We start from the raw sequence: 54,960 nt of genomic DNA, 5'->3' as shown, positions 1-54,960 counted from the left end.
GCTCCCGCGCGGAAACCCCGACGACCCGTCCGGCAACATGACCCGGACGAGCAGCCAGACGAAAGCAGACCCCGCCCCGAAGATCCCGTCCCTCAGCGCCCACGGACCGATGCGCCATACTCTGCCTATCGCACCGCAATTCTATGTGACGGCTCCGCAGCCCTGCCCCTATCTGGAGGGGCGGATGGAGCGCAAGCTGTTCACCGCGCTTCAGGGCGATCACGCGCAGAAGCTGAACGACGCCTTGTCGAAACAGGGCTTCCGACGCAGCCAGAACGTGCTTTACCGCCCCTCCTGCGCGGAATGTTCGGCCTGCCTCTCGGCCCGGATCCGGGTGGCGGATTTCGCGCCCTCGCGCACGCAGCGCCGGATCCTGAAGAAGAACGAGGATCTGGTGCGCAACGCCACCAGCCCCTGGGCGACCGAGGACCAGTTCCACCTGTTCCGCCGCTATCTCGATCACCGCCACGCCGATGGCGGCATGGCCGACATGGATATTTTCGAATTCGCCGCGATGATCGAGGAGACGCCGATCCGCTCGCGGGTGATCGAATACAGCCGGCCCTGCGGCACGGCCCCGCCCCCGGACCCGCGGCGGCGCGACGAGGCGGACCGCATCCTGACCGCAGTCTGTCTGACCGACGTATTCGACGACGGTCTGTCGATGGTCTATTCCTTCTACGATCCGGATCTGACGGCGCGCTCGCTGGGCAGCCATATCATCCTCGATCATATCGCCATCGCCCGCGAGGCCGGGCTGCCCTATGTCTACCTGGGCTACTGGGTGCCCGGCAGCCGCAAGATGGGCTACAAGGCCGGGTTCGATGCGCTGGAAATCTACAAGGGCGGCCAGTGGGTGCCGATCGGCGATCCCGCCGGACACAGCGCCGAGCTGCATCCGCTCTCGGTCGATCCGATCGCCGAACAGGTCGCCCGCATCAGCCTGCCCGAGGCCCGCGTCCCCCGCGACTGAGCCCGCAACCGGGCCCGGGCAGCGGGGCCGGTTTGCGGAATCCTTCCCATCCCAGGCCCCTTCCGAAAGAAAGTTACGATTTTCGCCACCCCTGCGACACTTTTCATACCGATTTGCGGTTGACGCCCCCCGGGCGCTTGCCTAATTTCCGGCCTGACCGCGCGGGAAGCCGATTTCACGCGCCGGGAACGCCATGAGGAAGATGATGGAATTGCTTCTTGTAGTCGTCGGGGAAAGGCGCATGGGCCGGTAACGGCAGCCCTACAGAAACCCCATGCGCCCCCGAAGTGATCCTCGGGGGCTTTTTGTTTTTGACTGCGGGCCGCATCGGGCGGCGAGAGGACGGAAGATGAAGACGATAACCGGCGCGAAGATGGTGGTTCAGGCCCTGAAGGATCAGGGGGTCGAGGTGGTGTTCGGCTACCCCGGCGGCGCCGTCCTTCCGATCTATGACGAGATTTTCCAGCAAAACGACATCCGCCACATCCTCGTGCGCCACGAACAGGGCGCGATCCATATGGCCGAGGGCTATGCCCGCTCGACCGGCAAGGTGGGCGTGGCGCTGGTGACCTCGGGCCCGGGGGCGACCAATGCGGTGACGGGTCTGGTCGACGCGCTGATGGATTCGATCCCGATCGTGGTTCTGTCGGGCCAGGTGCCGACCTTCATGATCGGGACCGACGGCTTCCAGGAGGCCGATACCGTCGGCATCACCCGGCCCTGCACCAAGATGAACTGGCTGGTGAAAGAGACCGAGAAACTGTCGGAAACCATCCACCAGGCCTTCCATGTCGCCCGGTCCGGCCGCCCCGGCCCGGTGCTGATCGACATTCCCAAGGATGTGCAATTCGCCACCGGCAGCTATACCGCGCCGGAAAAGGCGAAAGTCTCGCATTACCAGCCGAAGGTGAAGGGCGACACCGAAGCGGTAACGCGCCTCGTCGAGATGATGGAGACCGCCGAGCGGCCGGTGTTCTACACCGGCGGCGGCGTGATCAACTCGGGCAAGGCGGCAAGCCAGCTTCTGCGCGAATTCGTCGATGCGACCGGATTCCCCATCACCTCGACCCTGATGGGCCTGGGCGCCTATCCGGCGAGCGGGAAGAGCTGGCTCGGCATGCTGGGGATGCACGGGCTTTACGAGGCCAATCTGGCGATGCACGACTGCGATCTGATGATCAACATCGGCGCGCGGTTCGACGACCGGATCACCGGGCGGGTGGCGGATTTCTCGCCGCGCTCGAAGAAGGTGCATGTCGATATCGACCCCTCTTCGATCAACAAGGTGATCCGGGTCGATCTGCCGATTATTGGCGACGTCGGCCATGTGCTGGAGGATGCGCTGAAGATCTGGAAGGCGCGCGGGCGCAAGGTCAACAAGGAAGCCCTGGCGAAATGGTGGGCGCAGATCGACGCCTGGAGGAAAGTCGATTGTCTGGCCTATCAGCCCTCCGCCGCGACGATCAAACCGCAATATGCCCTGCAACGGCTGGAAGCGCTGACGAAGGGGATAGACCGCTACATCACCACCGAGGTGGGCCAGCATCAGATGTGGGCGGCGCAGTTCCTGCATTTCGACGAGCCGAACCGCTGGATGACCTCGGGCGGCCTCGGCACGATGGGCTACGGTCTGCCGGCCTCTGTCGGGGTGCAGATCGCCCATCCGCAGGCGCTGGTGATCAACGTGGCCGGAGAGGCGTCCTGGCTGATGAACATGCAGGAAATGGGCACCGCGATGCAGTTCCGCGCGCCGGTGAAGCAGTTCATCCTCAACAACGAGCGCCTCGGCATGGTGCGCCAGTGGCAGGAGCTCCTGCATGGCGAGCGTTACTCGCATTCCTGGAGCGAGAGTCTGCCCGATTTCGTGAAACTGGCCGAGGCTTTCGGCTGCAAGGGGCTGCGAGTCACCGATCCGAAGGATCTGGACGATGCGATCCTTGAGATGATCCGCTACGACGGGCCGGTGATCTTCGACTGCCTCGTGGAAAAGCACGAGAACTGCTTCCCGATGATCCCGAGCGGCAAGCCGCATAACGAGATGCTCTTGTCGGCCGATGCCGAGGCGTTCCGTTCGGGCGCGGTTTTGGTTTGAGGCGGCGGACCGGGGGTTTCACACCCCCGGACCCCCGTGGGATATTTTCAGACAGAAAATGAGAAAGGGAGAGGCGCATGTCCGCCCTCAACATCAAACGCGGCTCGTCGAGCCATTCCGCCTATGATCTGCGCGACAGCCATGCCCAGGCCGAGGAAAGCCATACGCTGGCGGTGATCGTCGAGAACGAGCCGGGGGTTCTGGCGCGCGTGATCGGGCTCTTCTCGGGGCGCGGCTACAATATCGACAGCCTGACCGTCGCCGAGGTGGACCATACCGGCCACCGCTCGCGCATCACCATCGTGACGCGCGGCACGCCCGCGGTGATCGACCAGATCGAGGCGCAGCTTTCGCGCATGGTGCCGGTGCATGCGGTCCATGATCTGACCGCCGAAGGGCCGAGCGTGCAGCGCGAACTGGCGCTGCTGAAGGTGGTCGGCAAGGGCGAGGCGCGGATCGAGGCCCTGCGGCTGTGCGAGATCTTCCGCGCCAGGGTGGTGGATTCGACGCTGGAAAGCTTCGTCTTCGAGATGACCGGCACGCCGGACAAGATCGACGCCTTTGCGGAGCTGTTGCGCCCGCTCGGGCTGAAGGAGATCGCCCGCACCGGGGTGGCGGCTTTGTCGCGGGGGGCGTGAGGGCAACCGGGAGTGCAGGATGGGACGCAGGCTCGTCGTCACTCCCGACCCGCATTCGAGGCGTGCCATCCGCCGGATCCTCGGGAAAGGCGGAGGCGTCAGGGTCTGTGGTTTCGCAGAAGATCTCACCATCGGACCGTTGCCGCAGACGCGGGATTCCCGCGAGTTGCGGCGGGCGCGGCTGCGGTATTGGCGGCAAATGATCCCGGATGCGGCGGCCCGGCCGCTCTGGCCACCGCTCTCCGGTGCGGAGCGCGTCGAAATCTGGACCGGCGGCGCGGCGCGCGAGCAGCTTTTTCTGATCGGCCTGGTTGATGCCGCCCTGTCGCAGGGCGTTGCCCCGGATCGCATCGCCATCCGGCAGTTTCCCGCGCCATCACCCCGGGATGCGCTGGCATTGATGAACCTGGAGGCGCTGCGCAGCCTGCGGCCCGATCCTCTGCCCTGTTCGCCCGAAATCGCCGGAGCGCTGCGGCATCTGTGGCGCACGGTGACGGCGCCGGATCCGGGGCTTCTGGCGGCGGCATGTCGGCAAGGTGCGTCGGTTCCCGGCCTGCCCTGGCTGGATCGTGGCTTGCAGGCCATCCTTGAGGCTTATCCCGACCTGGCGAGCGGGCTGGATCTCGCGGACCGGCTCTTGTTGCAGGAAGTGGCGGCCGGGCGCAGCGAGGCGGCGCGGATCGTCGGCCATGTCATGGGCGCGGGGCTCGCGCGCGGGCGGCTATTCGCCGATCTGCCGCTGTTCCACCGCCTGCGGCAGATGGCTGATCCCCGGCTGCCCGCGCCGGCCCTGACGCTGCGCGAAGATCCCGGGCCGGTCCAGGGCGGCGAATACCATCTGACCGCGGCGGGGGCGGATTACCTTGCGGGCAGGCGCAATGCCGTCGGGGCGAACGGCATCGATCGCTGGGCGGGCGGCGTTCATCTGAACAGCCGGAGCGGCGGCGTCTGGTTCCGCTCGGGCGATGATCTGATCCGCCGCCTCACGCCCCCCTGAACCGGGGCACGCGTTTTTCCAGAAACGCCGCGACGCCTTCGCGGAAGTCTTCCGAGCGGCCGCACTCGCCCTGGAGCCGGGCTTCCAGTGCCAGCGCGCCATCGAGGTCGAGATCGAAACTCGCCCGCATCGCCTGTTTCAGCGCGCGGTAGGCGAGTGTGGGGCCGCTCGCCAGATGCGCGGCGCGGGCCGCCACGGTAGCGGCGAATTCGGCGTCTGGGACGGCCTCCCAGATCATCCCCCAGGCCTCGGCCTGGCGGGCGGTGATCTTGTCCGCGAAGAGCGCGGCGCCCATGGCGCGGGCGAGGCCGATCTGACGCGGCAGCCAGTGGGTGCCGCCCGCGTCGGGGATCAGCCCGATGCGGGTGAAGGCCTGGATGAAGGCGGCGCTTTCCGCCGCGATCACCACATCACAGGCCAGAGCCAGATTTGCCCCCGCCCCGGCCGCAGCGCCGTTGACGGCGGCGATCACCGGCACCGGGGCCTCGGTGATCGCGCGCAGGAGGGGGACGTATTCGGCGTTCAGGATGGTCTCGAAATCCACAGCGGCGATGTCTTTCGCGTCCTGGAGATCCTGGCCCGAGCAGAAGGCGCGGCCCGCCCCGGTCAGCACGATGCAGCGCGCCTGCACCGCCGCCCGGGTCAGCGCGTCGAGCAGGTCCGCCCGCATCTGCGCCGAAAGCGCGTTCATCACCCCGGGGCGGTTCAGGGTAAGCGTCGCCACCCCTTCCGCCAGATCGAAGCCGATCGTCTCGTAATCCATGCCATCCCCCGTCTTTGCCGCGAGACTGGCGGGGGCAAAGCCGGGGCGCAAGCCGGACGCCGCGTCAGTCCTTCAGCAACTCGCGCAGCCGGGCTTCGTCTTCGGCCGAGAGCCGGTCCTCGGGCGCGGCGCTGCGGCGGCGCAGGGCGAGGAACACGCCGCCCCCCGCGACGACCAGCATCGCCGGGCCGGCCAGCCAGAGCACCCAGTTCCACCCGGTGGCGCGCGGGTTGAACAGCACGAATTCGCCGTAACGATCCACCACGAAGTCGATCACTTCCTGGTTGGTGTCGCCCGCGACCAGCCGTTCGCGGATGATCAGCCGCAGATCGCGGCTGATCTGCGCGTTGGAATCGTCGATGCTCTCGCCCTGGCAGACCGGGCAGCGGATCTCGCGCGAGATCATCCGGGCGCGGGCCTCCAGCCCGGGATCCGCGAGCATCTCATCGGGCTGCACCGCCAGCGCAGGGGTGGCGAGGATCAGCGACAGGCAAAGGGCCAGCGCTCTCATTCCGCGGGCACTCCGCGCGCGGGGGCCGCTTTGCGCGCGCCCGCCGCGATGCGGTAGCGCCGGTCCGAGAGGCTGATCAGGCCACCGAAGGCCATCATCAGACAGCCCGCCCAGAGCCAGTTGGCGAAAGGCTCGATATAGGCGCGCACCGCCCAGCCCCCGCCCTCCTGCGGATCGCCGATCACCAGGTAGAGGTCGCGCAAAGCGCCGTAGTCGATGGCGGCCTCGGTCGTGGGCATGGCCTGGACCGGATAGACCCGTTTTTCGGGGTAGAGCGTGACGACATGGGCGCCGCCGCGCGTGACCACCATTTCGGCCATGGTCGAGAAATAGTTCGGCCCTCGTTCCTCGCGCACCTCGGCAAGCTGCACCCGGTAGGGGCCGAGGTCGAAGAACTCGCCGCGGTCGACCACAGTGATCACCTCGGTCTTCCAGGCCAGCATGGCGGCGACGGCGAAGATCACCACGCCGACGCCGGCATGGGCCACCGCCTTGCCCCAGTCGGCGCGCGGCAGACGCATGAGGCGACCGAGCCGGTCGGCGCCGCGCCCGGTGCGCGACCACAGGTCGGTCAGCGCGCCGAACACCACCCAGGATCCGATCAGCACCCCCATCGGCCCGAGCGCCGAACGCCCGGTCTGAATGGCGAACAGGAAGCCCACAACGCCGATCGCCAGCACGATCAGCGGCAGATGGCTGCGCAGCCGCGCCGGGAACCGCCGCCAGGCCAGCGCCAGAACCGCGCCCGCGGGCAGCAGTACCGCCAGCGCCGCCATGCCCTGGCCCTGCACGACGGCGACAGAAAGCACCGCTGCCGCCAGCGCCGCCAGCGCGGCGGGCGCAAGCTGCGCGCTCACCCGACCCGGATCGCCCCGCTTCCACGCAAGCATCGCGCCCAGGGGCAGGATCACCGCCAGCGCCACGAAGAACGGCGTGAAGGCGGCGTTGAAGAAGGGCTCGCCCACCGACATCACCCGGCCCAGAAGCAGTTCCGCAAACAGCGGCCAGAGCGTGCCGACGAAGACCACGAAGGCCGCGACCGCAAGCAGGATGTTGTTCGCCACCAGCGCGCTTTCGCGGCTGACCAGACCGAAGACCCCACGCGCCTCCATGGCGCTGGCGCGGAAGGCGTAGAGAAGCAGCCCGCCGCCGGTGAAGAACGCCAGGATCGCCAGGATAAACACCCCGCGCTCGGGGTCGTTGGCGAAACTGTGAACGCTGGTGATCACGCCCGAACGCACGATGAAAGTGCCGATCAGCGAGAAACCGAAGGCGAGGATGGCCAGCAGGATCGTCCAGCTTTTCAGCGATTCGCGTTTCTCGACCACGATGGCGGAATGCAAAAGCGCTGCCGACAGGAGCCAGGGCATGAAACTGGCGTTCTCGACCGGATCCCAGAACCAGAACCCGCCCCAGCCCAGCTCGTAATAGGCCCACCAGGATCCCAGAGCGATGCCGATGGTCAGAAAGACCCAGGCGGCCAGCGTCCAGGGCCGCACCCACCTCGCCCAGGCGGCGTCGATCCGGCCCTCGATCAAGGCGGCGATGGCGAAGCTGAACGACATCGAAAGCCCGACATAGCCGAGGTAGAGGAAGGGCGGATGGAAGGCGAGGCCGGGGTCCTGCAACAGCGGATTGAGGTCGCGCCCGTCCATCGGCGGCACTGCCATACGCAGGAACGGGTTCGAGGTGAACAGCAGAAACGCAAGGAAAGCCACGCCGATCAACCCCTGAACCGCGATCACCCGCGCGCGAAGCCGCTCGGGCAGACCAGCGCCGAACCAGGCCGCCGAGGCTCCGAACAGCGCGAGGATCAGCGCCCACAGCAAGAGCGAGCCCTCATGGTTCCCCCAGGTGCCCGAGATCTTGTAGAGCATCGGCTTCAGCGTATGGGAATTGCCCACCACCAGCGCCACCGAGAAATCCGAGGTGACGAAAGCCCAGGTCAGCGCCCCGAAGGCGAAGGCGACCAGCGCGAACTGCGCCACCGCCGCGGGTGCCGCCACCGCCATCAGCACGGCATTGCCCCTTTGCGCCCCCCAGAGCGGCAGAACCGCCTGCACCACCGCCATCATCAACGCAAGGATCAGGGCGAAATGCCCCAGCTCGATTATCATCTGGCTCTCTCCATACCGCCCGCCAGTTTAACCCCGCGCCGCGCCCGAATCCAATGGGTTCCACACATCCGACCTGCGGGCTGCGCGCATCCGCCGCGGAAATTCGCGGCTCTGGCCGCGCGGACGGCGGGGCGCTAGTCTCGGCCTCTGTGGGAAGGAGAGACCATGACCCGTATCATTCTCATCGGCGCCCCCGTCGATTCCGGCCAGCGCCGGGCCGGCTGCCTGATGGGGCCTGCCGCCTACCGGGTGGCCGGGCTCGCGCGCGAGATCGCCTCCGAAGCGCATGAGGTCACCGACGCCGGCGATCTGGCGCCGGGGCCCCTGCCCGGGGTCAGCTGCGCCAATCCGGCGGTGGACCGGCTGCCCGAGACCGTGGCCTGGACGCAGACGATCAGCGCCGCGGTGGAAGAGGCGCTGACCGCAGGCGGCTTTCCCATCGTGATGGGCGGCGATCACTCGCTGGCGCTCGGATCGGCCGCGGGGGCCGCGCGCCACGCCCTGCGTGCCGGACGGCCGCTGTTCCTGCTCTGGCTCGACGCGCATTCCGATTTCCACACGCCGCTGACCACCACTTCGGGCAACCTGCACGGCACACCCCTGGCCTATATCAACGGCCGCGACGGGTTCGACGCCTTCCCGCCCTTCCCCGCGCCGGTCCCGGCCGAGCGGATCTGCATGTTCGGCATCCGCTCGGTCGATCCCGGCGAACAGGCGGCGATGCAGGAACGCGACATCGCGATCAACGACATGCGGGTGATAGACGAGCGCGGCATCGTGGCACCCTTGCGCGAATTTCTCGACAGGGTGCGGGCCGGGAACGGCCTGTTGCACGTCAGCCTCGACGTGGATTTCCTCGACCCGTCTATCGCGCCCGCGGTCGGCACCACGGTTCCCGGCGGCGCCACCTTCCGCGAGGCGCATCTGGTGATGGAGTTGCTGCACGAATCCGGCCTTGTGAGCTCGCTGGACCTCGTGGAGCTGAACCCCTTCCTCGACGACCGGGGCATGACCGCGCGGCTGATGGTGGATCTGGTCGGCAGCCTGATGGGGAAGAAAGTCTTCGACCGGCCGACGCGGGCGAAATGACCCCCGCCACACCCTGCGGCCAGCCGCCGGGGGCTGTCTGCCCCCGGACCCCCGAGGATATTTTCAGACAGAAAATAAGTGTAATCGGCTTTCCCTATTTTCTGTCCTTAAATATCCCACGGGGGTCCGGGGGTGTGAAACCCCCGGCGGGTGCCTCTCAGAGATCCCGGTAGGAATGGCGCCGGCCCTGCGGGTCGGTGACGATCCAGCCGCCGTCCGGCTGCGGCTCCAGATACTCCGGGCCGATCGGCACCTTGCCATGGCCGCCGGGGATGTCGAGGATATAGGCTGGCAGCGCCGTGCCCGAGATCCGGCCGCGCAGGGCTGCCACGATCTTCTGACCCTCGCTGATCGGCAGACGGAAATGCGCGGTGCCTTTGGCAAGGTCCGGGTGGTGCAGATAATATGGCTTCACCCGGTTGCGGATCAGGGCGCGGAACAGCGCCTCCAGCGTATCGGGATCGGCGTTGACGCCTTTCAGCAGCACCGTCTGCGACAGCAGCGGCACCCCGGCGCGGGTCAGGCGCCGGAAGGCGGCCTCGGCCTCGGGGGTGATCTCTCCCGGGTGATTGGTGTGGACCACGACCCAGACCGCCGGGCGGATGTCGAGGGCCGCGACCAGAGCGGCTGTGATCTTCCCGGGCGCCACCACCGGGATCCGGGTATGGAAGCGGATCACCTGGACAGAAGGAATTGCCGCCAGCCGGTCGAGCATATCCTTCAGCCGCCGCACCGAGAGCACCATCGGATCGCCGCCGGTCAGGATCACCTCGTGGATCTGCGGATGGGCGCGCAGATAGTCCAGCACTTTCGCGAATTCCGCCTCGGCCAGGGCGCCCGCCTCTCCCACCGCCTCGCGCCGGAAGCAGAAGCGGCAATAGACCTCGCAGGTCTGGGTCGCGTGCAGGATCACCCGGTCGGGGTAACGATGCGTCAGCCCCTGCACCGGGCGATGCGCGTCATCACCGATCGGATCGGCGAGTTCCTCGGGCAGCACCCCGAGCTCAGCCGCCTGCGGCACGAACTGCGCCCGCACGCCTTCCGCCGGCAGCGCCGCCATCTCCGGGCTGATGCGGATACGGAAGGCCCCGGCCACCGCATCCAGCATCGCGCGGTCCCCGGACGCGGCCAGACCCTCGCGGATCAGGTCGCCGGACCCGGTCAGGGCGCGTGCGGGGCGTTCGATGCGGCTCATCCCCGCGCCATACGCCCGGCCAGGGGCCTTCGCAACCCTTCAGTGCAGGCGGAACTCGCCCGTCACATTGCGCCATTCCGCCGGGCCGATCAGCTTGCGATGCGTGAAGCGCACCGAATGCAGCGGCCCCTCGATATTCTCCTGCCAGAACTCGATGAAGCGGAACAGTTCGGGGTAATCCGGCGCCAGATCGTATTGCTGCCAGACGAATGTGTTCAGCACCGAGCGGTAATCGGGCATCCGGTAGAAGATCTCCGCCGTCGTCAGCCCGTAGCCTTTCAGCATCAGGCCGGTCTCGCTTTCCTGCATGGGGTTTCCTCCTTTCACTCTCCCCTGAGTGAATCATGACATATGTGAAAAATTTCTCAATGATTTCATTTGATTGTCACTCATCCCGCATGGCTGCTGACAGCGGGACCGCCCGCCATTGCACCCCACCCCTGGTATGGTGTAGTCTGCGCGCAACCGGATCCAGGCCCCAGATGCGGCCCTGACAGGCCAGAGAGAGCAGACCGTGACGGACATCCCCGAAGATATTGAAAACGCAGGCGAAACCCCGGAGAAGCCGGTCTATCACGGCCCGCAGGTGGATATCGCCCAGGAGATGCGCACCGCCTATCTCGATTACGCGATGAGCGTGATCGTAAGCCGCGCCATCCCTGATCTGCGCGACGGGCTGAAGCCGGTGCACCGCCGCGTGCTGTTTGCGATGCACGAGAGCAGCAACACCCATGACAAGCCCTATCGCAAATCGGCCCGTCCGGTCGGCGATACGATGGGGAAATACCACCCCCATGGCGACAGTTCGATCTACGACGCGCTGGTGCGGATGGCGCAGCCCTTCAGCATGTCGCTGAAACTCCTTGATGGACAAGGGAATTTCGGCTCGATGGACGGCGATATGCCGGCGGCGATGCGCTATACCGAAGTGCGGATGGACAAGCCCGCCGCCTATCTGCTGGCCGATATCGACAAGGACACCGTCGATTTCCAGGACAATTACGACGGCAAGGACCGCGAGCCGACCGTTCTGCCGGCGCGGTTCCCGAACATGCTGGTCAACGGCGCCGGCGGCATCGCCGTGGGCATGGCGACCAACATCCCGCCGCACAACCTGGGCGAGGTGGTGGATGCCACGCTCGCTATGATAGAAAATCCCGATATCTCCATGGAAACACTCATGGAAATCGTTCCGGCGCCGGATTTTCCGACCGGGGGGCTGATCCTTGGGCGCTCGGGCGCGAGGAAGGCCTATCTTGAGGGGCGCGGCTCGGTGATCATCCGGGCCAAAACCCATATCGAGGAATTGCGCAAAGACCGTTGGGCGATCATCGTCGATGAGATCCCCTATCAGGTGAACAAGGCTTCGATGATCGAGAAGATCGCCGAGGCGGTGCGCGAAAAGCGGATCGAAGGCATCGCCTCGGTCGCGGACGAATCCGACCGCGTGGGCGTGCGGGTGGTGGTCGAGCTGAAACGCGACGCCACGCCCGATGTGGTCCTGAACCAGCTTTATCGGTTCACCCCGATGCAGGTCTATTTCGGCTGCAACATGCTGGCTTTGAACGGCGGGCGGCCAGAGACACTGACCTTGCGAGATTTCCTGAGCCATTTCATAACTTTCCGCGAGGAAGTTATCGCGCGGCGCACCGCCTTTGAGCTGCGCAAGGCTCGCGAGCGCAGCCATATCCTCTGCGGCCTCGCGGTAGCGGTCTCGAACGTCGACGAGGTGGTGGCGACGATCCGCTCGTCCTCGGACCCGGCCGAGGCGCGGGACCGGCTGATGACGCGGCGCTGGCCCGCGCATGACATCGCCGGCTACATCCGGCTGATCGACGATCCGACCCACAAGATGAACGAGGACGGCACCTACAACCTCTCCGAGGCCCAGGCTCGCGCGATCCTTGAGCTGCGGCTGCAACGGCTGACCGCGCTCGGGGTGCGGGAAGTTACCGACGAGCTGGAAGAACTGGCGGCTAAGATCAAGGATTACCTCGATATTCTGTCCTCACGCGAGCGGATCATGGCGATCATCTCGAATGAGTTGACCGAGGTGAAGACCCAGTTCGCCGTGCCGCGCCGCACCCAGATCGCCGATTGGGAAGGCGATCTCGACGACGAGGATCTGATCGAGCGCGAGGATATGGTCGTGACCATCACCTCGGGCGGCTACATCAAGCGCACGCCTTTGGCCGAGTTCCGCCAGCAGAACCGCGGCGGCAAGGGTCTTGCCTCGATGCAGACCAAGGAAGACGATGTCGTCACTACGCTTTTCGTAGCGAATACGCATACCTGGCTCTTGTTCTTCACGACGACCGGCATGGTCTACAAGCTCAAGACCTGGCGGCTGCCGGTGGCCGGTCGCACCGCCAAAGGCAAGGCGATCGTCAATATCCTGCCGATCGAGCCGGGCGTTTCCATCGCCGCACTGATGCCGGTGGACGTGCCCGAGACGGAATGGGACGATCTTCAGATCGTGTTCTCCACCTCGGACGGCGACGTGCGGCAGAACGACCTCTCGGACTTCACCAATGTCATGCGCAACGGCAAGATCGCGATGAAACTGCCCGAGGGCGTGACGCTGGTGAACGCCGCCATCGCCGACGAGAACGACGATGTGATGCTGGTCACCGCGCTTGGCCGCGCGATCCGCTTCCCGACGACCGAGATCCGGGTGTTCAAATCGCGCGGCTCGACCGGGGTGCGCGGCATCCGGCTGAGCGGCGCCGACCGGGTGGTCTCGATGTCGATCATCCGCCATTTCGAGGCCACGCCCGAAGAGCGCGAGGCCTATCTTAAGCAGCGCCGCCTGATGGCGGGCGCCATCGAGGACGACGCCGAAGCCGATGACGACGAGGAAACCGTCGCCGCCGGACAGCTTTCGACCGAGCGCTATGCCGAGATGTCGGCGGCCGAGGATCTGATCCTGACCATCACCGCGGGCGGCACCGGGAAGCTCTCGTCCTCGCACGGCTATCCGGTGCGCGGGCGCGGCGGCCAGGGCGTGATGGCGATGGACAAGGCGATGCGCGGCGGGCCGCTGGTGGCCTCGTTCCCGGTGGAAATGTCGGATCAGATCATGCTGGCGACCTCGTCGGGCCAGTCGATCCGGGTGCCGGTGGACCAGATCAGCTTCCGCTCGCGCTCGGCGGGCGGCGTGCGGGTGCTGAACACGCGCGGCGAGGAGCAGGTGGTCTCGGTCGCGCGGGTGGCCGAACAGGGCGATGACGGCGAGTGACGCGCTCCCGGCCCGGCTCGCGGCTCTGGCCGCGGCGGGCGAGACGGTGAGCTACGGCGCGCTGGCCCGGGATCTGGGCCTGCGGATAGTGGAACTGACCGGCGCGCTTGAGGCTCTGATGGAAGAGGATGCCGCATCGGGCCGCCCCTTCCGCGCCGCTCTGTGCCGGTCGCGGTTGGGCGACGGCCTGCCCGCGCCGGGGTTCTTTCTGAAAGCCCGGGCTCTGGGGGCTGATATCGCGGACCCTGCAGCTTTCACCGCGCGCGAGCGGCAGCGCTTAACCCCGCGCTAACCTCCGTCTGTTTCACTGTCCCCGCGAAGGGAGAAACGGATGAATCTCTATCATTGCCTGATCGAACTGCGCCCCGAGGCGCGGGCCCTGTCCTTCGCCGCCGCAACCGAGGCCTGGATGCAGCATTTGCGCGCCCGGGGTCTGGTGACCGGCTGGCGGCTGATGCGGCGCAAGCTGGGCCTCGCTGCGGGCGCCCATACCGATTTCCTGCTGGAGATCGAACTGGCGGGGCTCGGGGCGCTCGACAGCGCCTTTTCGGATCTCGGCAATGCCGACGAGGAAGCTGCGCGCCGCTACGACCAGATGCACGGCATGATCGCCAGCGTCGATGCCGGGCTCTACCGCCCCTATCCCGACGCGGCGCAGCGCGAGCGGATCGCGCTGATCTGAGCCGCCGATCTGCCGCCGTTGATCTGGCCCCCGTTGATCTGTCGGGGGCGCGGCGCTACATCCCGTGCATGGAACAGCTACATATCATCGGCGGCGGCATGGCCGGATCCGAGGCCGCCTGGCAGGCGGCCGAACTGGGCGTCCCCGTGGTCCTGCACGAGATGCGGCCCAATGTCGGCACCTTCGCGCACCGCACCGGCGATTTCGCCGAGATGGTCTGCTCGAACTCGTTCCGTTCGGACGACGACGAGCGCAATGCCGTCGGCCTCTTGCACTGGGAGATGCGGGCGGCAGGCGGGCTGATCATGGAAATGGCCGGGAGCCACCGGCTGCCCGCAGGCGGCGCGCTGGCGGTGGACCGCGAGGCGTTTTCCGCCGCGGTGACGGAACGGCTGCGCGCGCATCCGCTGATTTCCTTTGCATCGGAAGAGGTTACCACCCTGCCCTCCTCCGGCCACTGGATCATCGCCACCGGCCCGCTGACCTCGGGCGCGCTCGCGGGCGCGATTCAGGCCGAGACCGGCGCTGACAGCCTCGCCTTTTTCGACGCCATCGCCCCCATCGTCTATGCCGAAACCATCGACATGTCGGTCGCCTGGCGCCAAAGCCGCTACGACAAGGGCGAGACCGAGGCCGAGCAGAAAGCCTATATCAACTGTCCGATGGACAAGCCGCAATACGAGGCCTTCATCGACGCGCTGCTGGCGGCAGAAAAGACCGAATTCCACGAGGGCGAAGCTGAGTCCTCCCCCAAGCCCACCCCCTATTTCGACGGCTGCCTGCCCATCGAGGTCATGGCCGAACGCGGCCGCGAAACCCTGCGCCACGGTCCGATGAAGCCGGTGGGCCTGACCAATGCCCACGACCCGGCGAACAAGCCTTACGCTGTGGTGCAACTGCGGCGCGACAATGCGCTCGGGACGCTCTACAATATCGTCGGCTTCCAGACCAAGATGAAATACGCCGCGCAAGCCGCTGTTTTTCGTATGATTCCGGCGCTTGAGAATGCCGGCTTCGCCCGCCTCGGCGGCATCCACCGCAACACTTTCATCAACTCGCCCCGGCTGCTCGATGACCGGATGCGGCTGAAAAGCCGGCCGAACATCCGCTTCGCCGGCCAGATCACCGGGGTCGAGGGCTATGTCGAATCCGCCGCCATGGGCCTGCTCGCGGGCCGGATGGCGGCGGGCGAGATCATGGGGCGCGACCTCGCCCCGCCACCGCCCGAAACCGCCATCGGCGCGCTGATCACCCATATCACCGGCGGCGCCGAGGCGAAAACCTTCCAGCCGATGAACGTCAACTTCGGCCTCTTCCCCCCGATCGACGCCAAAGGCGGGCGTCGCGGCCGCAAAGACCGCTACAAGGCCTATACCGACCGCGCGAAAGAGGCGTTCACCGCGTGGCTTTCGTAACCCGCTTCGCCCCTTCGCCCACCGGCCCGTTGCATCTGGGCCATGCCTGTTCCGCCATTCTTGCCCATGACATGGCCCGCGCGGCGGGCGGGCGCTTCCTGCTCAGGATGGAGGACACCGACCTTGAGCGCAGCAAGCCGGAATACGAGGCGCAGATCCTCGACGATCTGACCTGGCTGGGGCTGAGCTGGGACGGGCCGGTCCACCGCCAGTCGGAGCATATCGACAGCTACAATGCCCGGCTTGAGCCTCTTGCGGCGCGGGGGCTGCTCTATCCCTGTTCCTGCACCCGCTCGGACATCCGCGCCGCCCTCGCCGCACCGCAGGAGGGGGTCGCCTTCACGGTCTATCCCGGCACCTGCCGCGGGCGCGGGATGGACAGCCGCCGCCCGGGTGATGCGCTCCGGCTGGACCTCGCGGCGGCGCTGCGGGTGGTGGGCAGCCCCGGTTTCACCGAAACCGGCCCGGCGCATCAGGGGCTCCATCGCATCGACCCGGCGCTGGCCCTGCGCGAAATCGGCGATGTGGTGCTGTCGCGCAAAGGCGAGGATATCGTGGCCTATTTCCTCGCCTCGGCCTTCGACGATGCCGACCAGGGCATCAGCCATGTGATCCGCGGCGAGGATCTGTTCGCCTTCACGCCCGTCCAGGTGATCCTGCAACGCCTGTTCGGCCTGCCGACGCCGATCTACCACCACCACCGGCTGATCCGCGACGATCAGGGCAAAAGGCTCGCGAAACGCGACGACGCAAGGGCGCTGGCGAAATACCGCGCCGAGGGGGCGACGCCCGCAGACATCCGCCGGATGGTCGGGCTGTAGCGCAAATTTCTTCAAAGAAATTTGCAAATTCGTTCGAACGAATTTGTCTTACGCCATCGGCGTCAGAATTTCGGTTTCCCCGCCCTCGCGCAAAGCGGTGTAGAAGCAGGAACGCCGGTTGGTGTGACAGGCCGGCCCCTGCTGTTCGACCAGCGCCAGCAGGCAGTCGCGGTCACAGTCGATCCGCAGTTCCACCAGATTCTGCACATGGCCCGAACTCTCGCCCTTGATCCAGAACGCCTGGCGCGAGCGCGACCAATAGGTCACCCTTCCGCTCTCCAGCGTCTTCGCCACCGCATCCGCGTTCATCCAGGCCAGCATCAGCACCTCGCCCGTGCGGTGGTCCTGGGCGATGCAGGGCAACAATCCGTTCGCGTCGTATTTCAGGCTTGCGGGGTCAAACGGCATCGGCTTCTCCTTGGCGCGACCGTCACGCGGGATTACATAGCCGTAAGCGGAGGGCAAGGCATGAGCGACAGCGATCTGATCTCGCTTTACTCGGGGCGCATCCTGGAACTGGCGGCGGGGATTCCGCTGACCGGGCGGCTGCCGGCCCCCCAGGGCAGCGCGAAGAAGCGCTCGGCGCTCTGCGGCTCGGCGATCACCGCCGATGTGGTGCTGCACGACGGCCGGGTCGCGGAATTCGCCCAGGACGTGCGGGCCTGCGCGCTCGGCCAGGCCTCGGCGGCGATCCTCGGCAAGGTGGTGATCGGGCGCAGCCGGGCGGAACTGGAGCGTGCCCGCGACCAGCTGACGGCGATGCTGAAACAGCAGGGCCCCGCCCCCGATGCGCCGTTCGACGGCTATGAGGTGCTGATCCCGGCCCGCGATTACCGCAATCGCCATGCCTCGATCCTGCTGGCGCTGGACGCCGCCTGCGAGGCGGCGGCGGCCGCAGAGGCGGCGCGATAAAAAAACCGCCGCGCGTCGGGTTGCGACGGCGGCGGAGGAGCGCGTGTCTGGGCGTGCGGGCGATCTGCGGATCAGGCTGGCAGATCGGGGGCCATCGGGACAGAAGGCAGGGCACGCCTGGGGAACAGACCGCAGGCAGAAACTGTCGAAACGGGCTCAGACCATACCGGGCAAAGCCAGACCAGCGATGAGCAAAGCGAAGAGCGCCATCACCCCCAGGACATCCTCGGCCATGCGGGCGTCTGCGCTGTGACGGGCGGCTTTCAGTCGGGCGATCATTCTGGCCTCCACTCTGGTATCGCGTCTTTGTTGCCATATTGTTCTCACACGAATCGCGGCGTGTAAAGAACTTTTTAGGAACATTAGGGATCACATCAGGAACGGATCAGCCAACGCTCAAAAGGCGGATGGCGCGGTCCTGGTCCAGAAGCCACAAGAGATTGCGCGCCGCCCGTCCGCGCGGGCCTTCCAGTTTCGGATCTTCCCCCAGCAGACGCCGCGCATCGGACTGCGCCACCGCCATCAGCGCCGACTGCCGCTCCAGATCGGCCACCCGGAACCGCGGCAGGCCCGATTGCGCGGTGCCGATCAGATCGCCCGCGCCGCGTATCGCGAGATCTTCCTCGGAAATGCGGAAGCCGTCCTCGGTGTCGCGGATCACCTTCAGCCGCCGCTCGGCGCTCTCGGTCAGCGGCGCCTGGTAGAGCAGCAGGCAGGTCGAATCCGCCGTGCCGCGCCCCACCCGCCCGCGCAACTGGTGCAACTGCGCGAGGCCGTAATTCTCGGCCCGCTCGATCACCATGATCGAGGCGTTGGGCACGTTGACGCCGACCTCGATCACCGTGGTCGCGACAAGCACGCTGGTCTCGCCCGAAACGAACCGCGCCATGGCCGCGTCCTTCTCGGCGGGCGGCATCTGTCCGTGGACGAGGCCGACGCGCCCCTCACCCAGAGCGGCACGCAACTGGCCGAACCGCTCGACCGCCGAGGTCAGATCGACCAGCTCGCTTTCCTCGACCAGCGGGCAGACCCAATAGGCCTGACGCCCCCCGGCGATGGCCTCAGCCAGGTGGGCCACCACCTCGTCGATCCGCGCGGTCGAGACCATCGCGGTGCGGATCGGCTTCCTGCCCGGCGGCTTCTCGTCCAGCACCGAGACATCCATATCGCCGTAAGAGGCCAAAGCCAGGCTGCGCGGGATCGGCGTCGCGGTCATCACCAGCACATCCGCCGCCTGGCCCTTGGCGCCGAGCTCCATCCGTTGCGCCACGCCGAAACGGTGCTGCTCGTCGATCACCGCAAGGCGCAGGTCGCGGAATTCCACATCTTTCTGGAACACCGCATGGGTGCCAAGGAGCACGTCGATTTCCCCCGCCGCCAGCGCCTTCAGCTTCGCCACACGCTCCGCCCCGCGGTCGCGGCCGGTCAGGATCTCCAGCCGGATCCCGGCGCTTAGGGCCAGCGGCGCCAGCCCCTCCAGATGCTGGCGGGCGAGGATTTCCGTGGGCGCCATCAACACACCCTGCCCGCCCGCCTCGACCGCGATCGCCAGCGCCATCAGCGCGACCAGCGTCTTGCCGGCGCCGACATCGCCCTGAAGCAGCCGGTTCATCCGCAGCGGCCCGGCCATATCTCCGGCAATCTCATGCAGCGCGCGGGTCTGCGCGCCGGTGGGCGCATAGGGCAGCGCCGCCAGCAGCCGCTCGCGCAGCCGCCCGTCGCCCTGGCTCTGCATCCCCTTGCCGCGCCGCATCACCTGGCGCGCGAGCGAGAGCGTCAGCTGATGCGCGAACAGCTCGTCATAGGCCAGCCGCGCCCGCCCGGGGGCCGAGGGCGCCAGGTCGGTGGCGCTTTTCGGATTGCGGACGAGGTGCAGAGCCTGATGCCAGTCGGGCCAGCCCTCGCGCGCCTTCAGCGGCCCGTCGATCCATTCCGGCAGTTCCGGCACCCGCGGCAGCACGGACGCCACCGCCTTCTGCACCAGTTTCTGGCTGATCCCGGCGGTCAGCGGATAGACCGGTTCCCATTCCGGCAGGGTTGCGGCCTCCTCGGGGCGCAGCATGTAATCGGGATGCACGATCCTGACCGCATAATCCCCCGCCTCGGCTTTCCCTGAGACGATGCGCCGCTCGCCCGTCGGTAGCATCCGCGCGATATAGTCGCCGCGGGCGTGGAAGAACACCAGATCCAGGGCGTCGCCATTGTCGTCATTCGTATGGACCACCAGCGGCCCACCCTTGCGCCGGGGCGGCACATGGGCGCCGATCTCCAGATTCAGCGTCGCCACCGCCGGCAGCACATAGTCGCGGATGCCCGCGCGCAGGCCGCGGTCCACCCCCGAGTAAGGCAGCAGCCAGAGCAGATCCTTCGGGCGCGTGACCTCCAGCCCCTCGAAGGCCTTCGCGGTTTTCGCGCCGACGCCATCCAGCGTCTCCAGCCCCGCGAAGAGCGGAAAGAGGATCTCGGGCCGGCTCATTCAGCCCTGCCCGATCAGCGCGAGCCAGGCATCCTCGTCGATCATCTTCACCCCCAGCCTCCCGGCATCCTTCGCCTTGGACCCCGCTCCCGGCCCCGCCACCAGCAGATCGGTCTTCGCCGAGACGCTGCCCGCGACCTTGGCGCCAAGCGCCTCGGCCCGGGCCTTGGCCTCGGCCCGGGTCATCTTCTCCAGCGTGCCGGTGAAAACCACCGTCAGCCCCGCGACCGGGCTTTCGCTGGCGCGCGCCGCCGGGGGGGTGATCTCGCGCAGTTCAGTCACCAGCGCCTCGACCGCGTCCCGCTCATGGCTTCCGGGCGCGAGTGCCGTAACCAGCGAAACCGCCAGCACGCCGCCCACCCCGTCGATCGACAAAAGTTCGCTCCAGGCCGGAAGCGCCGCTTCGGGCAACGGCGGTTCGGCCTCCCATATCGCGGCGCGGGCCCTGGCGACCTGGGCGCGGCGGCCTTCCTGGGCCGCGGCGGCGCGTTCGTCTGCCGCCGCCTCATCCGCCGCGATCTGGCGCAGCGCCGCCGGGTAAGCGGCATCCACCGCCGCGATCAGCGCGGACCAGGAGCCGTAATGCCGCGCAAGATCGCGTGCCGCCACCTCGCCCACATCGCGGATGCCGAGCGCGAAGAGGAACCGCTCGAAAGCGATGGTCCGACGCTCATCAATGGCGGCGAAAAGTTTCCTGACCGAGGTCCGCCCGAACCCGTCGCGGTTCTCCAGCTTGGGCAGATTTTCGGCATCCCTTTGTTTCAGCGTGAAAATATCCGCAGGCGTCTGCACCGGAAGATCGGTGTCGCGGTAGAACATCTCGATCTGTTTCGCGCCCAGCCCCTCGATGTCGAAGGCGTTGCGGCTGACGAAATGCTTCAGCCGCTCCATCCTCTGCGCCGGGCAGATCAGCCCGCCGGTGCAGCGGCGCACCGAATCGCCCGGAGCGCGAATCGCCGGGCTGCCGCATTCCGGGCAGGTCTCGGGGAAGATCCAGGGCTGCGCGCCCCCGGGCCGTTGCGACAGATCGACATCCGCCACTTTCGGGATCACGTCACCCGCGCGGTAGACCTGGACCCAATCACCGATGCGGATATCCTTGCCGCCGCGGATCTCGGTCCCGTCCGAGCTGCGGCCCTGGATATAGTCTTCATTATGCAGCGTCGCGTTCGACACCACCACGCCCCCCACTGTGACCGACGTCAGCCGCGCCACCGGCGAGAGCGCGCCGGTGCGGCCGACCTGGATGTCGATCGCCTCAAGCCTCGTCCAGGCCAGTTCGGCGGGGAATTTATGCGCGATCGCCCAGCGGGGCGTGGTGGAGCGGAACCCGAGCCGGGCCTGGAGCGCCAGATCCTCGACCTTGTAGACCACGCCGTCGATGTCATAGCCGAGGCTGGCGCGGCTCTGCTCGATCCGCCGATACTGCGCCAGCATCTCCTGCGGCCCGTCGCAGAGCACGGTGAGCGGGTTGGTCTGAAAACCAAGCGCGCCAAGCCGGGCGATCACGCCCGACTGGGTGGTGGCGAGCGGTTCCGACAACTCCCCGGTGGCATAGGCGAAGAACCTGAGCGGGCGGCTCGCGGTGATCGTCGCATCGAGCTGGCGCAGGCTGCCGGCGGCGGCGTTCCGGGGGTTCGCGAAAATCTTCTCGCCCGCCTCAGTCTGGCGCGCGTTCAGCGCGGCGAAATCGGCATGCGACATATAGACCTCGCCGCGCACCTCCATCACCTTCGGCGCGCCGGACACGCGCCCGGGAATATCCGTTATCGTGCGGGCATTTGCGGTGACATTCTCACCTGTCGTGCCATCGCCCCGGGTCGCGGCCTGGACCAGCAGGCCGTCCTCGTAGCGCAGGGACAGCGACAGCCCGTCGATCTTCGGCTCGGCGGTGTAATGCAGCGGGCCGGGATGGTTGAGGAAGTTGCGCAGCCTTTCGTCGAAATCCGCCACATCCTCTTCGGCGAAGGCGTTCTCGAGACTCAGCATCGCGATCCGGTGCGTGACCTTGCCGAATCCCTCGGCCACCGCCCCGCCGATCTGATCCGAGGGGCTGTCCTCGCGTTTCAGCGCCGGAAACCGCGCCTCGATCTCCGCATTGCGGCGTTTCAGCGCGTCATATTCCGCGTCTGAGATCTCCGGTGCGTCCTCGGTATGATAGGCGCGGTTCGCTTCCGCGATTTTGCCCGCAAGTTCGGCCAGTTCTTCGCGGGCCTCGGCCTCGGTCAATGTCTCGATCGCTCTGGCTTCCATCGCCCCCTCCGGCCCCGCGCTGAAGCTCAGAACCTAGGCGGGGCGACAGGCGAGGTAAAGCGGCAGAAACGCCCTGTAAGACCGCCCCGGAAACGCAACATTTTCATCCGCAACCGGACCGATTCGCGGCTTTCGCGCCAGCCACCCGCGATCAGGCAACAGATCAGGCGCTGGCCGCCATCTGGCCAGCGGCCTTGCCGCCCACCGGATCGCGCAGCACATAGCCGCGGCCCCAGACCGTCTCGATGTAATTGTCGCCGCCGGTGGCCTCGGCCAGTTTCTTGCGCAATTTGCAGATGAAAACGTCGATGATCTTGAGCTCGGGCTCATCCATGCCGCCGTAAAGGTGATTGAGGAACATCTCCTTGGTCAGCGTGGTGCCCTTCCTGAGCGAGAGCAGTTCGAGCATCTGGTATTCCTTGCCGGTCAGATGGATCGGCCGGCCCTCGGTCTCGACGGTTTTCGCGTCCAGGTTGACCGTGATCGCGCCGGTGCGGATCATCGACTGGCTGTGACCCTTGGAGCGGCGGATGATCGCATGGATCCGCGCCACCAATTCCTCACGGTGGAACGGCTTGGTCAGATAATCGTCGGCGCCGAAGCCAAAGCCGCGCAGCTTGTTTTCGGTATCGTCCGAGCCCGACAGGATCAGGATCGGCGTTTCCACCCTGGCGAGACGGATCTGGCGCAGAACCTCATGCCCGCTCATGTCCGGCAGGTTCAGATCCAGCAAAATAAGGTCGTAATCGTAAAGTTTTGCGAGATCGATCCCGTCCTCACCCATATCGGTGCAATAGACGTTCAGATTGGCATGGGTCAGCATCAGTTCGATGCTGCGCGACGTGGCTGGATCGTCTTCGACAAGCAATATGCGCATTCTCAAATCTCCGCTCGGGCGCCTGACGGCAGGTCATCTTCGTTAACGACCCTGGCAGGCACTGGTTAATGCGGAGTTACTTTGGCAGAGCGCCGCCGCAATACAATCTAAAGTTGTCTGTATTTTTGTATTGCCGTGACCTTCAGGGCCTTTTCGCCATGGGTCTCCACCGCGCTGCGCCAGAGGCCGAACTCTTCCTCGGACAGCGCATAGCGTTCGCGCGCCTCCTCCTCGGTGATCAGCCCGTGCTGCACCGCACGCACCACCACCGCCTTGCGGCTGGCAACCCAGCGTCGCGTCTGCGACGAGGGCAGATCGGCCCGGCTCAGCACCGAGCCGTCAGGCAAAGTGACCTGTCGTGGCCCTTCGACACGTTTGAGAAACATCGCAGATCCCCGCTTCACTGACTTCCGCCGCCGACTCTGCCGGATCACGCTTAAGCATTGCTGAACCCGGGCCTTGAGAGTAGGAAGGATTTTCCTATATTCCGGGCCAATCCCAGTGAGACCCATGCCCCGCGACCTGCCCCTCAATTCCCTCGGCCTGCCGAAACCGCCCGCTGAGACGCGGGTGGTCGTCGCCATGTCCGGCGGCGTCGACAGTTCGGTGGTGGCCGCCGTCCTGAAGGACGAGGGCTACGACGTGGTGGGCGTGACGCTTCAGCTTTACGATCACGGCGCGGCGCTGGCGAAAAAGGGCGCCTGCTGCGCGGGCCGCGACATCCATGACGCGCGGCGGGTGGCCGATGCGATGGGCTTCCCGCATTACGTGCTGGATTACGAGAACACCTTCCGCGAGGCGGTGATCGAGGAATTCGCCGACGCCTATCTGGCGGGCGCGACGCCGGTCCCCTGCATCCGCTGCAACGAGCGGGTGAAGTTCAAAGACCTGCTGGCCACCGCGAAGGATCTCGACGCCGATTGCATGGCCACCGGCCACTATATCCAGCGCAAACCGGGCGCCCTCGGGGCGGAACTGCATTCGGCGGCCGATTCTGCGCGCGATCAGTCGTATTTCCTGTTTTCGACCACCCAGGAGCAGCTTGATTATCTGCGCTTCCCGCTCGGCCATCTGGCTTCGAAGGCCGAGACCCGGGCGCTGGCGGCGCGCTACGGCCTGGCCGTCGCCGACAAGCCAGACAGCCAGGACATCTGTTTCGTGCCGAACGGGAATTATGCCAGCGTGATCGAAAAGCTGCGACCCGGCGCGGCCGAGCCGGGCGAGATCGTGGACATAACGGGCCGCGTTCTCGGCACACATCGCGGCGTGATCCATTACACGATCGGTCAGCGCAAGGGGCTCGGGATCGGCGGCATGGCTGAGCCGCTCTATGTGGTGAGGCTGGACGCCGACAGCCGCCGGGTGGTGGTGGGGCCGAAAGAGGCGCTGTCCACGCGGGTGATCCCGGTGCGCGAGATCAACTGGCTCGGCGATACGCCGTTCGAGAGCCAGAAGGAATGGCATTTGATGGCCAAGGTGCGCTCGACCCGCGCGCCGCGCCCGGCGATCCTGCGCCCGCTGTCGGCGACCGAGGCCGAGGTGGAACTGATCGAGCCCGAAGACGGGATCAGCCCCGGCCAGGCCTGCGTGTTCTACGCGAACGAGGGCAGCCGCATCTTCGGCGGCGGCTGGATCTGGCGCGGGCGTTGAGAAGGAGGGGGCCAGCCCCCTCGCCGCCTTCGGCGGCTCACCCCCGGGATATTTAGAGACAGAAAATGCACAGGCACTTGATCATTTTCTGTCCTTAAATATCCCCGCCGGAGGCTCGCGCGTCAGCGCGACTGCGACGCCAGGGATCCAAGGAACGCGAGAACCGAGCGCGCGGCGCGCAGGCCCGGGGGCTCGCCGCCGCGCCCCAGGCGTTCCATGGTCAGGCGCATGGCGTCATGCTGCGGACCGGAGCCATTTCTGAGCAGATTCAGCAGCGCAGGGGCGATGTTTTCCGCCCGGCAGGCCTGGCCGATGAATTCCGGCACCGTTCGGGTATCTGAGACCAGATTGACCAGCGTCACCGTGTCGATCAGTGCCATGCGCCGCATCAGCCACATCGACAAAGGCGCCATGTCATAGGCGATCACCATCGGGCAGGACTGCGCCGCAAGCTCCAGGCTCACCGTGCCCGAGGCCGCCAGCGCCGCATCGGCGGCGGCGAAAGCGGCGGTCCGGGTCGCGAGGTCGGGGGCGGTCAGGATCACCGGCAGTATCGCCCAGGCAGAGGTCGCCTCGCGCACGGTCCCGGCGAGATGCTGCGGTGTGGGCAGGATCAGGCGCAGAGCCGGCAGCGCACCCGCCAGCCGTTCCACCGTTTCGCCGAACACCGGCAGCAGGCGCGCGATCTCGCCCCGGCGCGAGCCTGGCAGCACGGCGAGCAGCGGCACCTCCGGCGCTATGCCATGGGCCTCGCGGAAGGCGGCGGCCTCGGCGGGCGCCGCCACCGGCTCGGAAACCACCGGATGGCCGGTGAAATCGCAGCTCATCCCGGCCGCCTGCATATAGGGCGGCTCGAACGGCAGCAGCGCCAGAACGTGGTCGATCGCCTTCGCCATCTTCGCCGCACGGCCCGGGCGCCAGGCCCAGACCGAGGGCGCGACATAGTGCACGGTGGGGATCTCAGGTGCGGCCGCGCGGACCAGCCGCGCCACCCGCAGGCAGAAATCCGGGCTGTCGATGGTGATCAGCGCGGCGGGCTGAGCGGCCTGCGCGGCGGCCGCGGCCTCGCGGATCCGGCGTTTGAGGGGGAAATATTTCGGCAGCACTTCGGCGATGCCCATCACCGAGAGTTCCTCCATCGGAAACAGGCTGCCAAGCCCCTCGGCCTGCATCGCCGGGCCGCCGATGCCCTCGAAACCCGCGCCGGGGACCAGCGCCTTCAGCCCCGCCATCAGACTGGCGCCGAGCCGGTCGCCCGAGGGCTCGCCGGCGATCAGGAAGAATTTCACGCCCCCTCCGGGACAGCGCGCGCCCAGAGGAACAGCCCGGCCTCCTGCGCGAGGCGCCGCATTTCCGCAAGGTCAAGGCAGATCACGCCCCCCGCCTGCCAGGCGATGCCGCCAAGGCCCGCCGCCGCCGCGCGCGCCACCGTGTCGGGGCCGAGCGCGGGCAGGTCAATCCGGCGATCCTGCAAGGGTTTCGGCGCCTTGTAGAGAAGCCCCCGTCCCCGCCCCGGATCGGGGCGCAACCCCGCGGGCAGCGCCGCGACCTGAGCCAGCATCGCATCGGTGCCCGAGAGCGTCTCGGCCGCGAGGCAGAGGCCCTGCTGCACCACGCAGCCCTGGCCGACATCGACCCGGCCGAGCGCATTCACGATCAGCGCGGCACGGGCGGCATCCTGCTGGTCGCGTTCGGTCAGCGCCCCGGCATGGACGCCCTCGCCCGGCACCAGAACGGGCGCGATCTCGTCGGCGCCGATCACCCGGAAGCCGTCTTCCTCGAACAGAGCGATCACCTCGCGAAGCGTGGCGTCGTCGCCCTGCGCCAGCGAGGCCATCAGCCGCGGCACGATCCCGGCGGTGAGCGGGTCAAACAGCGCGGGGTCGAGCCGGGGCCGCCGCACGGCGCCCGCGAAACAGACCTGGGTGACACCTGCCTCATGCAAAGCAGCGAAGAATGGACAGAGCCGCTCGATGCGGAAGGTCAGATCGGGCACCAGCCCCTCGGGCGGAAACCCGTCGAGCGCGGCGATGAAGGGGCGCGCGGGCGCGGCAGCGGCCAGAGCGGCGGGCAAAGCGCCGCCCCCGGCGATGATCGCAACCGTCATTTCGCGCCTTTCGGCGTCAGGAAGCTGCGGTCGCTGGCGGCGCGGATGAAATCGGCGATCTCGCGCACATGGGCGCTGTCGAAATCATCGGCCAGCCGCCCGGCGCGGTCGTGGAAATTGCCCTCGCCCTGCGCCAGCATCTGATAGGCGGCGCGAAGCTGGGTGATCTCGGCCCGGCTGACGCCGCGGCGCTTGAGCCCGACGAGGTTCAGCCCGTCGAGCTCGCCCCGCGGCGCCTGGACGAGGCCATAGGGAATCACGTCGTTCGTCACCATGGTGACCGCGCCGATGATCGCGCCCCGGCCGATGCGGACGAACTGATGGATGCCGGAGAGCCCGCCGATCACCACATCGTCGCCGATATGGCAATGCCCGGCGATGGCGACCTGGTTGGCCATGACCACGCGGTCGCCCACACTCGCGTCATGGCCGATATGGACGCCGGTCATCAACAGGCAGTCGTCGCCGACACGGGTGATGCCGCCGCCGCCCTCGGTGCCGGTGTTCAGCGTAGCGCCCTCGCGGATGCGGCAGCGCGCGCCCACGATCAGCCGCGTGCGCTCGCCCTTGAACTTCAGATCCTGCGGCACCTCGCCCACGCAGGCGAAGGGCCAGATCGTGGTTTCCTCGCCCAGTTCGGTCCAGCCGGTCACCACCGCATGGGATTTCAGCGTGACGCCGCGGCGGAGCGTGACCTCGCTTCCGACCACGCAGAACGGGCCGATATGGCAATCCGGCCCGATCTCGGCCCCGTCGTCGATCACGGCGGTGGGATGGACGACGGCGGTTCCGTGAATGGCCATGATCAGGCTTTCGGCAGATCGAACATGGCGGTGAATTCGGCCTCGCAGGCCAGTTCGCCATCGACCATGGCGCGGCCCTCGAATTTCCAGACCCGGCCGCCGCCCCGGAGCGCGCGCACATGCAGTTCCAGCACATCGCCCGGCACCACCTTGCGGCGGAATTTCACCCCGTCGACCCCCATGAAGAACACTTTGGCGTTTTTGTCGACCAGATCCATCGACAGGCCGACCAGCACGCCCGAAGTCTGCGCCATCGCCTCAATGATCATCACGCCGGGAAAAATCGGCATGCCGGGGAAATGGCCGGTGAACTGCGGCTCGTTGTAAGTGATGCATTTCACGCCGACGCAGGATTCGTTGATCACCACATCGCGCACCTTGTCGATCAGCAGGAACGGATAGCGATGCGGGATGATCCGCTGAATCAGATCCAGATCGGCACTGGTGACGGCACTTCCATCCACGGGGCGCATCCTCCTTGGGCGTTGTCCGCTGACGCGGTTTTCCTCTGCTAGCAAGTTGAAAGCGGCGGGGCAAGTTCCGGCGCGGCCTGCGGTCAGGGCGCAGGCTGACCGGGCGCCGGATCTTCCGCGACGGCCTCGCCGGGGGCGGGACCAGGAGCCGCAGCCGGATCTGCCGCAGGGGGCTCCGGTTCGGGCGCGGGCAGGCGCAGATCCATCAGTTCCACCGCCTCGTCGGTCACATCGGCCGAGGTCAGCGACAGGATCACCGCATCGTCGGCGATGATCACCACCGCGCCGTGATCCCCCAGCAGTTCCACCAGCACCGGCACCGCCAGTTCACGGAACCGCTGGCGGTCCTCGTCCAGCCGGCGCGAGATGGCGCGCGATTTGGCGTCCTGAGACTGGCGGAATTCCTCGACCCGCTCGTCGAAGGCGCGGGCGAGCGGGGCGAATTCCTGCGGCGTCATCTGCGCACGCTTCTCGGTCAGCGCGCGTTCCTCCTGCTCAAGATCCTGCTCGATCCCGCGGTTCTCGGCGCTCAATGCGGCGGCGGCGGCCTCGGCGCGGCGCACGGCATCCGCACCCCAGGCGGATTCGCGGAACATCCGGTCCTGGTCCAGCGTGAGGACCGGCACCAGCCGGTCCGGCGCCAGCGTTTCGGCCGGGGCGGCGGCGGGCGGACCCTCTTCCTGCGCCAGAACCGGCGCCGCAATCAGCGCCAGCGCGCACACGAGCGGGACCGGCCCGATCCACCCCCGCGCGCGCTCTGCGGTCAGGGGGGGCCTCATGTCAGAACCGGGTCGTGACCGTCAGGTCGAAGCTCTGCTCGCGGTCGTAGTCTTCCTTCTTGACCGCCTTCGAGAAGTTGAAGCGCAGAGGCCCGATCGGGGTATCCCACAGCACCGACAGGCCGACCGCGACGCGCGGCTTGAAACCGTCGTCGACCGGCGAGGGAATGATGTTCCCGAGCGGATCGGCCGTCTGGCCGCCGCTGGTATTCGTCAGGCTCCAGACCGAACCCACGTCAATGAAGGCGCCGCCCATGATCCCGTATTCCTCGGGCAGGCCGAGCGGGAATTCCGCCTCGAACCGCGCCACGGCAAAGGCATTGCCGCCAAGCGCATCCTCAAGCCCGGTGCCGTCGCGCGGACCGATCCCGTTCGGCTCGAACCCGCGCATCTTGCCGCGCAGGAAGAAACGGTCGGTGACCCTGGTGCCGGTGTCACCCAGATCCTGGATATGGCCGCCCTCAAGGATCACCCGCAGGGTGACTTCCTCGTTCCAGACCCGCTGCTCGCGCATCGCGAACAGCGTGGTGGTCAGGAATTCGGTATCTCCGCCGATCCCGCCGATGTCCTGGCCGAAGCGGAACAGGAAGCCGCCGGTCGGATCGAGGCCGGTGATCCGGCTGTCGTATTCATAGGTATAGCCCAGCGACGAGGACACCAGCGCGCCCTGCCTCTCCTCTTCCCGCAGGATGGGCGAGCGGATGCTCTCCGCCACCACCGGCGGACCGGCGCTGTAGAAAACATCATCGTCCAGATCGAAGATCTTGTCCTCGGACAGCCGATACCGCACGCTCAGCCGCGACTGCTCGCCGAGCGGGAAGCCGAGCGCCACCGAAATCCCGGCCGAGCGCGTGTTGTAAAGCGCGTGGTCGTAGTCCGAGGTGCGGTAGAACACCCCGAACGACAGGCTCAGATCGCGGCCGAACAGGCCCGGCTCGGTGAAGGTGAAGGACGAGTTCTGATTGTCCTTGGTCGTCGACAGGCTGAAGCCGACAGCCTGACCGCGCCCGAGGAAGTTCGCTTCCGAGAAATTGACGCTGACACCCGCCCCGCTGGCCACCGAATAGCTGAGGCCGAAACCGAGCGAGCCGGTCGGCTGTTCGTCCACATCGACGTTCACGACCACCTGGTCGGGGCCCGAGCCCGGCTCGGCATTGACGCGCGCATCCGAGAAGAAGCCGAGCGCCCGGATCCGTTCCGCCGACTGCCGGATCTCGCGCGGGTTGAAGGGGTCGCCCTCGACCGAACGGAACTGGCGGCGCACCACCTGGTCAAGCGTGGTGGCGTTGCCCTCGATGTCGATCCGCTCGACGAAGATCTTCTCGCCGCGCACGATGGCGAAGGTGATGTCCACCCGCTGGTTGCGGTCGTCGCGGGTGATGCGCGGCTCGACCCGGACGAAGTTCAGCCCCTTCTTGAGGGCGAGATTCTCCATCCGCGCGATGTTGTTGTCGATCAGCGCCGGGTTCCAGGTCTGGCCGGTGCGGATCTTCTGCACCGCGGCGAATTCCTCGGCGCTCACGCCCTCGATTTCCGAGACGGTGCTGATCCGGCCGATATCGTATTGCTGGCCCTCGCGGATGGTGAAGGTGACGAAGGTCGCGTCACGCTCGCGCGAGACCTCGGCCGAGACATCGAGCACCTGGAAATCGATATAGCCGCGCGAGCGGTAGAATTCGGTCAGCACCTGCTTGTCGACATCGATCCGCTCGGCCACGAAAGTGTCGCGCTGGATCAGCTGGCGCAAAAAGCCCGCCTGTTTGGTCTCAAGCACCTGGCGCAGGCGGCGGTCGGAAAACGCGCGGTTGCCGACGAAAGAGAGCCGCTCGATCTCGACCACCTTGCCCTCGGCGATCTCGAACACCAGATCCACCCGGTTGCCTTCGCGCCGGATCACCCGGGGGGTGACGGTGGCGGCGATGCGGCCCCTGACGCGATACATCTCGGCGATCGAGGCGGCATCGGATTCGGCGGTCGAGGGCGAGAAGACATGCCGCGACTGCGACTTCACCAGCTTGGCGAGGTCTTCATCCTTGATCCGCTTGTTGCCCTCGAAATTGATGATGTTGATGAACGGATATTCGCGCACCCGGATCACCAGGGTCGAGCCCTCGGGCACGACCTCGACCGTCTCGAACAGGCCCGAGCCGTTGATGCGCTGATAGGCGTCGTTCAGCGCCCCGGCCGAGACCTCCTGGCCGCGACCGATTCCCGCATAGGAGAGGATGGTAGAGGCGTCGACGCGCTCGTTCCCCTCGACCCGCACGTTCGAGAAAGAGAAGACCTGGGCGAAGGCCGGTTCCAGCCAGAGGGGCGATGTGCCTGCCGCACCGAGGAAAACCGCAGCGGCAAGGATCTTTCCGGCCGTCTTGTTGCGGCCCGCCAAGCGGCGTTTCTTCTGGTTGAAGCTGTTCACCATGGCTCTGCGCGCGCCCCGCCGATCTTTATTTCCCTGTCGACTGACTAACGGGATTGGCGCGACTTGTCAAAAGGCTGCGGTTCTTGTGGATAACTTTGGCACATATGGTAGAAACCCGGGTTTTCACCGTCTTTCCCGGCGCTTGCGCACCATGCCCCGGAAGTGCCGCAGCCGGGGCCGCAACCGGGCGCGGGAGGCCACACAGAGGAAACCCCGGCACCAGAAGGGCCGGGGTTTTGCATCGCGGTCGCATCTCTGGCAGGCCCGGGCTCCCGGGCCGCCCCACCGTGTTAATAAGCGCCGATGATCGCCGTGCCAAGGAAAGCCCCCGCCAGCAGGCCGAGCACCACGGTTCCCGCCGAAAAGATCCGGTCGGCGTTGACACTCGCAAGCAGGATCACGCCCGGAAAACGTCTTTCCACCATCTGCATCTGTTCACCCCTTGTTAAGACGAGGGATAGGCCACGAATGGGGCGAGACTATGGCGCCTGGCCGGCGATTTCGGAAACGGGTGTTGATGGTTCAGATACAGGTCACGTCGTTCCACAAGGCGAAGGCCATCAGCGACAGAAGCAGCGTCAGCCCCACCGTCATCAGCAGCCGCAGCGCATTGTCCGAGGGCGGCCTGCCGGTCGCCGCCTCCCAGGCGTGGAACACCAGATGGCCGCCATCCAGCACCGGAATCGGCAGAAGGTTCAGGATCCCCACCCCGAGGGACAGCACCGCCAGCATGCTCACGAAGCTCATGGTGCCGGTCTTCGCCGCATCGCCCATCGTCTCGGCGATGCCGATCACGCCCGACATGTTGCAGGCCGACAACTGCCCCGCGATCATGTGCCAGAGCCCCGAGAAGGTGGTGGTCACCATCCTCCACATATCGCCCGCAGCGATGCCGATGGCCTCGAAGACGCCCGGGCTGCGGGTGACGGGCTCGAAGGTCAGCCCCGAGCCGAGACCGATCATCCAGCGCTTCTCGAACCCGCCGCCCTCTTCCGCGGCGCGCGGCAGTTCGCGGCTGCGCGGCGTCAGCTCCACCTCGAAGCTGCGGCCATCGCGCCAGACCGTCATCGGCAGCGCGCGGCCCCCGGACGCCATCACGATGTCCTGAAGGTCGCTGAACACCAGGATATCCCGGCCATCGAGCCGGGTGATCACGTCGCCCGGACGCAACCCGGCGTCGATGGCGGCGGATTTGACCTGGACCGAGGCGACCAGCGCCGGCTGCGGATGCGGCGCCATCAGGGTAAGCTGCTTCCCGTCGCGCTCGACGCGGAATTCGACGTCGGCGGCTCGCGGCAGCGCGGTGAGTGCCGCGCCCAGATCCTCGGTCTTCGCCACCTCGGTGCCGCCGATGGCGAGGATCACATCGCCCTCGCGCAGGGGTTGTTCGATGGGCAGGGGCGCCAGCCGCGCCACGGTCGGGCGGTCGGTGGCGATGCCGGTGTAATAAAGCGCGCCCAGCAGGATGGCGAAGGTCAGGATGAAATTCGCCACCGGCCCCGCCGCGACCGTCGCCGCCCGCGCCCAGAGCGGCGCCCCGGCCATGGTATGGCGCCGCTCTTCCGCCGACAGTCCCGCGGGCATTTCGCTGCGCACCGAGGCCGCATCGGCGTCGCCGAGGAATTTTACGTAACCGCCGAAGGGAATGGCGGCGATCTGCCAGCGGGTGCCGCGTTTGTCGCGGCGCGAGAACAGCACCGGGCCGAAGCCGACCGAGAACACCTCGGCATGGATCCCCGACCAGCGGCCCACGATGTAATGGCCGTATTCATGGATCGCGACGATGACGGAAAGCGCGATGATGAAGAAGACCGCGGACCAGGCGGTCCCCGTCAAAGCCCCGAAAAAATCCATCAGCCCGCTGTCCTTCCTGTCATTCCGTCTCTTGCGCGGGCGGCTTCCGCTGCCCGGACCCTCGCGAGATGGTCCATCGCCAGCACATCCTCAAGCCCGCCCGCGTCGATTTGAAGGCCGGAACCCGACGAAAGCCGGTCCAGCGTGTCTTCGACCACCGCGGCCATATCCATGAAACCGATCCGCCCTTCGAGGAAATGGTCAAGCGCCACCTCTTTCGCCGCGTTGAACGCCGCCCCGGCAAGGCCCCCCGCCGCCATCACCTCGCGCGCAAGCCGCAAAGCCGGGAAGCGCGTCTCGTCCGGCGCCTCAAACGTCAGCCGCCCCATCGCCGCCAGATCCAGCCGGGCAATCGGCAGCGGCAGCCGCTCGGGCCAGTTCAGCGCATAGCCGATCGGATGGCGCATGTCGGGCGAGCCCATATGCGCCATGATCGCGCCGTCGCAGAAGCCGACCATGGAATGCACGATGCTCTCGCGGTGGATGATGACCTCGATCTGCCCGGGCGCGAGGCCGAAAAACTCATGCGCCTCGATCACTTCCAGCGCCTTGTTGAACATCGAGGCGGAATCGATGGTGATGCGCCGCCCCATCGACCAGTTCGGATGCGCCAGCGCGTCCTCGACCCGGGCCGCGGCCAGCCGCTCCAGCGGCCAGTCGCGCAAAGCGCCGCCCGAGGCGGTCAGGATGATGCGGTCCACCCGCTCAAGGCTTTCGCCGGCCAGCGCCTGGAAGATCGCCGAATGTTCGCTGTCGACCGGCAGGATGCGGCAGCCGCTGGCCTTGGCGGTGCGCATCAGGAGTTTCCCGGCCGCGACGAGGCTTTCCTTGTTCGCCAACGCCAGCACCGCGCCGCTTTGGGCCGCGCGCAGCCCCGGCAGCAGCCCCGCCGCGCCGACGATGGCGCTCATCACCCAGTCGGCGGGGCGGCTCGCGGCCTCGTTCAGCGCCTCCGGCCCGGCGGCGGCCTCGACGCCGCTGCCCGCCAGCGCCTCGCGCAAGGGGCCGAGCAAAGCCGGATCGGCGGTCACCGCGATCTCCGCGCGCAACTGCCGCGCCTGCTGCGCCAGCAGCGCGATGTTGCGCCCGCCGGTCAGCGCCACGACCCTGTAAGCCGAAGCCCCGCCCGCGCGCAGGATCAGATCCACCGTCTGGGTGCCGACCGAGCCGGTCGAGCCGAAGATCGAAAGCCGTCGCATGGTTCAGCCCCTTCCCCCGCCCGGAGCCCGGGCCCGCCTGTCCTGCGCCGCCGGCTTGTCCGCGCTGCGAAGAGGGACCGCAGGGACCGATGAGCGCCCGGTCACGGGAAAGGCCGCAGGAACGGCAGCAGCACGGCACTCAGGATCGCGGCGAAGGCGAGCGCGTCGAAACGGTCCAGCAGCCCGCCATGGCCCGGGATCAGCGCCGAGGAATCCTTCACCCCCGCCCGCCGTTTGATCGCGGATTCCGCGATGTCGCCCATCTGCCCGGCAAAGGCCACCAGCGGCGAGATCCAGATCAGCGCGGCATTCCCCTGCCCCAGGGCCCAGAACCCGGCGCCCACCAGGGCCGCGCCGATCCAGCCGGCCACCGTGCCCGACCAGGTTTTCTTCGGGCTGACCTTCGGCCAGAACTTCGGCCCGCCAAATATGCGCCCGGCGAAATAGCCGGCCACGTCGGAAACCACGACCACCGCCAGCAGCCACAGGACCGGCACCAGCCCCGCCGTCACCCGCAACGCCACCAGCGACCAGCCGGTCGCGAGGATCACCAGCGCATAACCGGCGAAAACCGCGGTGTCGCGGCGCGGCGCCATGGCGCCCACCAGCACCGGCACCAGCATCAGCGGCAGAACCCAGGGCTGCGGCACGAAAAGGTTCAGCGCCAGCACCGCGGCAGAGAGCAGCCCGAGCAGGACCGAGGCGTCATAGCCCTCGCCGCGCGTCATCCGCGCCAGTTCCCACATCATCAGCCCCTGGCAAAGCACTGCCAGCCAGGCGAAGACCACGCCGCCCTGCCAGATGGCAAAGCCCCCCACCGCCAGCATCGCCACCGCCGACACCAGCCGCGGCGCGAGATCGGCCCAGCGATCCGCCGCGCTCACGGTTTCCCTCCGCCGAAGCGCCGCTCGCGGTTGGAAAACCGCGCGAGAATCGCGGTCAGTTCCGCCGGGCCGAAATCGGGCCACAGCGTCTCGGTGAATTCATATTCGGCATAGGCCGCCTGCCAGGGCAGGAAATTCGAGGTCCGGGTCTCTCCGCTGGTGCGGATCACCAGATCCGGGTCGGGCAGATCGCAGGTGTCGAGCCGACGCGAAAACGCCGCCTCGGTCAGATCGGCGGGATCGAACCGGCCCCCGGCGACTTCGGCGGCGATGGCGCGGGCGGCGCGCATGATCTCATCCCGGCCGCCGTAATTGATCGCCACGGTCAGGTTCAGCCGGGTCAGATGCGCGGTGCGCGCCTCGATCCCCGCCATCAGCCGCTGAAGCCGCGGCGCCAGCCGCGAGCGGTCGCCGATGAAGCGCATCCGCACCCCTTCGGCGGCCAGCCCGTCGGCCTCGCGCTGGATATAGCGCGCGAAGATCGACATCAGCCCCAGCACCTCTTCGGTCGAGCGTTTCCAGTTCTCGGTCGAGAAGGCATAAAGCGTAAGCCAGCGGATGCCCATGTCGGGGGCGAGGCGGACGATCTCCTTCACCCGCTCGGCGCCCTTCCTGTGGCCGACGAGGCGCGGCCAGCCGCGGCCGGTGGCCCAGCGTCCGTTGCCGTCCATGATGATGGCGACATGCCCGGCCTCACGCGGGCTGGTGGCTTTGGCCGCGGCCATGATGCCGCTCCTTCCCGGCTCAGACCTGCATGATCTCGACCTGTTTGGCCTCAAGCGACTGGTCGATCAGTTTGATATGCCTGTCGGTCATGCTCTGAACCTCGTCCTCCCAGAACTTCTGGTCGTCCTCGGAAACGAGGTTCTTCGCCTTGGCCTTCTTGATCTGGTCCATCCCGTCGCGGCGCAGGTTGCGGATCGCGACGCGGGCATGTTCGGCATACTGGCCGGCCACCTTGGTCAGCTCGCGCCGGCGCTCTTCGTTCAGCTCGGGGATCGGCAGCATGATGATGGTGCCGTTGAGCTGCGGGTTGATCCCGAGGCCGGATTCGCGGATCGCTTTCTCGACCTTGCCGACCATGGCCTTGTCCCAGACGTTGATCGTGACCATCCGCGGCTCGGGCACGTTGACGGTGCCGAGCTGGTTGATCGGGGTGGACTGGCCATAGGCATCGACATGGATCGGCTCCAGGATCGAGCCCGAGGCGCGGCCGGTCCGCAGCGAGGCGAATTCCGTGCGCAAAGCGGCCAGCGCGCCTTCCATGCGGCGCGTCAGATCATCGGTGTCGAGCATGAATTCGTCGGTCGACATCTGGTCTTTCCCTGATTTCGGCCCGCCGTCGGTTCCGGGGAACACCGGGCGGGGGATTTTTGTCCATATAGGACGAAATGCCTCGCGGGTATAGTGGGGCGCCCCCGCACCGGCGGCAGGCAACCGGGTGCCTCAGCCTTTTGCGTTCACCGTCGTATAGGTGCCCTCGCCAGCGAGGATGCCGCGGAAGCCGCCCGGCTCGTCGAGCGAGAAGACGATGATCGGCAGGTCGTTGTCGCGCGCCAGCGCGATCGCGGTGGCATCCATCACGCCGAGATGCTTTTCCAGCGCCTCGTCGTAGGAAACCTTCTCGTAGCGCTTCGCATCCGAATGTTTCTTCGGATCCTTGTCGTAGACGCCATCGACCTTGGTGCCCTTGAACACCGCCTGGCAGCCCATCTCGTTCGCGCGCAACGTCGCGGCGGTGTCGGTGGTGAAATAGGGGTTGCCGGTCCCGGCGGCGAAGATGCAGACCCGCTTCTTCTCCAGGTGGCGCACGGCGCGGCGGCGGATATAGGGCTCGCAGACCTGATCCATCGGGATCGCGCTGATCACCCGGGTAAAGACGCCCAGGGATTCGAGCGCCGACTGCATTGCCAGCGCGTTCATCACGGTGGCGAGCATCCCCATATAATCGGCGGTGGTGCGCTCCATCCCCTGGGCCGAACCGGCGAGGCCGCGGAAGATGTTGCCGCCGCCGATCACCATGCAGATCTCGACCCCCAGATCGTGGACCGCCTTCACCTCTTCGGCGATGCGCGCCACGGTGCGCGGGTTCAGCCCGTAGCCCTGATCCCCCATCAGCGCCTCGCCCGAGATCTTGAGCATCACGCGGGCGTATTTCACGCCCGGTTCCGGCCCGGGCTTTTTGCTTGCACTGGACATGGGAATCCCCTGATCTTGCTTTTGGTTCTGGATCGGCGCGCAAGATGATGGAAAACCGGCGCGGGTTCAACCGGGGAAGCGGGGCCCCTGCCCCCCTCCCGGCAGAGCCGGGATTCCCCCGGGGTGTCTTGCGGGATATTTGGGTCAGGAGGAAGCGGCCTTGCCGGATCTTTCAGCGATTTCGCGCGAATTGCCGGTGCTGATCGCCGGACCGACGGCAAGCGGCAAATCGGCGCTGGCGATGGAGATCGCGGCGCGCGACGGGCGGGTCGTGGTCAATGCCGATGCGCTTCAGGTCTACGCCTGCTGGCGGGTGCTGAGCGCGCGGCCCGCGGCCGGGGACGAGGCGGCGCTGCCCCATGCGCTTTACGGTCATGTGGCCCGCGATCAGCTCTATTCGGCGGGCCACTGGCTGCGCGAGGTGCAGGGGCTTCTGGACCGGCCGGTGGTGGTGGTCGGCGGCACCGGGCTTTACTTCATGGCGCTGACCGAAGGGCTGGCCGGGGTGCCGCCGGTGCCGCCTGAGGTTCGCGCCGAGGCGGATCGCCTGCGCGCCGCGGATTTCCCGGCGATGCTGGCGGGGCTGGACGCGCAAACCGCGGCGAAGATCGACCTGCTGAACCCCGCCCGTGTCCAGCGCGCCTGGGAGGTGCTGCGCGCGACGGGGCGCGGGCTGGCCGCCTGGCAGGCGCAGACCGGCCCGGCGCTGCTGCCCCGCGCCGGGGCCGAGGCGCTGGTGATCCGCCCCGATGTGGACTGGCTGAACGCGCGGATCGACCGGCGGTTCGATCAGATGATGGCCATGGGCGCGCTGGACGAGGTGCGCGCCGAATTGCCGTTCTGGGATCCGGCGCGGCCCGCGTCGCGCGCGATCGGGGCGCCGGAGCTGATCGCCTACCTGCGCGGCGAGACGGATCTGGCGACGGCGACCGAGGCCGCGAAGCTTGCCAGCCGGCAATATGCCAAGCGACAGCGGACGTGGTTGCGCTCGCGCATGAAGGACTGGCGCGAGGTTGCGCTTCCGTAAGGGTTGTTTCCGGTGCGGCGACAATCGCGCCAGGCGGGCTTTCGCCTGCCCACAGACTTATGCACAGCTTTCGCGCCACTATGTGGATAACTTTCCCCGCCCGGCTGCTTTTTGCTTTGGTTTCGGGCGAAGGAAAGCATAGCCTCGCGCCAGAGCTGGCAATGAAAACAACAAGACGATGCAAGACTTTACCGCGATTTCCAACCTCCGCCTGATCGCCATTCCCCGCCTTGTCGCGGGTGGCCGCTGGCGGGTCGAGGCGATGCGTTCGCTCTCGGAATCCTGCCTGTTGTGGTTCACCAAAGGCCAGGGCCGTATCACGGTCCAGGGGGCGACACGGGGCTACACGGCACATAATGCGGTTTTCATCCCGCCGGGCGTGATGCACGGCTTCGACGCCGGGCAGCAGGTTTTCGGCACCGCGGTGTTCTTCGGCCGCAACTGCGACGTGCCTTTGCCGAAAGAGCCGCACCATCTGCGCATCCGCGAGGTGCATGCCCAGCAGGAGATCAACGTCCTGCTCGATTCGATTCTGCGCGAGATGAACTCCGACGTGCCCGCCCATGACCGGGCGACGCGGCATTATCTCGGCCTGCTCGGCGTCTGGCTGGAGCGTCAGGTGGTGCGGGCCGAGCCCGAGCCGGTGAAGCCCGACGCCACCCGACGGCTGGCGGCGCGCTACTCGAAACTGCTGGAGAAGGAATACCGTTCCGGCATGGGGGTGGCGGAATTCGCCGCCGCGCTGAACGTGACGCCCACCCATCTGACGCGCTGCTGCAAGCTGGCCTGCGGCCGCCCGGCTTCGGCGCTGCTCCAGGACCGCCGGATCTTCGAGGCCCGGCGGCTGCTGGCCGAGACGAAAATCCCGGTGGGCCATATCGCGGCGAGCCTCGGCTACACCTCGCCCGCCTATTTCACCCGCGCCTTCCATCATCTGACCGGGAAATCGCCGACGGCCTTCCGCCGCGCCTCCTGAGCGTGCATTGACGCCAGCGCCGAAAACATGCGCAATAGCCCGGCGGGGCGCGCACGACCGGCCCCGCCCCCTTCCCGCGCCGCGGGCCGGAGTGACAGGGAAAGACGGCGATGCCCCAGACCACCAGACTGCATCCGGCGGCCCGGATCTGCGCCTCCGACCTGCGCGCAGGACGGCTGAGCCGGCGCGAATTCCTGACCCGGGCCACCGCGCTCGGGCTGACGGCGCCCGCGGCCTGGGGGCTGATCGGGATGCAGGCGCCCGCGCGGGCACAGGAGACCCCGGTCCCGGGCGGCACCCTGCGGATGTCGATGGAGGTGCGGGCGCTGAAAGACCCGCGCACCGCAGACTGGAGCCAGATCGCCAATGTCCTGCGCGGCTGGCTGGAAGGCCTGGTGGAATACGACAACGACGGCACGATCCGCGGCATGCTGCTGGAAAGCTGGGACGCCAACGACGACGCCAGCGAATATCTTCTGAAGCTGCGCGGCGGCGTCACCTGGTCGAACGGCGATCCCTTCACCGCCCAGGATGTGGCGCATAATTTCGCGCGCTGGTGCGACGGCACGGTCGCGGGCAACTCGATGGCGGCGCGCTGCGCGGGCCTGCGCGACCCGGACACCGGCCAGCTGCGCGACGGCGCGGTCAGCGTGATCGACCCGCTGACGGTGAAGCTGGTGCTCTCCGGCCCGGATGTGACGCTGATCGCGGGGCTTGCGGATTACCCGGCCCTGCTGGTGCATCCCGGTTATGACGGCGGCGATCCGCTCGGATCGCCGGGCACCGGCCCCTGGCGCTGCGAGAGTTTCGAGGCGGGCAGCCGCGCGGTGCTGGTCCGGGCGGACCTGCCCTGGTGGGGCCGCGCGGTCTGGGGCGGCCCCTGGCTTGAGCGGATCGAATATCACGACCTCGGCCCCGACCCGGCCGCCGATGTCCCGGCCGCCGCGGCGGGCCGGATCGACGCGACCTATCAGTCGGTGGGCGAGTTCATCGAAAGCCTGGACGCGCTCGGCTGGGCGCGCAGCGAGGTGCCGACCGCTGCCACGCTGACCGCGCGCTTCAACCAGCAGACAGAGGAATACCGCGATCTGCGGGTGCGCTCGGGGCTGATCCTCTGCGTCGACAACGAGGTGGTGCTGGAACTGGGCTACCAGGGCCATGGCACCATCGCCGAGAACCACCATGTCTGCCCGCTGCACCCCGAGTATCACCCGCTGCCCTCGCTGGTGCCCGATCCGAAAGCCGGGGCCGGGCTGGTGCGCGAGGCGGGCTATGGCGAGTTCGAGTTCGAGCTGATCTCGCTCGACGATTCCTGGCAGGCGGCGACCTGCGACGCGATCGCGGTGCAGATCCGCGACGCCGGGCTGAAGATCCGCCGCCGGGTGCTGCCGGGCGCGACCTTCTGGAACGACTGGAAGAGCTTTCCGTTCTCGGCCACCGAATGGAACATGCGCCCGCTCGGGGTCCAGGTGCTGGCGGTGGCCTATCGCAGCGGCGAGGCCTGGAACGAATCGGGCTTTTCCAACGCCGAATTCGACGCGCTGCTGAACGAGGCGCTGGCGATCCCCGACGCAGAGGCGCGATCAAAGGTGATGAAACGGCTGGAAGAGATCCTCCAGCAGGAGGGCGTGATGATCCAGCCCTACTGGCGCACCCTTTACCGCCACACGGCGCCCGGCGTGCATGGCTGCGAACAGCACGCGACCTTCGAGCATCACCATTACAAATGGTGGATCGGGGCCGAAGCGCAGCTCGCGCCGGCGGCGGACTGACGGGGCGGGTGGCGCCTTGACCAGCGGGCGCGGCGCGTGTCACCTCTCGCGCGAAACGCGAGAGGCAGCATGACCCCGACGACAGATCTGATGGCAGGCGTGCCGGTCCTCTTCGTGATGGCGGCCGAGGCGGAATACGGCCCGGCGTTGCGCGCGCGTATCACGCCGCTGATCACCGGCGTCGGCCCGGTCGAGGGCGCGGTGGCGCTGACCGCCGCGCTGGCGGCGATGGAACAGCGGCCGCGGCTGATCGTCTCGCTGGGATCGGCCGGGTCGCGCGCGCTGGCGCAGGCGCAGGTCTATCAGGTCGCAAGCCTGGCCTATCGCGACATGGACGCCTCGGCCCTCGGCTTCGAGCGCGGGCGCACGCCGTTTCTGGACCTGCCCGCGCGGATCGAGCTCTCGCACCGCATCCCCGGCCTGCCCGCCGCCAGCCTCTCGACCGGGGCGAATATCGTCAGCGGCAGCGGTTACGACGCCATCGCCGAGGAGATGGTGGATATGGAGACCTTCGCCCATCTGCGCGCGGCGCAAAGATTCGCGATCCCGCTGATCGGCCTGCGCGGCATCTCGGACGGGGCCGGGGACCTGCGCGAACTGGCCGACTGGACGCAATATCTGCATGTGATCGACGAAAGGCTCGCCGCGGCGGTGGATGCGCTGCGGGACGCGCTCGGGGACGGGACGCTGACCGTCTGAGACGCACCGCCTGCCCTCACATGTTCCGCCGCATGTCCGCAGTCCGGGCGCGCGGCGGTCCGAGCGGTATCACTCTCCCTCGCCGGTCTCGCGCGCCCTGCCCCTGAATCCCATCGCGATCACGAATTTCTCCGACGAATCCGCCCGGCTCGACGGCGGCTTCACATTGGCGACTTTGGTGAAGTTGCGCTTGAGTTCGGCCTGCATCTGGTTCTCGGCCCCGCCCGCCAGCACCTTGGCGACGAAAGTGCCGCCGTCCTCCAGCACATCATAGGCGAAGGCCAGCGCGGCCTCGATCAGCGCAATGATGCGCAGATGGTCGGTGCCCTTGTGGCCCGAGGCGGCGGCGGCCATGTCGCTCATCACCACATCGGCGCGGCCGCCCAGCAGGGCCTTGACCTGGTCCTCGGCCCCCTCGGCGAGGAAATCGAGCAGCAGCAGCTCCACCCCCGCGATCGGCTCGACCTCTTGCAGATCGACGCCGATGATCCTTCCCTGCGGCTTCTTCGCATTCTCGCCGAGCGCGTTGATCCGCGGCACCGCCACCTGGCACCAGCCGCCAGGCGCGCAGCCCAGATCGACCACCCGCGCCCCGGGTTTCAGAAATTCGTAACGGTCGTCGAGTTCCATGATCTTAAACGCCGCGCGGCCGCGATAGCCCTCGCGCTTCGCGCGGGCGACATAGGGGTCGTTCAGCTGCCGCTCCAGCCAGAGCGTCGAGGACAGCCGGCGCCCCTTGGCAGTCTTGACCTTGACCCGCAGGTCGCGCTGGCCGCGGCCCGAGGTCTGTTTGCCCGAAGGCGGTTTCGTCATGATCAGGGCCCTTCTTCCAGCACGCCGTCGGCGCTCATCTGCGCATATAGCAGCCCTTCGCGCAGACCGCGATCCGCCACGGAAAGACGATCCGTCGGCCAGATCCGCATCAGCGCCTGCAGGATCGCCGCGCCCGACATGATCAGCGTATGGCGGTCGCGGCCGATCCTGGGGTCCGAGCGCCGCCCCTCAGGGCCGAGCGCGAGATAATCGCGGATCACCGTGTCGATCTGGCCCGAGGTCATCTGGAGCCCGTCGACCTTGGCGCGGTCATAGCGGCGCAGCCCCAGCCAGGAGGCGGCGACGGTCGTCACCGTGCCCGAGGTGCCGATGATCTGGAACCCCTCGCGCCGGGACTGGGCGTGATAGGGGCTGAAGCTGGAGAGGTTTTCCTCGAAGAACCAGGACATCAGCGCGAAACGCGCGGCATCGTCCTCGACATCCTGGAACTGGTCTTTCAGCGTGGCGACGCCCAGCTTGACCGAGATCCAGTCCACCACCCGCGCCTGCGGCCCGGTGCCGGGCTGGTTGAACCCCATCCGCAGCCGCATGATCGCGCGGGCGCGCTCCCAGGGCGGCACGCCGGAGAGGTCGATCCAGACCAGTTCGGTCGAGCCGCCGCCGATATCCACCACCAGAAGTTGCTCGGTCTCTGCCGAGACCAGCGGCGCGCAGGAGACGACGGCGAGCCGCGCCTCCTCTTCGGGCGAGATGATTTCCAGCGCCATCCCGGTCTCGCGCCGCACCTGGCGGATGAAGTCGCGGGCGTTGCGGGCGCGGCGGCAGGCTTCGGTCGCCACCAGACGCATCCGGGTGACGCCGCTCTTCTCGATCTTCTTCTGACAGATCCGCAGCGCCTGGATGGTGCGCGCCATCGAGGTCCGGCTGAGCCGTCCCGATGCCTCAAGCCCCGCGCCAAGCTGCACGGTCTTGGAAAAACTGTCGGTGACGGTGAACTGCGCGCCCCTCGGCTGGGCGATCAGCATCCGGCACGAATTGGTGCCGAGGTCCAGCGCCGCATAAAGCGCCGAGCCCCGGCCTGCGGGGTCAGACGGATCGCCGAAACGCGGGCCGGAATCACCCTGCCCGACCGGAACCGGCGTCGCGTCCGCCCCATGGGGACGCCCGGGCGTCATACCGCCCTCCATATCTGGTTGAGGTGAATGTAGACGCAGCACCGGGTTCTGACAAGGCGCGGCTGTCACAAGCCGCAAACGGCCTGCCGAAGGGGCGCCGAAAGGCGGCTTGCGCGAATACGTCGCGGTTGCGACAGTGCCCGGGTCGCTGGAAGCGCGCGCCATGTCGAAAACCGACCGCGCGGGACGTTTTCCGGCGATTACACAGTGAGCCACAGCCAGCACGGGAATCGCCGCACATGCCCGAAGTCACCATCGTCTGTTGGAGAGACATTCCTGCCCAGGTCATCGTGGGCAAGGGACGCCGCGGTGCCAAGGTGCAACTGCCCGAACGCTTTGAACAGGCGATCGACCGCTGCGCCATGAAGATCGGCGCGCGCGATTCCGACGCCTATCTGGCCGAATGGCGCAAGGTCAGCGAAGGCGAGGCCGAGGGCGATCAGGACGACCTGGCCCGCGACATCGCCGCCCGGCTGGACCGCGAATACGACACCGACCGCATCAGGGAACTGATCGCCAACGAAGGCTGGGCGCTGCCCCGTCCCGGCGCCTGATCTCTGCCATGAAACCCTCGCTGAAGGAGCGACTGATGGCCCTGTTTTCTTTCCGCAAGCCCGCCGCCCCCGCCGCTTCCGGGGCCGATCTGGAGGCCTTCCTGAAAGGCTGGTCCATCGAGGTGATGCCGCGCACCGCCGAGAAGGTCGCGGATTTCCGCGCCATCCTGCCCCTGGGCACCCGGGTCTATATCGCCCATATCGAGGGCACCCCGATCGAGGAGATGGTCGCCACCGCGAAGCGGATCGGCGACGAGGGCTTCGCGGTGATGCCGCATTTCCCGGCCCGCATCATCAAGGACAAGGCCACCCTCACCGACTGGGTGTCGCGCTACAAGGATGTGGGCGTGCGCCAGGGCCTCATGCTGGCGGGCGGCGTCGCCACCCCGCATGGCGAATACCATTCCTCGATGCAACTCCTGGAATCGGGCGCTTTTGACGGGTTCGAGCGGCTGCATGTCGCCGGTCACCCCGAGGGCAACAAGGATATCGACCCCGACGGCTCGGACCGCGCCGTGATGGAAGCCGCGCGCTGGAAAACCGCCTTCGCCGAGCGCACCGATGCGAAAATGGCGATGGCGACGCAGTTCTGCTTCGACGCCGCCCCGGTGATCGCATGGGTGGACCGGCTGAAGGCCGAGGGCGTGGATCTGCCGGTCCATATCGGCGTCGCGGGCCCCGCCAAGCTGCAAACCCTGATCAAATTCGCCATCGCCTGCGGCGTCGGCCCCTCGCTCAAGGTGCTGCAAAAGCGCGCGCTCGACGTGACCAAGCTGCTTCTGCCCTACGAGCCGACCGATGTGCTGAACGCGCTGGCCGCCCATAAGGCCGCCAATCCCGGCTTCGGGATCGAGCAGGTGCATTTCTTCCCGCTGGGCGGGATCAAGACCAATGCCGAATGGGTCACCGCCAATGGCGGCCTGTCGGGCAAACCGGCCCGCGCGGCCTGACATCTTCAGAAACAGGACGAAGAATGACCCGCACCGTCATAGAATCCAAGACGAAAACCGTCATCATCGGTTTCGACGAACCCTTTTGCGTGATCGGCGAGCGGATCAATCCGACCGGCCGCAAGAAGCTTGCCGCCGAGCTTGAGGCAGGGAATTTCGACACCGTCATCAAGGATGCGCTGGAACAGGTCGCCTGCGGCGCCACCGTCCTCGACATCAACTCGGGCGCCGTCTTCACCAATATGATGGCGAAGGATCCGCGCTACGCCGACAACAATTTCGTCGAGCCGCCGCTGATGAAGCAGCTGGTCGAGATCGTGCAGCAGACGGTCGACGTGCCCTTGTGCATCGACTCGTCGGTGCCGGGCGCGCTGGAGGCGGGGCTGATGGCCTGCGAGGGCCGTCCGCTGCTGAACTCGGTCACCGGCGAGGAGGAGCGGCTGGAGCTGGTTCTGCCGCTGGTCAAGAAATACAACGTGCCGGTGGTGGCGATCTCGAACGACGATACCGGCATCTCGCCCGACCCGGATGTGCGGTTTGCGGTGGCGAAAAAGATCGTCGAGCGCGCCGCCGATTTCGGCATTCCGGCGCATGACATCGTGGTCGATCCGCTGGTGATGCCGGTGGGCGCGATGGGCTCGGCCGGTCAGCAGGTCTTTACCCTCGTGCGCCGTCTGCGCGACGAGCTGGGCGTGAACACCACCTGCGGCGCCTCGAACATCTCGTTCGGCCTGCCGCACCGTCACGGGATCAACGGGGCCTTCCTGCCGATGGCGATCTGCGCCGGCATGACCTCGGCGATCATGAACCCGGTGCGCCAGCAGGAGATGGAGGCGATCCGCGCCGCCAACTTCCTGATGAACCATGATCCGAACGGCGGCGAATGGATCCGCTTCTCGAAGGTGATCGAGGCGGTCGAGGGCGGGCTGAGCTTCTCCGAAGCCTCGGCCGCGGCCTCTTCGGCCACCGCAGGACGCCGGGGCGGACGCCGCGCACGCGGCTGATCCCCGTTACTGTCCCGCCAGGGCGCGCAGGGCTTTCTTGCGCGCCTTTGGTATTTTCGCGGTCTCGACGCAGGTAAAGACGTGCAGCGTGTCGAACTGGCGATCCCGGACCGCATGGTCCGACACCCAGCCCCCGAGACCAAGGTAGAACCGCAAGAGCGGCGGCAGCCCGGCCTCTCCGGCGCGCGGATCGGGGCATTCCCCCGCCAGCGCCGGATAATCCACCGGATCCGCGACGCCCGGCCCCGGCCGCAGCTCCACCGGCCCGAGGTGATGCGCCGCCAGCCAGGCCAGAGGCCCGCGATGGCGCTGCCAGTCGCCGCCGGGGAAAGAGGCGCAGCCGATCAGCATCGCCGCATCGTCCTGGTCCGCGATCCGGGTCAGGGTGGCGAAAGCCAGCCGCAGCGCCTCCCAGGCGGCAGGACCGCCGCGCAGCGCGGGCGCAAGGCAGAGCCGGCCGATCTCCACCGCCGCGCCGCCCCGCGCCGCCAGCGCGCGCAGATCGTAGAACTGCGCCGAATAACTGTCCGCGAGCGCGCCCGGGGCCAGGCGCAGCGCCCGTGCGGTGGCCAGCAGCCCGCCCTCGCCCTCGATCATCAGATGATCCGCCCGGGCGTCGAACGCATCCGCCGCGTCATCCGCGAATCCGCTGCGGCGCAGGGCGAGCACCCGCGCCATGTCCTCCGCCCCTTCCGCCAGCCGCGCGCGCATGGTTTTCCTCTCTGCCCCCTGGACTTTTGCGCGGGGCACCCTAGATTCGCCTTGCAGATCCAGCATCGAGGGAGCGCGCGATGAGCAAGATCGTCAAGTCGGATGAGGAATGGCGCGAGCAGCTTTCCGATCTCGCCTGGCAGGTGACGCGGAAGCACGCGACCGAGCGCCCGTTCAGCCATGACGACATTCCCGAGGGCGAGGGAACCTATCACTGCATCTGCTGCGGCGCCCCGCTGTTCGCCTCGGACGAGCGCTACGATTCGGGCTGCGGCTGGCCCGCCTTCACCGCGCCCCTCGTTCCCGAAAGCGTCGAGGGGTCGCAGGACCGCAGCCATGGCATGATCCGCACCGAGGTGCATTGCGCGCGCTGCGACGCCCATCTGGGCCATGTCTTTCCCGACGGGCCGCGCGACCGCGGCGGCTTGCGCTATTGCATCAACGGCGTGGCGCTGGAGTTCGAGCGCGAGGATGAGGCGGACTGAGGCATCCGCCGCCGCGCTTCTTCCGGCCGCGCCTCTTCCGGCCTCAGCGCAGCAGATCGCCTGCGCTGATCCTGCCGACGTTGCCCAGAAGCTGACCGATGAAGCTGACGCCCTTGATGTTGGTCTCGGTCACCCGGCGCGAGATTTCGATCACGCGGCCGTCCTCCAGCCCGTAACGGCCGATGTTCGAGACGGTGCCGCTTTCGGTGAAATTGATCGCCACCACCTGACGGCTGACCTCGACCGGCTCGCGCGGGCCGAAATGCTCGAACCGGCTTTGCACGTAGAACCAGCCCACATCGTTGAGCAGGCCCTGGGCCGAGGGGCGGCCGATCTTCTCGGCCACGCTCTCGCGGGTGTCGGAGCCGACCTGGATCTGCGCCAGTTCCACCTCGTCGGGAACATAGCCGTGGTTGCGGTAGATCTTCGCGCAGGCCGCCGCCAGCAGCACCAGCCCAAAGGCCGCCATGCGCAGCGCCATCCTCGTCCTGCCCGTCATTCCCGCGCCCCGCCGCTGTGCCTGTATTGCCCGTCACGAGGTCAGGCGCCTTTTGACGTCTTGACCCTTGCGGCTTGGGATAGCAGATGCGACGCCCTGAGTTCAAGGACGGACGGCACTGCCCGCCGTCCTGACCCGCGCGCCCTGGATCCGTTGGGAGACCCGCCATGGACGAGAACCGACCCGCCCCCGACGCGCCGCGCTTTCGCGCAGGCGCGCTGTCGCACCGCAAGCCCACCCGCTTCGCCTGGGCGCCCGACGCCGCGGCGCGCGCGGCGCTGGCCCGCGCGCTGGACCTGCCCGCGATCCGCGCGCTCTCGTTCAAAGGCGAGATCCTGCCCGAGGGCCGCAGCGATTTCCGCCTGAGCGCGGAACTCGTGGCCGATGTGGTGCAGTCCTGCGTCATCAGCCTCGCCCCGGTGCCCGCAAGAATCGTCGAACAGGTTGGCCGGCGTTTCCTGTCGGAATGGTCCGAGCCCGAGGGCGAAGAGGTGGAAATGCCCGAGGACGACAGCATGGATCCCCTGCCCGAGGTGATCGACATCGCCGCGATCGCCGCCGAGACGCTGGCGCTTGCCCTGCCGCCTTACCCGCGCGCCGCGGGGGCGGAACTGGGCGAGGCGGTCTTTGCCGCCCCCGGCGAGACGCCGATCCGCGACGAGGATCTCAAACCCTTCGCGGGGCTTGCGAGTCTGTTGAAAAAAGGCGAAAAGCCCGGCGGCGATCCCGAGGACGATCCCGGCGCGCAGCAATGAGCGCAGGGCAGCGAATAGGGCTTGCACCTTTGCGGAAAGCGAGTATTTTCCGCGCCTCATTCAGGCTGTGAAACAGCATCGGTCGGCTATTGCCCGGCAGGTCTGGACACACAGGAAACCAGGGCCGTTGCGCCCGCAAATCAAAAGGGGCCTGGCCCCGCCAAAGCCCCGAGGTTGAGACATGGCCGTCCCTCAGAACCGAGTTACCCGCTCCCGCCGGAACATGCGCCGCGCCCATGACGCGCTGTCGGCTGCGAACCCGAACGAATGCAACAACTGCGGCGAGCTGAAGCGCCCGCACCATGTCTGCCCGTCCTGCGGCCATTACGATTCGAAAGAAATCGTGGCCGTGGCGCGCGAGGTCGACATCGACGAAGACGCGGCCTGATCCCGCGCCTGAGGGCATTACCTGAGGGCGGCACGAAAGCCATGAGCAGCGGATCCAACACTCCGGTTGCCGGCAAGACTGCCCGTATCGTCATTTCGGTCGACGCCATGGGCGGCGACAAGGGACCGGCGGCCGTGGTCGCCGGTATTTCCGATTCGATCCGGCGGCTGCCCGATCTCGACATCATCCTCCATGGCGACGAATCGGTTTTGCGCCCGCTGCTCGGGTCCGAGCCCGCGCTGGCCGCGCGCGTGGCGCTGCGCCACTCCGCCGGCGTGGTGACGATGGAGGACAAGCCCGCCCAGGTCATGCGCCACGGTCAGGACACCTCGATGTGGGCCGCGATCAATTCGGTGCGCGACGGCGAGGCGGCGGCCGCGGTCTCCTGCGGCAATACCGGCGCGCTGATGGCGGTCTCGATGCTGCGGCTGCGCAAGCTGCCGGGAATCAACCGACCCGCCATCGCCTGCCTCTGGCCCTCGCGCAATCCGGGCGGGTTCAACGTGATGCTCGACGTGGGCGCCGATGTGAAGGCCGACCCGTCCGATCTGCTGCAATATGCGGTGATGGGGGCGGCCTATGCGGCCAACGGGCTGTCGATCCCGCGCCCGCGGGTGGGCCTGCTGAACGTCGGCACCGAGGACCACAAAGGCCGCGCCGGGCTGAAAGAGGCCAACGAGATCCTTGCCGCCCAGGCCACCACCGGCGGCTTCACCCATGTCGGATTCATCGAGGGCGGCGATATTCCGGGCAGTTCGGTCGATGTGATCGTGACCGACGGTTTTACCGGCAATGTCGCGCTGAAAACCGGCGAGGGCACCGCGAAACTGGTGACAGACCGGCTGCGCGAGGCCTTCACCACCGGGGTGGTGGCGAAATTCGCGGCGCTGCTGGCGATGCGCTCGCTGAAACGGTTCCAGCACAGAATCGACCCGCGCCGGGCGAACGGCGGGGTGTTCCTCGGGCTGAAGGGCACGGTGGTGAAATCGCATGGCGGATCGGATGCGACAGGCATCGCGGCGGCCATCGGTCTTGCGCACCGGCTGGCGGTGACCGGGCTGACCGACCGGATCGCGGCACGGCTTGCATCCATCGAAGCCGCGGGGCAGGATAGCCGCTCAGGGGCGCCCGGCGAGGACGCCGGCACAGGGAGCGTTTCTTCCGTATGACGTTGCGCGCGGTTGTAAAAGGCGTCGGGCATTACCTGCCCGAGCGGGTGGTTCCCAATTCCGAATTCGTGGCTCTGGTCGATACCTCCGACGAATGGATCCGCTCCCGTTCCGGAATCGAGCGGCGCCATTTCGCGGCCGAGGGTGAGACGACCTCGGATCTTGCCGCGCATGCCGCACGGGCGGCGCTGGCCGACGCCGGGCTGGAGCCCGCCGACATCGACGCCATCGTGGTGGCGACCTCGACCCCGGATCTGACCTTCCCCTCGGCCGCAACCATGGTCCAGGCAAAGCTCGGCATGACCAATGGGTTCGCCTTTGACGTTCAGGCGGTCTGCGCCGGTTTCGTCTTCGCCCTGTCGAACGCGAATGCGATGATCGTCTCGGGGCAGGCGAAGCGGGTGCTGGTGATCGGCGCCGAGACCTTCTCGCGGCTGATGGACTGGTCTGACCGCTCGACCTGCGTGCTGTTCGGCGACGGCGCCGGCGCGCTGGTGCTTGAGGCGCAGGAGGGCGAAGGCACCGCCGCCGACCGCGGCATCCTCGCGCTCGATCTGAACTCCGACGGCCGCTACCGCGATCTGCTTTACGTCGACGGCGGGCCTTCGACCGGCACCACCGGCCATCTGCGGATGGAAGGCAAGGAAGTGTTCCGCCACGCGGTCGAGAAGCTGGCGGAAACCGCCCATACCGCGCTGGCAAAGGCGGGGCTCTCGGGCGAGGATGTCGACTGGATCGTGCCGCATCAGGCCAATATCCGCATCATCGAAGCCACCGCCAAACGGATGCATGTGCCGATGGAGCGGGTGGTGGTGACGGTGCAGGACCACGGCAACACCTCGGCCGCGTCGATTCCCCTCGCCATGTCGGTCGGCCGCGCCCGTGGCCAGATCCGCGAGGGCGATCTGATCGTCGCCGAGGCGATCGGCGGCGGCCTCGCCTGGGGTTCGGTGGTGCTGCGCTGGTAAATCCGCGCGGAACGGCGCTTGAACAGCCCGTCCCAAGTCTTTGATATTGACAAAGCAATTGGATCCTTACCATCCTTGGCCGATCAGCCCGGGGGGGATTTGACATGAGCGACAAGACTCTGACACGCATGGACCTGACCGAAGCGGTGTTCCGCGAGGTGGGCCTCAGCCGCAACGAATCGGCCGATCTGGTCGAATCGGTGCTGCAACACATGTCCGACGCGCTGGTCGCGGGCGAGACGGTGAAGATCTCTTCCTTCGGCACCTTCTCGGTGCGCGCGAAATCGGCGCGCGTCGGGCGCAATCCGAAAACCGGCGACGAGGTGCCGATCTCGCCGCGCCGGGTGCTGACCTTCCGGCCCTCGCATCTGATGAAAGACCGCGTGGCCGCCGGGTCCGCGCGGTAAGGCGCCGCCATGCACAAGTCGCCCGAGGCCTTCCGCACCATTTCCGAGGTGGCCGAAGCCCTGGAGACTCCGGCCCATGTGCTGCGGTTCTGGGAGACCCGCTTCCCGCAGATCCGCCCGGTCAAGCGCGCGGGCGGGCGGCGCTATTACCGGCCCTCGGATGTGGCGCTGCTGTCGGGGATCAAGCGGCTGCTGCATGAAGAGGGGATGACGATTCGGGGCGTGCAGAAGGTGCTGCGCGAACAGGGCATCCGCCATGTCGCCGGTCTGGGCCATGAGGTCACGCCCGAGGAAGAGGCGCTGGAGGCCGCAATGCCGGAACGGCTCGACGCCGAGCCCGATCCGGTCAGCCCCGAACAGGCCGGCGAGGCCACCGTCCACGCCCTGCGCAGCGCGCTTGGGGAAAGCGCTGACACGGCCGACAGCGACGCCGCAGAAACCGGCCAGAGCGCCCGCGTGATCGCCTTTCCGCTCGACACCACGAAAGAGACCGAAGTGCCCGACCACGACCCGCGCCAGATCGCCTTCCCCGGCTTCGAGCCGGAAGATGAACTGGTGCAGCCGGTGGAGGCCCCGGAAACCACGGCCGAAGAGGAGGAAGCGCCCTTCGCCTTCGACGTGCCGCATGACGCCGACCCGCTGCCCGCTCCGGTGACCCGGCTCGATCTGCCGGCAGCCGCGACGGCCCCCGCGACCGGGGCGGCGGACGAACTGCGGGCGGAGGAGCAGGACGATCCCGCCGCCGAAGCCACGGCCCTTTCCTTCCGCGCCGCGGGCGGTCGCAGAACGAAGACAGACGCGGATCCCGATACCGAGGCCACAGCGGCGCTCGGGCCGGACACCCCGGCCGATCCCCCTGCTCCCGGCAGCGCGGACGAGGCCCCGCCCCTGCCCGCCGCCACGATCGCCGCCCGACTGCGCGCGCTGCCCCCCGGTCGTCTTGCCGACCGGCACGAGGCGCTTTCCGCCCTGTCGCAGCATATCGCCGCCCTGCGCGCGCGGCTGAGCCAGCAATCCGCCCCGCCACAGCGATCCGGCCTGTAAGGCCCGGCGGGTTATATGCTTTCGGCGATGCTTTCCCGCTTGCGCCCACGGCGAAAATCGTTATCCAGACGCTCAGTGTCGGGCCGTAGCGCAGCCTGGTTAGCGCGTCCGTCTGGGGGGCGGGAGGTCGTGAGTTCGAATCTCACCGGCCCGACCATCGAAAAACCGCCCGCCTGCCTGTGCAGCGCGGGCGGTTTTCATTTCTGCGGCACCGGATGGGCCAGAGGAGGCAGGGCATGACGAAAAGCGGCGTTCTGCCCGATCACGCGATCCGCGCCCTGATCGCCTCGGCTGCGATCAGCGCCACGCCTGCGGTGCAGGATATTCAGGTCCAGCCCGCCAGCCTCGATCTGCGGCTCGGCACCGTGGCCTGGCGGGTCCGCGCCTCGTTTCTGGCCGGCAAGGACCGCCCGGTCTCTGAGCGGATCCGCGAATTCGGCATGCACCGGGTCGATCTGACCGAAGGGGCGGTACTGGAGAAAGGCTGCGTCTATGTGATCGAACTGGCCGAGCGCCTCGCGCTGCCCAGGGGAATCACCGCGGTCGCCAATGCCAAAAGCTCGACCGGACGGCTGGATCTTCTGACCCGCGCCATCACCGACGGCGGCAGCGAGTTCGACCGCATCCCCGAGGGTTACAGCGGCCCGCTCTATGCCGAAGTCTGCCCGCGCTCGTTCTCGGTGCTGGTGCGCGCCGGGCAAAGGCTGAACCAGATCCGCTTCCGCGCCGGCCAGGCGCTGCTCTCGGATACGGAACTCGCCGCGCTGCACGATCAGACGCCGCTGGTCGACGGTCAGCCGGTGATCTCCGAAGGGCTCGGCTTTTCCGTCGATCTGCGTCCGGCCTCTGGCAGTCTGGTCGGCTGGCGCGCGAAGCCGCATACCGGGGTGATCGACCTCGACCGGATCGGCCATTACCCGGCGCGCGACTTCTGGGAAGAGGTTCATTCCGACGACGGCCGCATCATCCTCGACCCCGGCGCCTTCTATATCCTCGTCTCGCGCGAGGCAGTGACGATCCCGCCCGACCATGCCGCCGAAATGGCGCCCTATCTGGCGATGGTGGGCGAGTTCCGCGTGCATTACGCCGGTTTCTTCGACCCCGGCTTCGGCCATGCGGCAGCGGGCGGGCGCGGCTCGCGCGGGGTGCTGGAGGTGCGCTGCCACGAAGCCCCCTTCGTGCTGGAACACGGCCAGGTGGTGGGCCGGCTGGTTTATGAACGAATGTCCGCTTTGCCAGAGCGGCTTTACGGCGCCGATCTGAAATCGAACTATCAGGGCCAGGGGCTTAAACTGGCCAAACAGTTCCGCTAAGACCAGCCGGGTAAGAGGGGCCCCTGCCCCCTCGCGCTCGCGCGCTCCCGTCCATCTGCTTCCCGAACCAATGGCGAAACAGATGGACGACCCGGGATATTTTCAGACAGATAATGGGCAGAAGCGGATCATGGATCATTTTCTGTCCTTAAATATCCCCGCGCGGCGGGCATTCGACCGCGTAAGCGGGCGAAGCTCTTTCAGAGCCTTCGGCCGAGCCGCGCCATTTTCTTCGCCTTGTCGGCCAGATCCTTCGCCTTCTTCGCCTGGGCGCGCTCTTCCGGCGTCATTTCCTCAGGCGCCTTGCCGCGGCGGCTGGCGTAATCGGTGGCGCTGCGGATCCCCTTGTTCACCGCCTTGCGCAGAAACATCCGCATCAGCATCTGGATCAGACGATTGAGATCCATGGTTTTCCCCTCAATCCTCGAACAGCTCGCTCTGGCCGCTCCGGGCCTCATCCTCGTCCTCGTCGCGCGCCGCTGCCTGACCGGGCATCGGGCGGCTCTCCAGCAGGCCCGCGGCCCGCAGCTCCTTCAGCCCCGGCAGATCGCGCGCGGATTCGAGGCCGAAATGATCGAGAAAACCCTCGGTCACCACGAAAGTGACCGGCCGCCCCGGCGTCATCCGGCGGCGCCCGAAGCGGATCCATTCCATTTCCATCAACTGGTCGATCGTGCCGCGCGAAACCGCAACACCCCGGATTTCCTCGATTTCCGCCCGGGTCACCGGCTGATGATAGGCGATGATCGCAAGCGTCTCGATCGCCGCGCGCGAGAGTTTGCGGCTTTCCACCGTCTCGCGCACCATCAGATGGCCGAGATCGCCCGCGGTGCGGAAAGCCCAGGCGTCCCCCACCCGGACGAGGTTCACCCCC

General features: G+C 67.4%; 57 protein-coding genes and 1 tRNA gene. 28 read left to right on the top strand and 30 right to left on the bottom strand.

Annotation, left to right across the window (positions count from 1 at the left end; all coding sequences use genetic code 11):
- Positions 1–109 precede the first annotated feature (109 nt).
- From XINFAN_RS15220 to XINFAN_RS15205, 4 genes are all read left to right on the top strand, one after another.
- Positions 110–973 (top strand): arginyltransferase, encoded by an 864-nt coding sequence (locus tag XINFAN_RS15220; RefSeq protein ID WP_124087721.1) that lies wholly within the window; start codon positions 110–112, stop codon positions 971–973.
- Between the two features lie 349 nt (positions 974–1,322).
- On the top strand, positions 1,323–3,065 hold the full coding sequence (locus XINFAN_RS15215) for an acetolactate synthase 3 large subunit (protein WP_124087720.1): 1,743 nt from the start codon (positions 1,323–1,325) through the stop codon (positions 3,063–3,065).
- Between the two features lie 77 nt (positions 3,066–3,142).
- Positions 3,143–3,703: an acetolactate synthase small subunit gene (gene ilvN, locus XINFAN_RS15210; protein ID WP_124087719.1), complete on the top strand. Its 561-nt coding sequence runs from the start codon at positions 3,143–3,145 to the stop codon at positions 3,701–3,703.
- A gap of 19 nt (positions 3,704–3,722) precedes the next feature.
- Positions 3,723–4,700: a DUF1835 domain-containing protein gene (locus tag XINFAN_RS15205; RefSeq protein WP_124087718.1), complete on the top strand. Its 978-nt coding sequence runs from the start codon at positions 3,723–3,725 to the stop codon at positions 4,698–4,700.
- Here the strand turns inward: XINFAN_RS15205 and XINFAN_RS15200 are convergent.
- The 3 genes from XINFAN_RS15200 to XINFAN_RS15190 form a co-directional block, all read right to left on the bottom strand.
- Positions 4,687–5,463 carry an enoyl-CoA hydratase-related protein gene (locus XINFAN_RS15200; protein WP_124087717.1) on the bottom strand — a complete coding sequence of 259 codons (777 nt, stop codon included), beginning with the start codon at positions 5,461–5,463 and terminating at the stop codon, positions 4,687–4,689. The genes XINFAN_RS15205 and XINFAN_RS15200 overlap by 14 nt on opposite strands.
- Positions 5,464–5,527: 64 nt before the next feature.
- Positions 5,528–5,974: a cytochrome c-type biogenesis protein gene (locus XINFAN_RS15195; RefSeq protein ID WP_124087716.1), complete on the bottom strand. Its 447-nt coding sequence runs from the start codon at positions 5,972–5,974 to the stop codon at positions 5,528–5,530.
- A complete protein-coding gene (locus XINFAN_RS15190; protein WP_124087715.1) occupies positions 5,971–8,091 on the bottom strand; it encodes a heme lyase CcmF/NrfE family subunit in 2,121 nt (706 codons plus the stop codon). Before XINFAN_RS15190 ends, XINFAN_RS15195 begins: the two co-directional genes overlap by 4 nt.
- A gap of 165 nt (positions 8,092–8,256) precedes the next feature.
- Between XINFAN_RS15190 and rocF the strand changes: the two genes are divergently transcribed.
- The gene (gene rocF / locus XINFAN_RS15185; RefSeq protein ID WP_124087714.1) at positions 8,257–9,180 is read left to right on the top strand and encodes an arginase; all 924 of its coding nucleotides are present in this window, start codon (positions 8,257–8,259) and stop codon (positions 9,178–9,180) included.
- A gap of 157 nt (positions 9,181–9,337) precedes the next feature.
- Here the strand turns inward: rocF and XINFAN_RS15180 are convergent, their stop codons facing one another.
- Entirely contained in the window at positions 9,338–10,375 is a 1,038-nt protein-coding gene (locus XINFAN_RS15180) for a lysine-2,3-aminomutase-like protein (protein WP_124087713.1), read from the bottom strand.
- A gap of 39 nt (positions 10,376–10,414) precedes the next feature.
- The gene (locus tag XINFAN_RS15175) at positions 10,415–10,684 is read right to left on the bottom strand and encodes an usg protein (protein WP_124087712.1); all 270 of its coding nucleotides are present in this window, start codon (positions 10,682–10,684) and stop codon (positions 10,415–10,417) included.
- A gap of 205 nt (positions 10,685–10,889) precedes the next feature.
- Between XINFAN_RS15175 and gyrA the strand changes: the two genes are divergently transcribed.
- From gyrA to gluQRS, 5 genes are all read left to right on the top strand, one after another.
- Positions 10,890–13,613, top strand: a complete 2,724-nt coding sequence (gene gyrA / locus XINFAN_RS15170; RefSeq protein WP_124087711.1) for a DNA gyrase subunit A — start codon at positions 10,890–10,892, stop codon at positions 13,611–13,613.
- On the top strand, positions 13,600–13,905 hold the full coding sequence (locus XINFAN_RS15165; protein ID WP_124087710.1) for a hypothetical protein: 306 nt from the start codon (positions 13,600–13,602) through the stop codon (positions 13,903–13,905). Before gyrA ends, XINFAN_RS15165 begins: the two co-directional genes overlap by 14 nt.
- A gap of 39 nt (positions 13,906–13,944) precedes the next feature.
- Complete coding sequence (locus XINFAN_RS15160; RefSeq protein ID WP_124087709.1) at positions 13,945–14,295, top strand: DUF6614 family protein; 351 nt, start codon at positions 13,945–13,947, stop codon at positions 14,293–14,295.
- Positions 14,296–14,363: 68 nt separating this feature from the next.
- Positions 14,364–15,710, top strand: a complete 1,347-nt coding sequence (trmFO, locus tag XINFAN_RS15155; protein ID WP_124087708.1) for a methylenetetrahydrofolate--tRNA-(uracil(54)-C(5))-methyltransferase (FADH(2)-oxidizing) TrmFO — start codon at positions 14,364–14,366, stop codon at positions 15,708–15,710.
- Positions 15,698–16,531, top strand: coding sequence for a tRNA glutamyl-Q(34) synthetase GluQRS (gene gluQRS, locus XINFAN_RS15150; protein WP_124087707.1), 834 nt, complete (start codon positions 15,698–15,700; stop codon positions 16,529–16,531). Before trmFO ends, gluQRS begins: the two co-directional genes overlap by 13 nt.
- A gap of 48 nt (positions 16,532–16,579) precedes the next feature.
- On the opposite strand, the gene hisI is transcribed toward gluQRS, so the two are convergent.
- Positions 16,580–16,939 carry a phosphoribosyl-AMP cyclohydrolase gene (hisI, locus tag XINFAN_RS15145; protein WP_124087706.1) on the bottom strand — a complete coding sequence of 120 codons (360 nt, stop codon included), beginning with the start codon at positions 16,937–16,939 and terminating at the stop codon, positions 16,580–16,582.
- Positions 16,940–16,999: 60 nt separating this feature from the next.
- Between hisI and XINFAN_RS15140 the strand changes: the two genes are divergently transcribed.
- The gene (locus XINFAN_RS15140; RefSeq protein WP_124087705.1) at positions 17,000–17,443 is read left to right on the top strand and encodes an iron-sulfur cluster assembly scaffold protein; all 444 of its coding nucleotides are present in this window, start codon (positions 17,000–17,002) and stop codon (positions 17,441–17,443) included.
- 156 nt (positions 17,444–17,599) lie between these two features.
- On the opposite strand, the gene XINFAN_RS22410 is transcribed toward XINFAN_RS15140, so the two are convergent.
- From XINFAN_RS22410 to sciP, 5 genes are all read right to left on the bottom strand, one after another.
- Positions 17,600–17,722, bottom strand: coding sequence for a hypothetical protein (locus XINFAN_RS22410; RefSeq protein WP_267898356.1), 123 nt, complete (start codon positions 17,720–17,722; stop codon positions 17,600–17,602).
- A 106-nt stretch (positions 17,723–17,828) separates the two neighbouring features.
- Entirely contained in the window at positions 17,829–19,919 is a 2,091-nt protein-coding gene (gene recG, locus XINFAN_RS15135; RefSeq protein ID WP_124087704.1) for an ATP-dependent DNA helicase RecG, read from the bottom strand.
- Complete coding sequence (gene ligA / locus XINFAN_RS15130; RefSeq protein WP_124087703.1) at positions 19,920–22,172, bottom strand: NAD-dependent DNA ligase LigA; 2,253 nt, start codon at positions 22,170–22,172, stop codon at positions 19,920–19,922. It lies immediately after the preceding gene.
- Positions 22,173–22,335: 163 nt separating this feature from the next.
- On the bottom strand, positions 22,336–23,049 hold the full coding sequence (ctrA, locus tag XINFAN_RS15125; protein ID WP_124087702.1) for a response regulator transcription factor CtrA: 714 nt from the start codon (positions 23,047–23,049) through the stop codon (positions 22,336–22,338).
- Positions 23,050–23,156: 107 nt separating this feature from the next.
- Positions 23,157–23,435 carry a CtrA inhibitor SciP gene (gene sciP, locus XINFAN_RS15120; RefSeq protein WP_124087701.1) on the bottom strand — a complete coding sequence of 93 codons (279 nt, stop codon included), beginning with the start codon at positions 23,433–23,435 and terminating at the stop codon, positions 23,157–23,159.
- A gap of 124 nt (positions 23,436–23,559) precedes the next feature.
- Between sciP and mnmA the strand changes: the two genes are divergently transcribed.
- Complete coding sequence (mnmA, locus tag XINFAN_RS15115; protein ID WP_124087700.1) at positions 23,560–24,699, top strand: tRNA 2-thiouridine(34) synthase MnmA; 1,140 nt, start codon at positions 23,560–23,562, stop codon at positions 24,697–24,699.
- 122 nt (positions 24,700–24,821) lie between these two features.
- On the opposite strand, the gene lpxB is transcribed toward mnmA, so the two are convergent.
- From lpxB to pyrH, 13 genes are all read right to left on the bottom strand, one after another.
- Positions 24,822–25,988: a lipid-A-disaccharide synthase gene (gene lpxB / locus XINFAN_RS15110; RefSeq protein ID WP_124087699.1), complete on the bottom strand. Its 1,167-nt coding sequence runs from the start codon at positions 25,986–25,988 to the stop codon at positions 24,822–24,824.
- On the bottom strand, positions 25,985–26,806 hold the full coding sequence (locus XINFAN_RS15105) for an LpxI family protein (RefSeq protein ID WP_124087698.1): 822 nt from the start codon (positions 26,804–26,806) through the stop codon (positions 25,985–25,987). Before XINFAN_RS15105 ends, lpxB begins: the two co-directional genes overlap by 4 nt.
- Positions 26,803–27,609 (bottom strand): acyl-ACP--UDP-N-acetylglucosamine O-acyltransferase, encoded by an 807-nt coding sequence (gene lpxA, locus XINFAN_RS15100; protein WP_124087697.1) that lies wholly within the window; start codon positions 27,607–27,609, stop codon positions 26,803–26,805. Before lpxA ends, XINFAN_RS15105 begins: the two co-directional genes overlap by 4 nt.
- 2 nt (positions 27,610–27,611) lie before the next feature.
- Positions 27,612–28,082 (bottom strand): 3-hydroxyacyl-ACP dehydratase FabZ, encoded by a 471-nt coding sequence (fabZ, locus tag XINFAN_RS15095; RefSeq protein ID WP_124087696.1) that lies wholly within the window; start codon positions 28,080–28,082, stop codon positions 27,612–27,614.
- A gap of 83 nt (positions 28,083–28,165) precedes the next feature.
- On the bottom strand, positions 28,166–28,861 hold the full coding sequence (locus tag XINFAN_RS15090; protein WP_124087695.1) for an OmpH/Skp family outer membrane protein: 696 nt from the start codon (positions 28,859–28,861) through the stop codon (positions 28,166–28,168).
- A gap of 1 nt (position 28,862) precedes the next feature.
- Positions 28,863–31,280, bottom strand: a complete 2,418-nt coding sequence (gene bamA / locus XINFAN_RS15085; protein ID WP_124087694.1) for an outer membrane protein assembly factor BamA — start codon at positions 31,278–31,280, stop codon at positions 28,863–28,865.
- A 290-nt stretch (positions 31,281–31,570) separates the two neighbouring features.
- A complete protein-coding gene (locus XINFAN_RS21995) occupies positions 31,571–31,711 on the bottom strand; it encodes a hypothetical protein (RefSeq protein WP_199286436.1) in 141 nt (46 codons plus the stop codon).
- A 91-nt stretch (positions 31,712–31,802) separates the two neighbouring features.
- Complete coding sequence (gene rseP, locus XINFAN_RS15080; protein WP_124087693.1) at positions 31,803–33,134, bottom strand: RIP metalloprotease RseP; 1,332 nt, start codon at positions 33,132–33,134, stop codon at positions 31,803–31,805.
- Entirely contained in the window at positions 33,134–34,333 is a 1,200-nt protein-coding gene (gene dxr / locus XINFAN_RS15075; RefSeq protein ID WP_124087692.1) for a 1-deoxy-D-xylulose-5-phosphate reductoisomerase, read from the bottom strand. The genes rseP and dxr overlap by 1 nt, the downstream gene beginning before the upstream one ends.
- Positions 34,334–34,434: 101 nt before the next feature.
- Positions 34,435–35,217 (bottom strand): phosphatidate cytidylyltransferase, encoded by a 783-nt coding sequence (locus tag XINFAN_RS15070; RefSeq protein WP_124087691.1) that lies wholly within the window; start codon positions 35,215–35,217, stop codon positions 34,435–34,437.
- Complete coding sequence (gene uppS, locus XINFAN_RS15065; protein WP_124087690.1) at positions 35,214–35,942, bottom strand: polyprenyl diphosphate synthase; 729 nt, start codon at positions 35,940–35,942, stop codon at positions 35,214–35,216. The genes XINFAN_RS15070 and uppS overlap by 4 nt, the downstream gene beginning before the upstream one ends.
- A gap of 19 nt (positions 35,943–35,961) precedes the next feature.
- Positions 35,962–36,531: a ribosome recycling factor gene (gene frr, locus XINFAN_RS15060; protein WP_124087689.1), complete on the bottom strand. Its 570-nt coding sequence runs from the start codon at positions 36,529–36,531 to the stop codon at positions 35,962–35,964.
- Between the two features lie 132 nt (positions 36,532–36,663).
- The gene (gene pyrH / locus XINFAN_RS15055; RefSeq protein WP_124087688.1) at positions 36,664–37,416 is read right to left on the bottom strand and encodes a UMP kinase; all 753 of its coding nucleotides are present in this window, start codon (positions 37,414–37,416) and stop codon (positions 36,664–36,666) included.
- Positions 37,417–37,555: 139 nt separating this feature from the next.
- Here pyrH and miaA point away from each other — a divergent pair, with 139 nt between their 5' ends.
- The 4 genes from miaA (at position 37,556) to XINFAN_RS15035 (ending at position 41,890) form a co-directional block, all read left to right on the top strand.
- Positions 37,556–38,443 (top strand): tRNA (adenosine(37)-N6)-dimethylallyltransferase MiaA, encoded by an 888-nt coding sequence (miaA, locus tag XINFAN_RS15050; protein ID WP_435530875.1) that lies wholly within the window; start codon positions 37,556–37,558, stop codon positions 38,441–38,443.
- A 178-nt stretch (positions 38,444–38,621) separates the two neighbouring features.
- The gene (locus tag XINFAN_RS15045; protein ID WP_124087686.1) at positions 38,622–39,419 is read left to right on the top strand and encodes an AraC family transcriptional regulator; all 798 of its coding nucleotides are present in this window, start codon (positions 38,622–38,624) and stop codon (positions 39,417–39,419) included.
- Between the two features lie 110 nt (positions 39,420–39,529).
- A complete protein-coding gene (locus tag XINFAN_RS15040) occupies positions 39,530–41,191 on the top strand; it encodes an ABC transporter substrate-binding protein (RefSeq protein ID WP_124087685.1) in 1,662 nt (553 codons plus the stop codon).
- A 69-nt stretch (positions 41,192–41,260) separates the two neighbouring features.
- Entirely contained in the window at positions 41,261–41,890 is a 630-nt protein-coding gene (locus tag XINFAN_RS15035) for a 5'-methylthioadenosine/S-adenosylhomocysteine nucleosidase (protein WP_124087684.1), read from the top strand.
- A 69-nt stretch (positions 41,891–41,959) separates the two neighbouring features.
- On the opposite strand, the gene XINFAN_RS15030 is transcribed toward XINFAN_RS15035, so the two are convergent.
- Both XINFAN_RS15030 and XINFAN_RS15025 read right to left on the bottom strand, forming a co-directional pair.
- Positions 41,960–42,703 (bottom strand): RlmE family RNA methyltransferase, encoded by a 744-nt coding sequence (locus tag XINFAN_RS15030; RefSeq protein ID WP_124087683.1) that lies wholly within the window; start codon positions 42,701–42,703, stop codon positions 41,960–41,962.
- A gap of 2 nt (positions 42,704–42,705) precedes the next feature.
- Positions 42,706–43,839, bottom strand: a complete 1,134-nt coding sequence (locus XINFAN_RS15025; RefSeq protein WP_124087682.1) for a Ppx/GppA phosphatase family protein — start codon at positions 43,837–43,839, stop codon at positions 42,706–42,708.
- A 239-nt stretch (positions 43,840–44,078) separates the two neighbouring features.
- Here XINFAN_RS15025 and XINFAN_RS15020 point away from each other — a divergent pair, with 239 nt between their 5' ends.
- From XINFAN_RS15020 to XINFAN_RS15010, 3 genes are read left to right on the top strand one after another with little or no spacing between them, the layout of a single operon-like run.
- Positions 44,079–44,393, top strand: a complete 315-nt coding sequence (locus tag XINFAN_RS15020; protein ID WP_124087681.1) for a virulence factor — start codon at positions 44,079–44,081, stop codon at positions 44,391–44,393.
- A gap of 35 nt (positions 44,394–44,428) precedes the next feature.
- On the top strand, positions 44,429–45,343 hold the full coding sequence (locus tag XINFAN_RS15015; RefSeq protein WP_124087680.1) for a methylenetetrahydrofolate reductase: 915 nt from the start codon (positions 44,429–44,431) through the stop codon (positions 45,341–45,343).
- 23 nt (positions 45,344–45,366) lie between these two features.
- Positions 45,367–46,347 (top strand): methyltetrahydrofolate cobalamin methyltransferase, encoded by a 981-nt coding sequence (locus tag XINFAN_RS15010; protein WP_124087679.1) that lies wholly within the window; start codon positions 45,367–45,369, stop codon positions 46,345–46,347.
- Between the two features lie 6 nt (positions 46,348–46,353).
- Here XINFAN_RS15010 and XINFAN_RS15005 read toward each other — a convergent pair whose 3' ends face one another.
- The gene (locus tag XINFAN_RS15005; protein ID WP_160144633.1) at positions 46,354–47,058 is read right to left on the bottom strand and encodes a GNAT family N-acyltransferase; all 705 of its coding nucleotides are present in this window, start codon (positions 47,056–47,058) and stop codon (positions 46,354–46,356) included.
- A gap of 80 nt (positions 47,059–47,138) precedes the next feature.
- On the opposite strand from XINFAN_RS15005, the gene msrB reads away from it, so the two are divergent.
- Positions 47,139–47,543: a peptide-methionine (R)-S-oxide reductase MsrB gene (gene msrB, locus XINFAN_RS15000; RefSeq protein ID WP_124087677.1), complete on the top strand. Its 405-nt coding sequence runs from the start codon at positions 47,139–47,141 to the stop codon at positions 47,541–47,543.
- Positions 47,544–47,586: 43 nt separating this feature from the next.
- Here msrB and XINFAN_RS14995 read toward each other — a convergent pair whose 3' ends face one another.
- A complete protein-coding gene (locus XINFAN_RS14995; RefSeq protein WP_233352228.1) occupies positions 47,587–48,042 on the bottom strand; it encodes an outer membrane protein assembly factor BamE in 456 nt (151 codons plus the stop codon).
- Between the two features lie 167 nt (positions 48,043–48,209).
- On the opposite strand from XINFAN_RS14995, the gene XINFAN_RS14990 reads away from it, so the two are divergent.
- The 8 genes from XINFAN_RS14990 (at position 48,210) to XINFAN_RS14955 (ending at position 54,086) form a co-directional block, all read left to right on the top strand.
- Positions 48,210–48,797 carry a DUF177 domain-containing protein gene (locus tag XINFAN_RS14990; RefSeq protein WP_124087676.1) on the top strand — a complete coding sequence of 196 codons (588 nt, stop codon included), beginning with the start codon at positions 48,210–48,212 and terminating at the stop codon, positions 48,795–48,797.
- 181 nt (positions 48,798–48,978) lie between these two features.
- On the top strand, positions 48,979–49,185 hold the full coding sequence (rpmF, locus tag XINFAN_RS14985; protein ID WP_124087675.1) for a 50S ribosomal protein L32: 207 nt from the start codon (positions 48,979–48,981) through the stop codon (positions 49,183–49,185).
- 41 nt (positions 49,186–49,226) lie between these two features.
- Positions 49,227–50,354 (top strand): phosphate acyltransferase PlsX, encoded by a 1,128-nt coding sequence (gene plsX, locus XINFAN_RS14980; RefSeq protein ID WP_124087674.1) that lies wholly within the window; start codon positions 49,227–49,229, stop codon positions 50,352–50,354.
- Positions 50,351–51,322, top strand: coding sequence for a beta-ketoacyl-ACP synthase III (locus XINFAN_RS14975; RefSeq protein ID WP_124087673.1), 972 nt, complete (start codon positions 50,351–50,353; stop codon positions 51,320–51,322). The genes plsX and XINFAN_RS14975 overlap by 4 nt, the downstream gene beginning before the upstream one ends.
- Before the next feature lie 104 nt (positions 51,323–51,426).
- Complete coding sequence (ihfA, locus tag XINFAN_RS14970) at positions 51,427–51,729, top strand: integration host factor subunit alpha (protein ID WP_124087672.1); 303 nt, start codon at positions 51,427–51,429, stop codon at positions 51,727–51,729.
- Between the two features lie 9 nt (positions 51,730–51,738).
- Positions 51,739–52,773, top strand: coding sequence for a MerR family transcriptional regulator (locus XINFAN_RS22275; protein ID WP_233352227.1), 1,035 nt, complete (start codon positions 51,739–51,741; stop codon positions 52,771–52,773).
- A 79-nt stretch (positions 52,774–52,852) separates the two neighbouring features.
- Positions 52,853–52,930 (top strand) — tRNA-Pro (locus XINFAN_RS14960).
- Positions 52,931–53,009: 79 nt separating this feature from the next.
- Complete coding sequence (locus XINFAN_RS14955; protein WP_160144632.1) at positions 53,010–54,086, top strand: 2'-deoxycytidine 5'-triphosphate deaminase; 1,077 nt, start codon at positions 53,010–53,012, stop codon at positions 54,084–54,086.
- Between the two features lie 200 nt (positions 54,087–54,286).
- Here the strand turns inward: XINFAN_RS14955 and XINFAN_RS14950 are convergent, their stop codons facing one another.
- Entirely contained in the window at positions 54,287–54,493 is a 207-nt protein-coding gene (locus XINFAN_RS14950) for a hypothetical protein (protein ID WP_124087670.1), read from the bottom strand.
- 10 nt (positions 54,494–54,503) lie between these two features.
- Positions 54,504–54,960 (bottom strand): SMC-Scp complex subunit ScpB (gene scpB / locus XINFAN_RS14945; protein WP_148087152.1); only part of this gene is annotated, 457 nt, incomplete at its 5' end.

The sequence above is a fragment of the Pseudogemmobacter humi genome, from assembly GCF_900609055.1.
Taxonomy (GTDB): domain Bacteria; phylum Pseudomonadota; class Alphaproteobacteria; order Rhodobacterales; family Rhodobacteraceae; genus Pseudogemmobacter; species Pseudogemmobacter humi.
Note: the sequence above shows the minus strand (reverse complement) of the source record. Positions and strands in the feature narration are given on the sequence as shown.

Bases quoted from the DNA above. Each gene is read 5' to 3' on its own strand.
- XINFAN_RS15220 (WP_124087721.1), top strand. From the start codon at position 110: ATGCGCCATACTCTGCCTATCGCACCGCAATTCTATGTGACGGCTCCG.
- XINFAN_RS15215 (WP_124087720.1), top strand. From the start codon at position 1,323: ATGAAGACGATAACCGGCGCGAAGATGGTGGTTCAGGCCCTGAAGGAT.
- ilvN (WP_124087719.1), top strand. From the start codon at position 3,143: ATGTCCGCCCTCAACATCAAACGCGGCTCGTCGAGCCATTCCGCCTAT.
- XINFAN_RS15205 (WP_124087718.1), top strand. From the start codon at position 3,723: ATGGGACGCAGGCTCGTCGTCACTCCCGACCCGCATTCGAGGCGTGCC.
- XINFAN_RS15200 (WP_124087717.1), bottom strand. From the start codon at position 5,463: ATGGATTACGAGACGATCGGCTTCGATCTGGCGGAAGGGGTGGCGACG.
- XINFAN_RS15195 (WP_124087716.1), bottom strand. From the start codon at position 5,974: ATGAGAGCGCTGGCCCTTTGCCTGTCGCTGATCCTCGCCACCCCTGCG.
- XINFAN_RS15190 (WP_124087715.1), bottom strand. From the start codon at position 8,091: ATGATAATCGAGCTGGGGCATTTCGCCCTGATCCTTGCGTTGATGATG.
- rocF (WP_124087714.1), top strand. From the start codon at position 8,257: ATGACCCGTATCATTCTCATCGGCGCCCCCGTCGATTCCGGCCAGCGC.
- XINFAN_RS15180 (WP_124087713.1), bottom strand. From the start codon at position 10,375: ATGAGCCGCATCGAACGCCCCGCACGCGCCCTGACCGGGTCCGGCGAC.
- XINFAN_RS15175 (WP_124087712.1), bottom strand. From the start codon at position 10,684: ATGCAGGAAAGCGAGACCGGCCTGATGCTGAAAGGCTACGGGCTGACG.
- XINFAN_RS15165 (WP_124087710.1), top strand. From the start codon at position 13,600: ATGACGGCGAGTGACGCGCTCCCGGCCCGGCTCGCGGCTCTGGCCGCG.
- XINFAN_RS15160 (WP_124087709.1), top strand. From the start codon at position 13,945: ATGAATCTCTATCATTGCCTGATCGAACTGCGCCCCGAGGCGCGGGCC.
- trmFO (WP_124087708.1), top strand. From the start codon at position 14,364: ATGGAACAGCTACATATCATCGGCGGCGGCATGGCCGGATCCGAGGCC.
- hisI (WP_124087706.1), bottom strand. From the start codon at position 16,939: ATGCCGTTTGACCCCGCAAGCCTGAAATACGACGCGAACGGATTGTTG.
- XINFAN_RS15140 (WP_124087705.1), top strand. From the start codon at position 17,000: ATGAGCGACAGCGATCTGATCTCGCTTTACTCGGGGCGCATCCTGGAA.
- XINFAN_RS22410 (WP_267898356.1), bottom strand. From the start codon at position 17,722: ATGATCGCCCGACTGAAAGCCGCCCGTCACAGCGCAGACGCCCGCATG.
- recG (WP_124087704.1), bottom strand. From the start codon at position 19,919: ATGAGCCGGCCCGAGATCCTCTTTCCGCTCTTCGCGGGGCTGGAGACG.
- ligA (WP_124087703.1), bottom strand. From the start codon at position 22,172: ATGGAAGCCAGAGCGATCGAGACATTGACCGAGGCCGAGGCCCGCGAA.
- ctrA (WP_124087702.1), bottom strand. From the start codon at position 23,049: ATGCGCATATTGCTTGTCGAAGACGATCCAGCCACGTCGCGCAGCATC.
- sciP (WP_124087701.1), bottom strand. From the start codon at position 23,435: ATGTTTCTCAAACGTGTCGAAGGGCCACGACAGGTCACTTTGCCTGAC.
- mnmA (WP_124087700.1), top strand. From the start codon at position 23,560: ATGCCCCGCGACCTGCCCCTCAATTCCCTCGGCCTGCCGAAACCGCCC.
- XINFAN_RS15105 (WP_124087698.1), bottom strand. From the start codon at position 26,806: ATGACGGTTGCGATCATCGCCGGGGGCGGCGCTTTGCCCGCCGCTCTG.
- lpxA (WP_124087697.1), bottom strand. From the start codon at position 27,609: ATGGCCATTCACGGAACCGCCGTCGTCCATCCCACCGCCGTGATCGAC.
- fabZ (WP_124087696.1), bottom strand. From the start codon at position 28,082: ATGCGCCCCGTGGATGGAAGTGCCGTCACCAGTGCCGATCTGGATCTG.
- XINFAN_RS15090 (WP_124087695.1), bottom strand. From the start codon at position 28,861: ATGAGGCCCCCCCTGACCGCAGAGCGCGCGCGGGGGTGGATCGGGCCG.
- bamA (WP_124087694.1), bottom strand. From the start codon at position 31,280: ATGGTGAACAGCTTCAACCAGAAGAAACGCCGCTTGGCGGGCCGCAAC.
- XINFAN_RS21995 (WP_199286436.1), bottom strand. From the start codon at position 31,711: ATGCAGATGGTGGAAAGACGTTTTCCGGGCGTGATCCTGCTTGCGAGT.
- rseP (WP_124087693.1), bottom strand. From the start codon at position 33,134: ATGGATTTTTTCGGGGCTTTGACGGGGACCGCCTGGTCCGCGGTCTTC.
- dxr (WP_124087692.1), bottom strand. From the start codon at position 34,333: ATGCGACGGCTTTCGATCTTCGGCTCGACCGGCTCGGTCGGCACCCAG.
- uppS (WP_124087690.1), bottom strand. From the start codon at position 35,942: ATGGCCGCGGCCAAAGCCACCAGCCCGCGTGAGGCCGGGCATGTCGCC.
- frr (WP_124087689.1), bottom strand. From the start codon at position 36,531: ATGTCGACCGACGAATTCATGCTCGACACCGATGATCTGACGCGCCGC.
- pyrH (WP_124087688.1), bottom strand. From the start codon at position 37,416: ATGTCCAGTGCAAGCAAAAAGCCCGGGCCGGAACCGGGCGTGAAATAC.
- XINFAN_RS15045 (WP_124087686.1), top strand. From the start codon at position 38,622: ATGCAAGACTTTACCGCGATTTCCAACCTCCGCCTGATCGCCATTCCC.
- XINFAN_RS15040 (WP_124087685.1), top strand. From the start codon at position 39,530: ATGCCCCAGACCACCAGACTGCATCCGGCGGCCCGGATCTGCGCCTCC.
- XINFAN_RS15035 (WP_124087684.1), top strand. From the start codon at position 41,261: ATGACCCCGACGACAGATCTGATGGCAGGCGTGCCGGTCCTCTTCGTG.
- XINFAN_RS15030 (WP_124087683.1), bottom strand. From the start codon at position 42,703: ATGACGAAACCGCCTTCGGGCAAACAGACCTCGGGCCGCGGCCAGCGC.
- XINFAN_RS15025 (WP_124087682.1), bottom strand. From the start codon at position 43,839: ATGACGCCCGGGCGTCCCCATGGGGCGGACGCGACGCCGGTTCCGGTC.
- XINFAN_RS15020 (WP_124087681.1), top strand. From the start codon at position 44,079: ATGCCCGAAGTCACCATCGTCTGTTGGAGAGACATTCCTGCCCAGGTC.
- XINFAN_RS15015 (WP_124087680.1), top strand. From the start codon at position 44,429: ATGGCCCTGTTTTCTTTCCGCAAGCCCGCCGCCCCCGCCGCTTCCGGG.
- XINFAN_RS15010 (WP_124087679.1), top strand. From the start codon at position 45,367: ATGACCCGCACCGTCATAGAATCCAAGACGAAAACCGTCATCATCGGT.
- XINFAN_RS15005 (WP_160144633.1), bottom strand. From the start codon at position 47,058: ATGCGCGCGCGGCTGGCGGAAGGGGCGGAGGACATGGCGCGGGTGCTC.
- msrB (WP_124087677.1), top strand. From the start codon at position 47,139: ATGAGCAAGATCGTCAAGTCGGATGAGGAATGGCGCGAGCAGCTTTCC.
- XINFAN_RS14995 (WP_233352228.1), bottom strand. From the start codon at position 48,042: ATGACGGGCAGGACGAGGATGGCGCTGCGCATGGCGGCCTTTGGGCTG.
- XINFAN_RS14990 (WP_124087676.1), top strand. From the start codon at position 48,210: ATGGACGAGAACCGACCCGCCCCCGACGCGCCGCGCTTTCGCGCAGGC.
- rpmF (WP_124087675.1), top strand. From the start codon at position 48,979: ATGGCCGTCCCTCAGAACCGAGTTACCCGCTCCCGCCGGAACATGCGC.
- plsX (WP_124087674.1), top strand. From the start codon at position 49,227: ATGAGCAGCGGATCCAACACTCCGGTTGCCGGCAAGACTGCCCGTATC.
- XINFAN_RS14975 (WP_124087673.1), top strand. From the start codon at position 50,351: ATGACGTTGCGCGCGGTTGTAAAAGGCGTCGGGCATTACCTGCCCGAG.
- ihfA (WP_124087672.1), top strand. From the start codon at position 51,427: ATGAGCGACAAGACTCTGACACGCATGGACCTGACCGAAGCGGTGTTC.
- XINFAN_RS22275 (WP_233352227.1), top strand. From the start codon at position 51,739: ATGCACAAGTCGCCCGAGGCCTTCCGCACCATTTCCGAGGTGGCCGAA.
- XINFAN_RS14955 (WP_160144632.1), top strand. From the start codon at position 53,010: ATGACGAAAAGCGGCGTTCTGCCCGATCACGCGATCCGCGCCCTGATC.
- XINFAN_RS14950 (WP_124087670.1), bottom strand. From the start codon at position 54,493: ATGGATCTCAATCGTCTGATCCAGATGCTGATGCGGATGTTTCTGCGC.